Source organism: Pararhizobium sp. (genome assembly GCF_965279435.1).
GTDB lineage: Bacteria > Pseudomonadota > Alphaproteobacteria > Rhizobiales > Rhizobiaceae > Pararhizobium.
This window is the reverse complement of the sequence record NZ_CBDIHY010000003.1, coordinates 3447065-3502911: the sequence shown is the minus strand read 5'-3', so window position 1 is coordinate 3502911 and position 55847 is coordinate 3447065. Positions and strand designations below refer to the sequence as shown.

Annotated in this window: 57 protein-coding genes, 2 tRNA genes and 1 pseudogene (2 of these 60 running past the window's edge); 15 read left to right on the top strand and 45 right to left on the bottom strand. The window is 57.3% G+C overall.

Annotation, left to right across the window (positions count from 1 at the left end; all coding sequences use genetic code 11):
• Window positions 1–704 carry the 5' portion of a transcription-repair coupling factor gene (mfd, locus tag ACQY8Q_RS22795; RefSeq protein WP_428428696.1) on the bottom strand. 2803 nt of this gene lie to the left of the window's left edge, so 704 of the gene's 3507 nt are visible here — the first part of the coding sequence; its start codon is at window positions 702–704; its stop codon lies beyond the left edge, outside the window.
• On the bottom strand, window positions 704–1018 hold the full coding sequence (locus ACQY8Q_RS22790; RefSeq protein ID WP_113243663.1) for a succinate dehydrogenase assembly factor 2: 315 nt from the start codon (window positions 1016–1018) through the stop codon (window positions 704–706). Before ACQY8Q_RS22790 ends, mfd begins: the two co-directional genes overlap by 1 nt.
• A 118-nt stretch (window positions 1019–1136) precedes the next feature.
• Between ACQY8Q_RS22790 and recG the strand changes: the two genes are divergently transcribed.
• A complete protein-coding gene (recG, locus tag ACQY8Q_RS22785; protein WP_428428694.1) occupies window positions 1137–3239 on the top strand; it encodes an ATP-dependent DNA helicase RecG in 2103 nt (700 codons plus the stop codon).
• Here recG and ACQY8Q_RS22780 read toward each other — a convergent pair.
• The 7 genes from ACQY8Q_RS22780 to ACQY8Q_RS22750 form a co-directional block, all read right to left on the bottom strand.
• Window positions 3226–3936, bottom strand: coding sequence for a DUF502 domain-containing protein (locus ACQY8Q_RS22780; protein ID WP_428428693.1), 711 nt, complete (start codon window positions 3934–3936; stop codon window positions 3226–3228). The two genes, recG and ACQY8Q_RS22780, sit on opposite strands and share 14 nt — an antisense overlap.
• 10 nt (window positions 3937–3946) lie before the next feature.
• A complete protein-coding gene (locus ACQY8Q_RS22775; protein ID WP_428428692.1) occupies window positions 3947–4453 on the bottom strand; it encodes a GNAT family N-acetyltransferase in 507 nt (168 codons plus the stop codon).
• Entirely contained in the window at window positions 4450–6276 is a 1827-nt protein-coding gene (glmS, locus tag ACQY8Q_RS22770; protein ID WP_428428691.1) for a glutamine--fructose-6-phosphate transaminase (isomerizing), read from the bottom strand. Before glmS ends, ACQY8Q_RS22775 begins: the two co-directional genes overlap by 4 nt.
• 164 nt (window positions 6277–6440) lie before the next feature.
• A complete protein-coding gene (glmU, locus tag ACQY8Q_RS22765) occupies window positions 6441–7796 on the bottom strand; it encodes a bifunctional UDP-N-acetylglucosamine diphosphorylase/glucosamine-1-phosphate N-acetyltransferase GlmU (RefSeq protein WP_428428690.1) in 1356 nt (451 codons plus the stop codon).
• A gap of 245 nt (window positions 7797–8041) precedes the next feature.
• Complete coding sequence (locus tag ACQY8Q_RS22760) at window positions 8042–8488, bottom strand: hypothetical protein (protein WP_428428689.1); 447 nt, start codon at window positions 8486–8488, stop codon at window positions 8042–8044.
• Window positions 8489–9079: 591 nt separating this feature from the next.
• Entirely contained in the window at window positions 9080–9496 is a 417-nt protein-coding gene (locus ACQY8Q_RS22755) for a hypothetical protein (RefSeq protein ID WP_428428688.1), read from the bottom strand.
• 243 nt (window positions 9497–9739) lie between these two features.
• Window positions 9740–11386, bottom strand: coding sequence for a Na/Pi cotransporter family protein (locus tag ACQY8Q_RS22750; RefSeq protein ID WP_428428687.1), 1647 nt, complete (start codon window positions 11384–11386; stop codon window positions 9740–9742).
• A gap of 382 nt (window positions 11387–11768) precedes the next feature.
• Between ACQY8Q_RS22750 and ACQY8Q_RS22745 the strand changes: the two genes are divergently transcribed.
• The 6 genes from ACQY8Q_RS22745 to ACQY8Q_RS22720 all read left to right on the top strand — a co-directional run bounded on the left by ACQY8Q_RS22745 (window position 11769) and on the right by ACQY8Q_RS22720 (window position 17468).
• Window positions 11769–13664, top strand: a complete 1896-nt coding sequence (locus tag ACQY8Q_RS22745; protein WP_428428686.1) for a SurA N-terminal domain-containing protein — start codon at window positions 11769–11771, stop codon at window positions 13662–13664.
• A gap of 17 nt (window positions 13665–13681) precedes the next feature.
• On the top strand, window positions 13682–14695 hold the full coding sequence (trpD, locus tag ACQY8Q_RS22740) for an anthranilate phosphoribosyltransferase (RefSeq protein ID WP_428428685.1): 1014 nt from the start codon (window positions 13682–13684) through the stop codon (window positions 14693–14695).
• Window positions 14696–14706: 11 nt separating this feature from the next.
• Window positions 14707–15522, top strand: coding sequence for an indole-3-glycerol phosphate synthase TrpC (gene trpC / locus ACQY8Q_RS22735; RefSeq protein ID WP_428428683.1), 816 nt, complete (start codon window positions 14707–14709; stop codon window positions 15520–15522).
• Window positions 15522–16016, top strand: coding sequence for a cyclic pyranopterin monophosphate synthase MoaC (gene moaC, locus ACQY8Q_RS22730; protein ID WP_428428682.1), 495 nt, complete (start codon window positions 15522–15524; stop codon window positions 16014–16016). Before trpC ends, moaC begins: the two co-directional genes overlap by 1 nt.
• Window positions 16016–17227, top strand: a complete 1212-nt coding sequence (locus tag ACQY8Q_RS22725) for a molybdopterin molybdotransferase MoeA (RefSeq protein WP_428428681.1) — start codon at window positions 16016–16018, stop codon at window positions 17225–17227. The genes moaC and ACQY8Q_RS22725 overlap by 1 nt, the downstream gene beginning before the upstream one ends.
• An 88-nt stretch (window positions 17228–17315) precedes the next feature.
• Window positions 17316–17468, top strand: coding sequence for a hypothetical protein (locus tag ACQY8Q_RS22720; protein ID WP_156393874.1), 153 nt, complete (start codon window positions 17316–17318; stop codon window positions 17466–17468).
• A gap of 176 nt (window positions 17469–17644) precedes the next feature.
• On the opposite strand, the gene ACQY8Q_RS22715 is transcribed toward ACQY8Q_RS22720, so the two are convergent.
• From ACQY8Q_RS22715 to pcsA, 12 genes are all read right to left on the bottom strand, one after another.
• The gene (locus ACQY8Q_RS22715; protein ID WP_428428680.1) at window positions 17645–18922 is read right to left on the bottom strand and encodes a hemolysin family protein; all 1278 of its coding nucleotides are present in this window, start codon (window positions 18920–18922) and stop codon (window positions 17645–17647) included.
• 196 nt (window positions 18923–19118) lie between these two features.
• Window positions 19119–19883: a FadR/GntR family transcriptional regulator gene (locus ACQY8Q_RS22710; RefSeq protein ID WP_428428679.1), complete on the bottom strand. Its 765-nt coding sequence runs from the start codon at window positions 19881–19883 to the stop codon at window positions 19119–19121.
• A gap of 12 nt (window positions 19884–19895) precedes the next feature.
• Window positions 19896–20864, bottom strand: a complete 969-nt coding sequence (gene yjfF / locus ACQY8Q_RS22705; protein WP_428428677.1) for a galactofuranose ABC transporter, permease protein YjfF — start codon at window positions 20862–20864, stop codon at window positions 19896–19898.
• Window positions 20861–21886 carry an ABC transporter permease gene (locus tag ACQY8Q_RS22700; RefSeq protein ID WP_428428676.1) on the bottom strand — a complete coding sequence of 342 codons (1026 nt, stop codon included), beginning with the start codon at window positions 21884–21886 and terminating at the stop codon, window positions 20861–20863. The genes yjfF and ACQY8Q_RS22700 overlap by 4 nt, the downstream gene beginning before the upstream one ends.
• Entirely contained in the window at window positions 21883–23406 is a 1524-nt protein-coding gene (gene ytfR / locus ACQY8Q_RS22695; RefSeq protein ID WP_428428675.1) for a galactofuranose ABC transporter, ATP-binding protein YtfR, read from the bottom strand. Before ytfR ends, ACQY8Q_RS22700 begins: the two co-directional genes overlap by 4 nt.
• Window positions 23407–23613: 207 nt before the next feature.
• Window positions 23614–24576, bottom strand: a complete 963-nt coding sequence (ytfQ, locus tag ACQY8Q_RS22690) for a galactofuranose ABC transporter, galactofuranose-binding protein YtfQ (protein ID WP_428428674.1) — start codon at window positions 24574–24576, stop codon at window positions 23614–23616.
• Between the two features lie 164 nt (window positions 24577–24740).
• The gene (locus tag ACQY8Q_RS22685) at window positions 24741–25811 is read right to left on the bottom strand and encodes a BMP family ABC transporter substrate-binding protein (RefSeq protein ID WP_428428673.1); all 1071 of its coding nucleotides are present in this window, start codon (window positions 25809–25811) and stop codon (window positions 24741–24743) included.
• A gap of 39 nt (window positions 25812–25850) precedes the next feature.
• Window positions 25851–26771 carry an ABC transporter permease gene (locus tag ACQY8Q_RS22680; RefSeq protein ID WP_428428672.1) on the bottom strand — a complete coding sequence of 307 codons (921 nt, stop codon included), beginning with the start codon at window positions 26769–26771 and terminating at the stop codon, window positions 25851–25853.
• Window positions 26771–27865, bottom strand: a complete 1095-nt coding sequence (locus tag ACQY8Q_RS22675) for an ABC transporter permease (protein WP_428428670.1) — start codon at window positions 27863–27865, stop codon at window positions 26771–26773. Before ACQY8Q_RS22675 ends, ACQY8Q_RS22680 begins: the two co-directional genes overlap by 1 nt.
• Window positions 27855–29429 carry an ABC transporter ATP-binding protein gene (locus tag ACQY8Q_RS22670; protein ID WP_428428669.1) on the bottom strand — a complete coding sequence of 525 codons (1575 nt, stop codon included), beginning with the start codon at window positions 29427–29429 and terminating at the stop codon, window positions 27855–27857. The genes ACQY8Q_RS22675 and ACQY8Q_RS22670 overlap by 11 nt, the downstream gene beginning before the upstream one ends.
• A gap of 52 nt (window positions 29430–29481) precedes the next feature.
• Window positions 29482–30459: a quinone oxidoreductase family protein gene (locus tag ACQY8Q_RS22665; protein WP_428428668.1), complete on the bottom strand. Its 978-nt coding sequence runs from the start codon at window positions 30457–30459 to the stop codon at window positions 29482–29484.
• 9 nt (window positions 30460–30468) lie between these two features.
• A complete protein-coding gene (gene pcsA, locus ACQY8Q_RS22660; RefSeq protein WP_428428666.1) occupies window positions 30469–31194 on the bottom strand; it encodes a phosphatidylcholine synthase in 726 nt (241 codons plus the stop codon).
• Between the two features lie 278 nt (window positions 31195–31472).
• Between pcsA and ACQY8Q_RS22655 the strand changes: the two genes are divergently transcribed.
• On the top strand, window positions 31473–32678 hold the full coding sequence (locus tag ACQY8Q_RS22655) for a UbiH/UbiF family hydroxylase (RefSeq protein WP_428428664.1): 1206 nt from the start codon (window positions 31473–31475) through the stop codon (window positions 32676–32678).
• Here ACQY8Q_RS22655 and ACQY8Q_RS22650 read toward each other — a convergent pair.
• Together ACQY8Q_RS22650 and ACQY8Q_RS22645 are read right to left on the bottom strand one after the other, a co-directional pair.
• Window positions 32646–33623, bottom strand: a complete 978-nt coding sequence (locus tag ACQY8Q_RS22650; RefSeq protein ID WP_428428663.1) for an AEC family transporter — start codon at window positions 33621–33623, stop codon at window positions 32646–32648. The two genes, ACQY8Q_RS22655 and ACQY8Q_RS22650, sit on opposite strands and share 33 nt — an antisense overlap.
• Window positions 33624–33653: 30 nt before the next feature.
• Window positions 33654–34403, bottom strand: a complete 750-nt coding sequence (locus ACQY8Q_RS22645) for a cytochrome c biogenesis CcdA family protein (protein ID WP_428428661.1) — start codon at window positions 34401–34403, stop codon at window positions 33654–33656.
• A gap of 190 nt (window positions 34404–34593) precedes the next feature.
• Between ACQY8Q_RS22645 and ACQY8Q_RS22640 the strand changes: the two genes are divergently transcribed.
• Window positions 34594–34669 (top strand) — tRNA-Lys (locus ACQY8Q_RS22640).
• A gap of 375 nt (window positions 34670–35044) precedes the next feature.
• Here ACQY8Q_RS22640 and ACQY8Q_RS22635 read toward each other — a convergent pair.
• From ACQY8Q_RS22635 to ACQY8Q_RS22615, 5 genes and pseudogenes are all read right to left on the bottom strand, one after another.
• Window positions 35045–35659, bottom strand: coding sequence for a hypothetical protein (locus ACQY8Q_RS22635; RefSeq protein ID WP_428428659.1), 615 nt, complete (start codon window positions 35657–35659; stop codon window positions 35045–35047).
• A 91-nt stretch (window positions 35660–35750) separates the two neighbouring features.
• Window positions 35751–36275, bottom strand: coding sequence for a hypothetical protein (locus tag ACQY8Q_RS22630; RefSeq protein ID WP_428428657.1), 525 nt, complete (start codon window positions 36273–36275; stop codon window positions 35751–35753).
• A 61-nt stretch (window positions 36276–36336) separates the two neighbouring features.
• A pseudogene (locus ACQY8Q_RS22625) lies at window positions 36337–36681 on the bottom strand (integrase core domain-containing protein); the annotation flags it as partial.
• Between the two features lie 165 nt (window positions 36682–36846).
• Window positions 36847–37677, bottom strand: a complete 831-nt coding sequence (locus ACQY8Q_RS22620; RefSeq protein WP_428428656.1) for a hypothetical protein — start codon at window positions 37675–37677, stop codon at window positions 36847–36849.
• A 690-nt stretch (window positions 37678–38367) separates the two neighbouring features.
• Window positions 38368–38895, bottom strand: coding sequence for a response regulator (locus ACQY8Q_RS22615; RefSeq protein WP_428428655.1), 528 nt, complete (start codon window positions 38893–38895; stop codon window positions 38368–38370).
• A 148-nt stretch (window positions 38896–39043) separates the two neighbouring features.
• On the opposite strand from ACQY8Q_RS22615, the gene ACQY8Q_RS22610 reads away from it, so the two are divergent.
• Window positions 39044–39346 (top strand): hypothetical protein, encoded by a 303-nt coding sequence (locus ACQY8Q_RS22610; RefSeq protein WP_428428654.1) that lies wholly within the window; start codon window positions 39044–39046, stop codon window positions 39344–39346.
• 94 nt (window positions 39347–39440) lie between these two features.
• Here ACQY8Q_RS22610 and ACQY8Q_RS22605 read toward each other — a convergent pair whose 3' ends face one another.
• Window positions 39441–39659 (bottom strand): hypothetical protein, encoded by a 219-nt coding sequence (locus ACQY8Q_RS22605; RefSeq protein WP_428428653.1) that lies wholly within the window; start codon window positions 39657–39659, stop codon window positions 39441–39443.
• A 100-nt stretch (window positions 39660–39759) separates the two neighbouring features.
• Between ACQY8Q_RS22605 and ACQY8Q_RS22600 the strand changes: the two genes are divergently transcribed.
• The gene (locus ACQY8Q_RS22600) at window positions 39760–40074 is read left to right on the top strand and encodes a hypothetical protein (protein WP_428428652.1); all 315 of its coding nucleotides are present in this window, start codon (window positions 39760–39762) and stop codon (window positions 40072–40074) included.
• A gap of 403 nt (window positions 40075–40477) precedes the next feature.
• Here the strand turns inward: ACQY8Q_RS22600 and ACQY8Q_RS22595 are convergent, their stop codons facing one another.
• From ACQY8Q_RS22595 to ACQY8Q_RS22540, 12 genes are all read right to left on the bottom strand, one after another.
• Window positions 40478–41011 (bottom strand): hypothetical protein, encoded by a 534-nt coding sequence (locus tag ACQY8Q_RS22595; RefSeq protein ID WP_428428650.1) that lies wholly within the window; start codon window positions 41009–41011, stop codon window positions 40478–40480.
• A 360-nt stretch (window positions 41012–41371) separates the two neighbouring features.
• The gene (locus tag ACQY8Q_RS22590) at window positions 41372–41683 is read right to left on the bottom strand and encodes a hypothetical protein (RefSeq protein ID WP_428428648.1); all 312 of its coding nucleotides are present in this window, start codon (window positions 41681–41683) and stop codon (window positions 41372–41374) included.
• Between the two features lie 425 nt (window positions 41684–42108).
• Window positions 42109–42426, bottom strand: a complete 318-nt coding sequence (locus tag ACQY8Q_RS22585; protein ID WP_428428646.1) for a hypothetical protein — start codon at window positions 42424–42426, stop codon at window positions 42109–42111.
• Between the two features lie 64 nt (window positions 42427–42490).
• Window positions 42491–42667 (bottom strand): hypothetical protein, encoded by a 177-nt coding sequence (locus tag ACQY8Q_RS22580; RefSeq protein ID WP_428428644.1) that lies wholly within the window; start codon window positions 42665–42667, stop codon window positions 42491–42493.
• Between the two features lie 433 nt (window positions 42668–43100).
• The gene (locus tag ACQY8Q_RS22575) at window positions 43101–43430 is read right to left on the bottom strand and encodes a hypothetical protein (protein WP_428428642.1); all 330 of its coding nucleotides are present in this window, start codon (window positions 43428–43430) and stop codon (window positions 43101–43103) included.
• Window positions 43431–43562: 132 nt separating this feature from the next.
• Window positions 43563–43829 (bottom strand): hypothetical protein, encoded by a 267-nt coding sequence (locus ACQY8Q_RS22570; RefSeq protein WP_428428640.1) that lies wholly within the window; start codon window positions 43827–43829, stop codon window positions 43563–43565.
• On the bottom strand, window positions 43826–44071 hold the full coding sequence (locus ACQY8Q_RS22565; RefSeq protein WP_428428639.1) for a hypothetical protein: 246 nt from the start codon (window positions 44069–44071) through the stop codon (window positions 43826–43828). Before ACQY8Q_RS22565 ends, ACQY8Q_RS22570 begins: the two co-directional genes overlap by 4 nt.
• A 52-nt stretch (window positions 44072–44123) precedes the next feature.
• Window positions 44124–44408, bottom strand: coding sequence for a hypothetical protein (locus tag ACQY8Q_RS22560; RefSeq protein WP_428428637.1), 285 nt, complete (start codon window positions 44406–44408; stop codon window positions 44124–44126).
• A gap of 951 nt (window positions 44409–45359) precedes the next feature.
• Window positions 45360–46748, bottom strand: a complete 1389-nt coding sequence (locus ACQY8Q_RS22555; protein WP_428429851.1) for a DUF1254 domain-containing protein — start codon at window positions 46746–46748, stop codon at window positions 45360–45362.
• Between the two features lie 698 nt (window positions 46749–47446).
• The gene (locus tag ACQY8Q_RS22550) at window positions 47447–47788 is read right to left on the bottom strand and encodes a hypothetical protein (RefSeq protein ID WP_428428635.1); all 342 of its coding nucleotides are present in this window, start codon (window positions 47786–47788) and stop codon (window positions 47447–47449) included.
• Window positions 47789–47995: 207 nt separating this feature from the next.
• Complete coding sequence (locus tag ACQY8Q_RS22545; protein WP_428428633.1) at window positions 47996–49576, bottom strand: AAA family ATPase; 1581 nt, start codon at window positions 49574–49576, stop codon at window positions 47996–47998.
• A gap of 2 nt (window positions 49577–49578) precedes the next feature.
• Entirely contained in the window at window positions 49579–49767 is a 189-nt protein-coding gene (locus tag ACQY8Q_RS22540) for a helix-turn-helix transcriptional regulator (RefSeq protein ID WP_428428631.1), read from the bottom strand.
• 629 nt (window positions 49768–50396) lie between these two features.
• Here ACQY8Q_RS22540 and ACQY8Q_RS22535 point away from each other — a divergent pair.
• Window positions 50397–51527 (top strand): tyrosine-type recombinase/integrase, encoded by a 1131-nt coding sequence (locus tag ACQY8Q_RS22535; RefSeq protein WP_428428630.1) that lies wholly within the window; start codon window positions 50397–50399, stop codon window positions 51525–51527.
• A gap of 305 nt (window positions 51528–51832) precedes the next feature.
• The gene (locus tag ACQY8Q_RS22530) at window positions 51833–52636 is read left to right on the top strand and encodes a hypothetical protein (protein ID WP_428428629.1); all 804 of its coding nucleotides are present in this window, start codon (window positions 51833–51835) and stop codon (window positions 52634–52636) included.
• A gap of 179 nt (window positions 52637–52815) precedes the next feature.
• Here ACQY8Q_RS22530 and ACQY8Q_RS22525 read toward each other — a convergent pair whose 3' ends face one another.
• Both ACQY8Q_RS22525 and ACQY8Q_RS22520 read right to left on the bottom strand, forming a co-directional pair.
• On the bottom strand, window positions 52816–53148 hold the full coding sequence (locus tag ACQY8Q_RS22525; RefSeq protein WP_428428627.1) for a hypothetical protein: 333 nt from the start codon (window positions 53146–53148) through the stop codon (window positions 52816–52818).
• Between the two features lie 162 nt (window positions 53149–53310).
• Window positions 53311–54279: a GlxA family transcriptional regulator gene (locus ACQY8Q_RS22520; protein WP_428428626.1), complete on the bottom strand. Its 969-nt coding sequence runs from the start codon at window positions 54277–54279 to the stop codon at window positions 53311–53313.
• A 7-nt stretch (window positions 54280–54286) separates the two neighbouring features.
• On the opposite strand from ACQY8Q_RS22520, the gene ACQY8Q_RS22515 reads away from it, so the two are divergent.
• The gene (locus ACQY8Q_RS22515) at window positions 54287–55075 is read left to right on the top strand and encodes a hypothetical protein (RefSeq protein ID WP_428428624.1); all 789 of its coding nucleotides are present in this window, start codon (window positions 54287–54289) and stop codon (window positions 55073–55075) included.
• Window positions 55076–55170: 95 nt separating this feature from the next.
• Entirely contained in the window at window positions 55171–55476 is a 306-nt protein-coding gene (locus ACQY8Q_RS22510; RefSeq protein ID WP_428428623.1) for an XRE family transcriptional regulator, read from the top strand.
• Window positions 55477–55495: 19 nt separating this feature from the next.
• Here the strand turns inward: ACQY8Q_RS22510 and ACQY8Q_RS22505 are convergent.
• Window positions 55496–55572 (bottom strand) — tRNA-Arg (locus ACQY8Q_RS22505).
• A 44-nt stretch (window positions 55573–55616) separates the two neighbouring features.
• Window positions 55617–55847: the 3' portion of an ETC complex I subunit gene (locus tag ACQY8Q_RS22500; protein WP_428428622.1), read on the bottom strand. 75 nt of this gene lie beyond the right edge of the window; the window shows 231 of its 306 coding nt (coding positions 76–306); its start codon lies beyond the right edge, outside the window; the stop codon is at window positions 55617–55619.

The window sequence follows — 55847 nt, the reverse complement described above, 5'->3', positions numbered from 1 at the left end:
TATTGCGTGCGAAAATGGCTGATCGTTTCCGGTGTCAGCGACACTTCGCTCATCGGGTTGAGATCGAGCGAACGCGCCTGTCCGGTGGTACGCTGGCTAGCCGGATCGAATGAGCGGATGCTTTCGAGCGTATCGCCGAAGAAATCCAGGCGGACGGGTTCCTCGCTACCGGGAACGAAAACATCGAGAATGCCGCCGCGCACCGCATATTCGCCGACTTCACGCACGGTTGCGACGCGTTCGAAGCCGTTGCGACCGAGGCGGGCCGCGATATCGTCCATCCGGATACTGGCACCCGGGCGTGCCGAAAACGCCAGGTTCTCGATGATATCCTGCGGCGCCATCTTCTGCAGGGCGGCGTTGACAGTGACAAGCACGATGGCCGGATGCGGCTTTTTCGCATGCGCAATCAGGCCGCTCAGCGTTGCCAGGCGCCGTGCCGATGTATCGGCACTGGGTGAAACACGGTCATAGGGCAGGCAATCCCAACCCGGAAGGGTGAGCACGGGAATATCCGGTGCAGCAAAACCCAGCATCTGTTCGACATCGGCAATACGTTGGCCGTCGGAAAGAATATAGGCGACCGGGCCATTGGCGCGGGCAAGCTCGGCAAGAATAAGCGGCTCGACCCCGGCCGGAACCGGGCCGATGGTCAACTCGCGGGTGGCGCGCGCAACTTTCTTGGGATCAAAACCGGCAATCATCAGGCGTTTTTGTCCTTATGGTCAAACAGCACGTCGAAATCAGGCCGATAGGACACGATCCGATTGAACAAGGGCGTGTGATAGCGCTCCGGTACTGGCTGCGATCCGAGCACCCACTTGAGCAGATCGGTGTCTTCTTCACCCATGATGGTCTCGAGTTCGTCGAGATCGGTTTCCGCCAGATCAGCAAGTTCGTTATCGGCGAACTGCCCGAAAACCAGATCCATCTCGCGAACACCACGGTGCCAGGCACGGAAAAGAATCCGTTTTCGGCGCGGATCGAGATCGGCGCTTGTGCGGGTGATGCCGGTCATGAGAAGTCCTTCCTGCCGCCGCGTCGCTAAAGGCGGCGTTTCGCTATGGCTCTATAAACGCTGAAAAGAGTATTGTCAGCCTTGCCAAAGACCTAATCCTCGTTTCAGTCTGCCCCGCATGCGCCCTGCCCTTCTCGATCCTCTTTTTGCCCCCCTTAACTCGCTTCCCGGCATCGGCCCGAAAGCGGGCGAACTTTATGCGCGCCTGCTTGGCCGCGAGAGCATCGACGATTGCCGGGTGATCGACCTCGTCTTTCACGCGCCGCATTCGCTGATCGACCGGCGCCACCAGCCCGGTATTGCGCGCGCGCCACAGGGTGTCATCGTCACCATCACCGGCCGGGTCGACCGGCACCAGCCGCCACCGCCACGCACCAGCCAGCCCTACCGCGTCTTCCTGCATGATGATACCGGCGAACTGGCGCTGACCTTCTTCCGGGTCAAAGGAAACTGGCTGGAAAAGGCGCTGCCGGTGGACGAGACCGTAACGGTCAGCGGCAAGGTCGACTGGTTCAACGGCCGTCCATCGATGGTGCATCCCGATTATATGGTACGGGCGACGGAGGCTGAAAACCTGCCGCTGGTCGAGCCGATCTATCCGCTGACAGCCGGTCTTTCGGCGCGCATCCTGCGAAAGGCGGTCGAAGCAGCGCTGCCCCGCATTCCAGACTTTCCGGAATGGATCGAAGAAGCGCTGATGCAGAAGCAGGGCTTTCAGTCCGCCCGTGACTGTTTCCTGGCGCTGCACGACCCGCGCGACGAAACAGATCTCGATCCACAGGCGCCTGCCCGCCGACGGCTTGCCTATGACGAATTCCTTGCCGGGCAGCTCTCGCTGTCGCTGGTGCGTCAAAGGCTGCGCAAGGTGGCCGGGATACCGGTGCACGCGACGGGAAAGCTGAGCAAGCCGGTCCTTGCCGCCTTGCCGTTTTCACTGACCGGCAGCCAGACGGTCGCCATTGGCGAAGTGCTGAAGGATATGGCCGGTACCGAGCGCATGCTGCGGCTGCTACAGGGCGATGTCGGCTCAGGAAAGACAGCAGTGGCGCTGATGTCGATGCTGGCGGCCGTCGAGGCCGGCGGCCAGGCCGTGTTGATGGCGCCGACGGAAATTCTTGCCCGCCAGCACTTCGCAACCTTGTCGAAGATGGCAGCGCCGGCCGGCGTCACCATCGATGTGCTGACCGGCCGCACCAAGGGCCGCGAGCGTGACGCCGTTCTGGAACGCATCGCGTCCGGCGAAACACAGATCGTCATCGGAACACATGCGCTGTTCCAGGATACCGTTGTCTACAACAATCTCCTGCTGGCCGTCGTCGACGAGCAGCACCGGTTTGGTGTGCACCAGCGCCTGCGGCTGACGGCCAAGGGCATTTCCCCGCATATGCTGGTGATGACCGCGACCCCCATTCCGCGCACGCTGGTTCTGGCGGCATTTGGCGATATGGACGTTTCGAAACTCACCGAGAAACCGGCCGGGCGCAAACCGATCCAGACCGTCACGGTCTCGACCGAACGCACCAGCGAGATCGTCGCGCGGCTGCGCACAGCCCTTGGCGAGGGTAAGAAAGCCTACTGGATCTGCCCGTTGGTCGAGGAATCGGAAGCCTCCGACCTGATGTCTGCCGACGAGCGTTTCCAGAGCCTCGGCAAACAGTTCGGCCCGACTGTCGGCCTGGTGCATGGGCGCATGACCGGCGCGGAAAAGGACGCGGTGATGCTCGCATTCAAGAGCGGCGACATCCGTCTTCTGGTCGCAACCACCGTCGTCGAGGTCGGCGTCGATGTGCCGGACGCAACGATCATGGTGATCGAGCATGCGGAGCGGTTCGGGCTGGCGCAACTGCACCAGCTGCGCGGCCGCGTTGGCCGTGGAGATGAGGCCTCGACCTGCATTCTGCTCTACAAGGGGCCGCTCAGCGAAAACGGCCGGGCGCGGCTGTCGATCCTGCGAGACACGGAAGATGGATTTCTCATCGCCGAAGAGGATCTGAAGCTGCGCGGCGAAGGCGAATTGCTGGGCACGCGGCAGTCCGGTACACCCGGTTTTCGTATTGCCAGCCTCGAAGCGCATGGCGACCTGCTGGAGATCGCCCGCAAGGATGCGGCCTATGTGATCGAGCGTGATCCGGACCTGACGACGGAGCGAGGCGAAGCTCTGCGGACGCTGCTCTATCTGCATCGTCGGGATGAAGCGATCCGGTTTCTCAGGGCCGGCTAAGTGTCTTGCCGCGCTTGGCGGGCACTGTCTCCTGCGAGATCGCCAGCGCCTTCGGCAGATAATCGGGTGAAACCAGACCACCGGACAGAAGCAGCTTGGCGGCATCTTCCGGGCTCATGTCGAGCGGCACGATCTTTTCACGCGGCACGAAAATCAGAAAGCCTGCGGTTGGCACCGGCGTCGGCGGCAGGAAGACGGCGACCATATCCAGGCCACGCTCGCTAAATTTAACGGCGAGTTCGCCCTTGGCATCCGTGGCGATGAACACCAGCGCCCAGAGGCCGGGGCTCGGATACTCGATCAACCCTGCCTTCTTAAACGAATTCGACTGATCCTGAAGCACCGTCTGAAAAATCTGTTTCAGGCCCTTGTAGATCGGGCGCACCAGCGGCGTTCGGACAAGCAGCGACTCGCCAAAGCCGACAACACTGCGGCCGATCAGGTTCGCCGTGAAAAACCCGACCAGCGTGATCAGCATCAATGCTGTCAACAGGCCAAAACCGGGCACCGGATAGGGTAGGAAATTGTCGGGATTATAATCGAACGGCAGATAAGGTTTGACCCAGCTGTCGGCCCAGAGAATGAACGACCAGGTGATCCAGGCGGTGATCGCGAGCGGCGCACAGATGATCAGGCCGGTCAGGAAATAATTCCTCAACCGCGTGGCGAAAAACCCACGTGCCGGTTTGTCTGTCATGCCGCTCCGTCTATTCGTCGACGCCAGCGTAAAACGCCGCGTTATAGCTCACCATGCCGGACGCTCCCTGCGAGGACAAGGGCTGCACCAAAAAATATTGCGGCGCACAATCCTTGAGGGCAAGCTGAGGATCATTGCGGAATCCGAACTTCTGGTAAAAATCCGGCTCGCCCATGACGACGCATCCCGCTGCTCCCTGATCTCGCAGCATGCCCAGCCCTTGGCGGATCAATGCGCCACCGATGCCCTGCCCCTGACATTCAGGCAGGACTGATACCGGACCGAGCCCGAACCAGTTCTCCGAACCGTCGGACAGCGCGACAGGTGAAAAAGCGATGTAGCCCACGACGTCGCCGTCGACTTCAGCGACCAGCGAAATGCTCAGAGCACACGCCTGCCGCAAGCGGTCGAGTATCAGATGTTCAGTCTGATCGCTATGTGGATGATCCTTGAAGGCCGCTATCGTGACGTCACGGATCGCCGCGACATCAGCTGGACCTTCTGGACGTATGATCATTCCACGGTTACCGATTTTGCGAGATTGCGCGGTTGGTCTACGTCGGTGCCCATGATCACGGCCGTATGATAGGCGAGCAGCTGGATCGGCAGCGAGAAGATCATCGGGGCAATGATTTCATCGACATACGGCAGTACGATCGTGCTCATCGTCTCGAGCTTTGAGGCGGCTGCACCCTTCTCGTCGGTAATGAAGATGATGCGGCCGCCGCGGGCTGCGACCTCCTGCATGTTGGACACGGTCTTTTCAAAGAACCGGTCATGCGGGGCGATGACGATAACAGGCATGTTTTCGTCGATCAGGGCGATCGGACCATGCTTCAATTCACCGGCGGCATAGCCTTCGGCGTGGATATAAGAGATTTCCTTCAGCTTCAGCGCACCTTCCATGGCCAGCGGATAGCTGGTGCCACGGCCGAGATAGAGCACGTCCTTGCACTTCGACAATTCGCGCGCCAGGTTCTCGATCGCCGGCTGGATGCTGTTGAGCACCTTGCCCATGATCCGCGGCATTTCGGCGAGGTGACGGACCAGTACCTTTTCCTCTGCTTCCGACACAGTACCACGCGCACGGCCAGCGCCAATGGCAAGGGCTGCGAGCACGGACAGCTGGCAGGTGAACGCCTTGGTCGAGGCCACACCGATTTCAGGGCCAGCCATAATCGGGAAGATCGCGTCGGATTCGCGCGCGATGGTCGATTCCTTGACGTTGACGACGGCGCCAATCTTCAGCCCATTTTCCTTGCAGTAGCGCAGCGATGCCAGCGTGTCGGCGGTCTCGCCGGACTGCGAGATGAAGAGCGCTGCGGACTGCGGCGACAGCGGAATGTCGCGGTAGCGGAATTCAGACGCCACATCGATTTCGACCGGCAGGCGGGCATAGCGCTCAAACCAGTATTTTCCGACGAGGCCGGCGAGATAGGCGGTACCGCAAGCAGAAATCGCCAGGCTCGGAACCTTGGCAAAATCGATCTCCGCAGCGATCGGATTGACCCTGTTCTCGATGAAGTCGACGTAGTGACTGAGCGCATGCGAAATCACTTCCGGCTGTTCGTAGATTTCCTTTTCCATGAAATGGCGGTGGTTGCCCTTGTCGACCATGTAGGCGGCGGCAACCGACACCTGACGCGGACGGGAAACCGGCTTGCCGTCGTGATCGAGGATTTCGATGCTGTCGGCGGTCAGCACGGCCCAGTCGCCGTCGATAAGATAGGTGATTTCGTTGGTGAACGGCGACAAGGCGATTGCATCGGAACCCAGGAACATCTCACCCTTGCCGAAACCGACGGCAAGCGGCGGGCCGCTGCGGGCGGCCATGATCGTGCCCGGCGCATCCTGGAAGAGGACGGCCAGCGCATAGGCACCGGTGACACGGCGCAGCATCGCCTGCATGGCGTCCCTGTGGCTCAGGCCATCACGGATCAGCTTGGCCAGCAATTGCGCGACGACCTCGGTGTCGGTCTGCGTCTTGAAAGTTGCGCCGGCAGCGGCAAGCTCGTCCTTCAGCTCGGAAAAATTCTCGATGATGCCGTTGTGGACGACGGCCACACCGTCGGTGAAGTGCGGGTGGGCATTGTTTTCGGTGGGAGCGCCATGCGTCGCCCAGCGGGTGTGGGCAATGCCTGTCTGGCCAGCCAGCGGCTCACCGCGCAGCTTGGTTTCCAGATTGACCAGCTTGCCTTCGGCGCGGCGGCGCTCAAGGACGCCGTGATGGATCGTCGCCACCCCGGCAGAATCATAACCGCGATATTCAAGCCGTTTCAGCGCATCGACAAGACGCTCGGAGACAGGCTGGTTTCCAACAATACCGACGATGCCGCACATAAAACTCTTCTCCGCAATTTCTTCGCAAGACCGGCTCGCCAACGATGAGCTGCCCGCCAATATACATTTTTCAGGTGTCGCTTTGGTATCGGATTTCGCAAAATGCGCAATCAGCCCGAAACTCACTTTCGATTTCAGGCTTTAACCGTGGCGATCGCCGGATGCTATTTTTTTCTGGCAGCCTTTTCCGCCTGATAGCGTTCCCGCAGGATTTTCGCGCGGCCGAGCTTGACCTCCTGGCGCGCCCGACCGAAGGCGACCGCATCGGCTGGCACATCGTCCGTTACCACACTGCCGGACGCCACCAGCGCGCCGTCGCCAATCGAAACCGGCGCAACGAGCGACGCGTTGGAGCCGATGAAGGCATTGGCACCGATGCGGGTGATGTGCTTGTTGACGCCATCGTAGTTGCAGGTGATCGTGCCTGCGCCGATATTGGTTTTTTCTCCGACAAAGGCGTCGCCGATATAGGTCAGGTGATTGACCTTGGCACCGGCGCCGATCTCAGCTTTCTTCACTTCGCAGAAATTTCCGACCTTCGAGTCCGGCCCCAGATTGGCGCCTGGGCGCAGGCGCGCATAGGGGCCGACGGTCGCACCGGCGCTCACATGGGCTCCCTCAAGATGCGAGAAAGCATGGATGACTGCACCGCTTTCGATAGTGACACCGGGGCCGAAAACCACGTTCGGATCGATCAGAACGTCCTGGCCAATTTGCGTATCGAAGGCGAGGAAAACGGTTTCAGGCGCAATCATCGACACACCCGAGACCATCATCTCGTGACGACGGCGTTTTTGCCACATGGCCTCAATCATCGCCAGTTCGGCGCGGTTGTTGCAGCCGGTCAGTTCCGTTTCCGGCGCGTCGACAGCGATCGCCTTGCCACCCTCAGCGCGGACAATCTCGACAATATCGGTCAGGTAATATTCGCCCTTGGCATTGGAATTGCCGATCTTGCCAAGCAACGCCAATGCCTTGGCGCCGTTGATCGCCATCAGGCCGCCGTTGCAATAGGTAATCTTCTTTTCGTCTTCCGTCGCATCCCTCTGCTCGCGGATCGCGAGAAGCGCGCCGTCCTCGACAATCAGTCTGCCGTAGCCAGCGGGATCGGCGGTGTGAAAGCCGATGACGACGACGTCGTTGCCGGCGGCAAGCCCCTGCCGTGCGGCCAGAAGCGGCGCTGCAGTGATCAGCGGGGTATCGCCGAAAACCACGAGAATATCGTCATAGCCTTTGGCGATGGCGTCCTTTGCAGCAAGAACAGCATGACCTGTCCCTAGGCGTTCGGTTTGGAGAAACGCCGACATATTGATATCGGTATGGGCAGCGGCAGACTGAACCGCTTCGGCATCGCGGCCAAGAACAAGCGCCGCGGAGGAAATTGAAGCGTTGACCAGAGATTCCACCACATGCGCGATCATCGGCCGGCCAGCGACCGGGTGCAGCACCTTCGACATGGACGACTTCATCCGGGTGCTTTCCCCCGCCGCTAAAATAACAGCCAAGCATGTCCGCTTCATTCACCTTCTCCCGCTTTGGTGGCAGCCGGTCCTAAAGGCCAGCGCGATTCTGCCTGCTACATAACAGGAAGATATTGCACGGAACATAATCCAAGCGCGAGCCGCCATATTAACCCGGATAAAACCCGATCCTGTCATAAAAATGGAAGGGCCTTGTTGATGGCCGCGATGGCCGGGGAGTGGTATCGACGATGCATGGTTCGACCGAGACAGTGCTTTCCGGCGGGCGCGACGGCCTTATGGCATCACTTGCACGCCAGCCTCTGATCATCCTTGCGCTGGCTATCGCATGCCTGCCGCTGGCACTGTTTGCCACCGTAACCATGCCAATCGGTCCGATGTACTGGGATCACTACATCTATCTTGATGCAGCCAATCGTATTTTCGACGGCCAGATCCCCTCTGTCGACTTTTTCGCGCCGGTGGGGGGACTTGGGTACTACCTCTTTGCCGGATGGCTTTATCTTTTCCCCAATGGCCATCCTCTGCTTCTTTCCAGCTGGTCGCTGCTGACCGTGACAGCGCCCCTGATGGCGCTGGTCATTCTGGACGTGCAGAAACGCTCGACGGCCATCGCTTATGGTCTGCTGCTGCCCTTCCTGTTTTTTTCGCTGCTGCCGTTCAACACCGGCGACTTCTATCCCTATCCGGGCTCCGATGGTTTTGGCATCTACAATCGCCAGGTCTGCCAATTGCTGTATGTGCTGGCCGCCGGACTGATTTTCGTGCGCGGATGGAAAACGCTGGCGACAGTGACGGCACTCGCCATGTTCGCCCTGCTGTTCATCAAGGTCACTGGCGTTGTTGCGGGCCTCGTCGTATGCCTGATGGCATTTCTGGCTGGACGCCTGCCACTTCGTGCAGCTCTCGTGGGTGGAGGAGTCTTTTTTGCCGCGATCGGCCTTCTGGAAGTCACATCCGGCGCGGTTTCGGCTTATGCCACCGACATTCTGTCGCTGGTGGTGATCAACGACACCAGCCTGTTGCCGCGCTTGCTGCAGGCCGCCTCGATCAATTTCGGTATCGTTTTAGCCTGCACCCTGCTCGGCCTCGTCCTGCTCGTCACTGAGTTTCCCGCATTTTTAGTGGCACTCCGCGCCTTTATCGCCAAGCCGGGCTTTCCGGCTTTCGGCAAGATGGCGGATTGGTCCTTCCTCTGGTTGGCGAGTTTCATCGCGGCCGGTCTGCTGTTTGAAAGCCAGAATACCGGTAGTCAGGCGTTCATTTTTCTCTGGCCGCTGCTGCTTGCCACCCTCCTCGAAACCTATCGCCAGAAGGGACCGTCAGCGGGTTTTGCAGTCATTGCAATTCTTGCTTTTAGCGCGGCTATTCCTCCCGTAGCCACCCTCACGCAGAAAGCAGCGCGCGCCTGGATCGGCGCTGTCAACAATACGCCGCTTGCGCACAACAACCTGAAGAGCATGGGCGCTGTCGGTGTTCGCGACCTTGTGAGCCGGAGGGCGGAGCGTCTGCAAACCAGCTACGTGGCTTACCGGCCAGCCTATCAAGCGTTGGCCGAATCCGGCGAGCTGCCATCTTTCCTGCTTTATAGCGATTTCGAGTTTCAATCGCTGTGGCTGCACAATGCCGATGCGGTCATCTCTGCAATTCAGACGTTCGAAACCAACAACAAGGTGCGGTTCGAGACAGTCATGACCATCGATTTCACCAATCCCTTTCCCTGGTTGATGGATCGCCATGCGCCAAAACATATCGCCATTGGTGCCGACCCATATCGGGCTGTGCCGCAGCCGGATCAACGCGTCAACGAGGCGGTCGCTGCCGTCGATCTGGCGCTTTATCCGACCTGTCCGCCGACAACCGCACGGCTTAAGCTCTTGCAGCTATACCAGCCGGCGCTTACTTCAGGGCATCACCGCATCACGCTGACACCGTGTTACGATGCTTTCGTGCGCAACAGCATTGTCGCGGCTCCCTACACTTCAGTGCGGCATCCGCAGCCGGCTTTCCGTCAAAAGCCCGCTTTCATCGAGAATCGGATGTGCGACCGAAACGATATGGGCGTTGATCCGCTTCAGATCGCGCAGGATGTCGAGATGCAGCGAACTGGTCTGCAAGCTGTCGGTGCGGCCGTCGCGCAGGCGTTCCAGATGGCGCTCGGACGACCGTTTTTCCATGTGGCGGACATCCACTTTGACCTCCATCAGGTGGCGGGCGAGATCGGCATCTCTGGTGACGAAGATCGTCTGAGCAATGCGCAGATTGTCGATGGTCAGATTGAACAGCGTCGTCAGTTCCTGGTAGCCGTCCTCGGAGAATTTAAGGCCATTGTCGATCTTCTTCCTGACCTCTTCCGTCAGGCCCTTCTCGATGATGTCGCCGATATGTTCGAGGTTGATGGCATAGTCGATGATCACGATCGAGCGGCGGCCATTGTCGTCGCTCAGACCGCTGCGTCCAAGCCGGGACAGGTAAAGTTTGACTTCCTGCTGCAGCAGATCGACCTGCTTTTCCAGCTTTCCGATGTCCTGCAATTGAATACGATCGTTGCTGTTGAACGCAGTCATCGCCGCAATCAGCATTTTCTCGATGAGATCACCGACACGCAGGACTTCCCGGGTCGCACCGGAAAGAGCGATGACCGGCGTCGCCAGTGCGCGGTCATCAAGATAAAGCGGGCCAGTCTCTGTTTTTGGCTCATCCGGAATGAGCCGCAGCATGGCGGCCGACAGTAGTGACGAGAAGGGCCAGGCGACAATGGCGAGTGCGACGTTGAAGATCAGGTGGATATCGACCGGCAGTTTTGCCGGCGATAGCGGCAGCGTCTGAAGGAAAGCGGCGGCAGGCGCTGCCACAGACAGCGCAAGCAGACAGCCGATGGTGCGGACCACCAGATTGCCAGCTGTTACCCGCTTTGCCGAGGCGGAAGCCGACAGCGTCGCCATCACCGGCGGGATCGCCCCTCCCAGATTGGCGCCCAGCACGAGTGCGATGGTCAGGCCGGATGACAGGATGCCGGCCGCTGCGAGCGACAGGATCAGAACAACCACGGCAAGGCTGGAGGACGAAACGAAAGCGAGCACGGCGGCGAAGATCATCGCAACGGGCCAGGCGCTGTCAAGCATGGTGAGAAAGCTGCCGAGCGCTGGCGATTGGCGCATCGGCTCCGTCGCCAACCCGAGCAGGTGCAGCGACAGCAGCATCAAGCCGATCCCGACCAGGGCCGTGCCCGCACCCTGTTGCGCACTTGACCGCCCTGCCCTGTACAGCATCACGCCGGCCAGAATGAGCAACGGCGACAGCCAGTCTATGCCGGTGGCGACGATCCAGGCGGTAACGGCGGTTCCGACATTGGCCCCGAGCAATACGATCTGGGCCATGCGGGCCCGCACCAGTCCCTTTTCGACAAAGGACGCAATCATCAGCGCAGTGGCGGTCGAGCTTTGAAGGGCGACAGTTGCGACAAACCCGCTCACAAAGGAACGCACCGGACCGCTCGTGCCTTGCGCCAACCCGGTCCGCAGTTTGATGCCGAAAGCGCGCGTCGCACCATCTTTCACCTGTGACAGGCCGAAGAGCAGCAACGCGACTGCTCCGAACAGATTGACCATGACAATGATGGATTCCATGTCTGCACTCCAGCTTTCCCGCCAAGATTGCTGCGCATCAAGCGAGTCGGCATGTTCTGGCGGATCAATGCTAGCATTTTTGAGGGGCGATATGAGCCGCGCCGCCATCGATTGTGACAGATATTTTTAGATTGCCGGCTAACATTTCCGACATGTTTCGGTCTTCGAACGGCACGGCCGCAGACTGTATTCGCTCCGGTCTTGCCACAGCTGACGCAACATCACGAACAAATGTCCGCATGGCTGCCCCTTATGCCGGCGCCACACTGATTTCCTCGACTTATTGCGTGTTTCAACCCTTCAATTCCGCAGCGGATTGCTCTAAGGAACGACACCGGCTGCCATCCGGCGGCCCCGAAATTGCGACGAGGTATGCAGTCCCATGCTTGAATTCCTGAGAAGAGGCGCCCAGACTTGGGTCGTCAAAGGACTACTGGTCCTTCTTGTTCTTTCCTTCGGTGTCTGGGGTGTGTCCACGTCGCTTGTACCAGGTGCAGCCGACGCTGTTGTGACGGTCGGCGATGTAAAAGTTTCTCCGAGCGATTTCCGCCTTGCCTATGAACGCCAGCTCGCCCAGCTTTCCCGGCAGTTCGGTACGCGGCTGAGCCGCGAACAGGCCAAGGCCTTCGGTGTCGAAGCGCAGGTCTACTCGCAGCTCGTTGCCGGTGCGACGCTTGATCAGCTGTCGGAAAACATGAACCTCGGCCTGTCGCAGGACCGCCTCGCCTCGCTGATCAGCGAAGATCCGGCATTCAAGGGTGTCAACGGCCAGTTTGACCGGGGGACCTTCTCGAGCGTGCTTCGCAATGCGGGCTTGCGCGAACAGGATTACATTAACAACCGCAGCCAGGTTGCCGTGCGTTCGCAGATTGTCGAAGCGCTGTCGGACGGTTATACGCCGCCGAAGGTGCTGGGTGATGCTCTGCGCCTCTACCGCAATCAGACGCGTACGGTCGAATACCTGCTCCTGTCGAATGCCAATGTCGATCCGGTCAAAGCGCCGTCGGATGAGGTGCTGAAGCCTTGGTTTGAAACGAACAAGGCCGCCTATCGTGCGCCGGAATTCCGCAAGATCAGCTATGTGAAGCTGGAACCAACCGATATCGCCGACGCTGCTTCCGTGACGGAAGAGGAAGTGCGAGCCGACTACGAGAAGCGCAAGAACAGCTTCAGCACGCCGGCAACGCGCACCGTGGAACAGCTTTCCTTCCCTTCCCGTGCGGAAGCTGATGCCGCAGCAGTGAAACTGTCTACCGGCACGACCTTCGACGCTCTTGTCACCGAATCCGGCAAGACGGCAAGCGATGTGCTGCTCGGTGATTTCACCCGCGACAGCATGCCTGATGCCAAGTTGGGCGACGCCGCTTTTGCGCTTGTGGCCGATGGTCAGACGACGCCAGTCATCGACGGCGCCTTCGGCGCCGTTATCCTGCGTGTCAGCAATATCAAGCAGCAAACCATTCGCGCCTACGACGACGTCAAGGACGAACTGCGCAAGGAACTGGCCCTGAGCAATGCCTCCAGCGAAATCATGGGCATCCATGACAAATTCGAGGATGCCCGTATTTCCGGGGCGCCGATGAAGGAAGCCGCCGAACAGACCAACCTCAAAGTTGTTGTCCTGAATGCGGTCGATGCGCGTGGCAACGATGCGAATGGCGATGAAATTGCCGGTATCCCCGAGGCAAAGACCCTGCTTGAGGAAGCCTTCAAGGCGGAAGTTGGCGAAGAAACCCTGCCGGTCAACCTCGGCCGCGACGGTTACGTCTGGTTCGATGTCGATGAAGTAACGCCTGCGCGTGACCGCACGCTGGACGAGGCCCGCGAAAAGGTTGTGGCAGACTGGACAGCCGAACAGCAGCGCAAGGAACTGGCGGCAAAAGCCGTCGAGTTGAAGGGCCGTGTCGAAAAGGGCGAAACGCTTGCAGCCATTGCCACAGAACTCGGTATTGCTGTCGAAACCAAATCGGGACTGCGCCGGTCTGCGGAAGATGCAGCACTCAGCCCTGCGGCTGTGACCGCTGCCTTTGGCGGCGCCAATGGTCTGGTCGCCAATGCCAGCGGTATTGGTGGCGAAGGCCAGATCCTCCTGAAGGTCACCGAAGTCGATGACGACAATCCGGGTGATGCGCTCGATAATGACGACCGGCAGATCAATGCTATTGCCCAGGCCAGCGGCGATGACATTCTCGATCAGATGGTCAGCGAGTTGCAGAAGGGTTACGGTGTTTCCATCAACCAGCAGCTCGCCGAACTCGCTCTGTCGCAGCAGCGGTAACGCATAAAGGGATCAGCATGCCGGACTTGAAACCTTTCGTCGCCAAGGCCGCAGCGGGTGAAGCGCTTAATCGCGACGATGCCCGCGCCGCATTCGAAATCATCATGTCCGGCGAAGCGACCCCTTCGCAGATCGGCGGTTTCCTGATGGCGCTGCGCGTGCGCGGTGAGACTGTCGACGAAATTGTCGGTGCGGTCGGCGCCATGCGGGCACGAATGCTGACGGTCGAGGCCCCGGCCGACGCTATCGACATCGTCGGAACGGGCGGTGACGGTGCCGGAACCTACAATATCTCGACATTGGCAGCGCTGATTGTCGCCGGTGCCGGTGTCCCTGTCGCCAAGCATGGCAACCGGGCGCTCAGTTCCAAATCAGGAACAGCCGATGCGCTTTCCTGCCTCGGTGTCAAACTTGATATCGGGCCGGATACCATTGCGCGCTGCATTTCAGAAGCGGGTCTCGGCTTCATGTTCGCCCAGCAGCACCATTCGGCGATGCGCCATGTCGGCCCGACCCGCGTCGAGCTTGGCACACGGACGATCTTCAATCTGCTTGGGCCCCTGTCGAACCCTGCCGGTGTGACCCAACAGCTTGTTGGCGTCTATTCGCCACATTGGGTGGTGCCTGCCGCCGAAGTGTTGCGTGACCTCGGCTCGAAAAGCGTCTGGGTCGTGCATGGCGAGGGACTGGACGAGATCACCACGACCGGCGTCACCCAGGTGGCGGCGCTCGAAAACGGCGCTATCCGCACATTCGAACTGACGCCGTCCGATTTCGGCTTGGAAACCGTTCTGCTTGCCGACCTCAAGGGCGGCGACGGTGCGCACAATGCCGTGGCGCTCAAGGGCGTCCTTCAGGGCGACGCGACGCCCTATCGCGATATTTCGCTGGCCAATGCCGCCGCTTCGCTGGTGATCGCGGGACGCGCCGGTAATCTTCGCGAGGGCATGGAACTTGCCCGTCAGTCGCTGACAAGCGGCGCTGCCGATGCGACGCTTGAGCGGCTCATCCGCGTTTCGAACGCGGTTTAAGGAGACCACCGATGGCCGATATTCTGCAGAAGATCGAAATCTACAAGCGCGAGGAAATCGCCGCTGCAAAATCGCGCGTCAGCCTTGCGGACCTGAAGGCGATGGCCGCCGGGCAGGAAGCGCCGCGTGGGTTTCTGAACACCCTGAAGGCCAAGCAGGCGGAAGGCCGTTTCGGCCTGATTGCCGAAATCAAGAAGGCCAGCCCGTCAAAGGGATTGATCCGCCCGGATTTCAATCCACCACTTCTGGCAAAAGCTTATGAGACCGGCGGCGCGGCCTGTTTGTCCGTCCTGACCGACGGCCCGAGTTTCCAGGGCGCTCCGGAATTCCTGACGGCGGCACGCAATGCCTGTTCGCTCCCGGCCCTGCGCAAGGATTTCATGTTCGAAACCTATCAGGTCCATGAAGCCCGTGCCTGGGGTGCCGATTGCATCCTCCTGATCATGGCGTCGCTGAATGACGGCGATGCACAGAGGCTCGAGGATGAGGCGTTTTCGCTCGGCATGGATGTTCTGGTCGAAGTGCATGACGAGGAAGAGCTGGAACGAGCACTGAAACTGAGCTCGCCGCTGCTTGGTATCAACAATCGCAACCTGAAGACTTTTGAGGTCGATATCGCGCTTTCGGAAAAGTTGGCACCGCTGGTTCCGGCTGACCGGTTCCTCGTCGGCGAAAGCGGCATTTTCAGCCACGACGATTGCGTGCGGCTGGCCAAGAGCGGTATTTCGACGTTCCTCGTCGGCGAAAGCCTGATGCGCAAGGACGACGTGACGGCTGCGACCCGCGCCCTTTTGACCGGTTCCGCCACTACCCTGGCCGCAGAATAATGGCTGCACCGTCCCTCACCCACGTCGGCGCCGATGGCCAGGCCAACATGGTCGATGTCGGAGACAAGGCAGAGACCGTGCGTATTGCCGTTGCCGAAGGTTTTGTACGGATGCGGCCGGAGACGCTCGAACTTATCCTCAGCGGCAATGCCAAGAAGGGTGACGTGCTCGCCACGGCGCGCCTCGCCGGCATCATGGCAGCAAAGCAGACGGCCAATCTGATACCGCTCTGCCATCCGCTGATGCTGTCGAAGGTTTCTGTTGAGATTACCGCCGATGAGACATTGCCCGGCTTGAGGGTCGAGGCGATGGCAAAGCTCACCGGCCGCACAGGTGTCGAAATGGAAGCACTGACTGCTGCCAGCGTTGCCTGCCTGACGATCTACGACATGGCCAAGGCCGCCGACCGGGAGATGGAAATCGGTGGCATCCGGCTCGTCCAGAAATCGGGCGGACGCTCCGGCGACTATGCCCGCAAGGAAAGTCAGAGCTGATGGCATTGCTTCCGGTTTCAGACGCGCTCGACAGGCTGTTGAAAATCTCTGCACCGGTAACCCGCTCCGAAATGGTTGGCCTGCACAATGCGATGGGGCGTGTTCTAGCGAACGATGTCACCGCTCTTGTCACCCATCCCGCCTTCGACAATTCGGCGATGGACGGCTATGCCGGACGCCATGAGGATTTTGCCGACATTGGCACTGAACTTGTCGTCATCGGCGAATCGGCGGCTGGGCGTGGTTTTTCCGGCCATGTCGGCCCCGGCCAGGTGGTGCGCATCTTTACCGGTGCTCCGCTTCCAGCCGGCGCCGATACTGTTCTGATCCAGGAAGACGCCGACAAACTACCGGACGGCCGTATCCGCACCACCTTTGCCCCGGCACAAGGGCGCCATATCCGTCCAAAGGGGCAGGATTTTGCCGCGGGCGATGTGGTGTTGCAGGTTGGCGACACGCTTGATGCTGGCCGATTGACGGTCGCGGCGGCGATGAACCATCCACAATTGCCGGTTTTCATGCGCCCGAGAGTGGCCATCCTTGCCACCGGCGATGAATTGCTACCGCCCGGCAGTATGCCGGGTCCCGACCAGATCATTGCCTCGAACACCTATGGTGTTGCCGCGATCGCACGCGACAATGGGGCCGAAGTCATCGATCTCGGGATTGTGCGTGACAACAAGGCCGCCATTGCTGCGGCAGTCGACCAAGCGAAAGCAACTGGTGCGGATGTGCTGGTGACACTGGGCGGTGCCTCCGTCGGCGATCATGACCTTGTCCAGTCGACACTGGTCGAAAGCGGCATGGTGCTGGATTTCTGGCAGATTGCCATGCGCCCCGGAAAACCGCTGATGGTTGGCACCCTCGATGGCATGACCGTGATCGGCCTGCCCGGAAACCCGGTCTCCAGTCTCGTCTGCTCGCTGCTGTTTCTGGAACCGCTGCTGCGTCATCTTGGCTCCCTGCAACCGCGTGATCGCAGCGGTCGGGCAAAAACCGTGACCGCGCTTCCCGCCAACGACAAGCGTCAGGACTATGTTCGGGCACGGTTGACACGAGGCGCCGATGACGTTCTGCGGGCAGAAACATTCCCGCGTCAGGACTCCTCGATGATGCAGGTCTTTGCCCAGTCCGATTGCCTGATCGTCCGGTCGCCGCATGCGCCTGCGGTCGAAGCCGGTGCTGTCTGCGATGTGATGATTCTGCGCTAATCGGCCGTCCGATTGATCATTTTCCCCTTCCCAAAATCCGATGCAGTCCTATTTCACTGCGGGAAAAGACAGCCCTTAGTGGAAGGAAATGAAGTTGAATCGCAATGCGCTCTATATGCTTATCGGAGGTCTCGTCGTGCTGGTCGTGGGATTGGGCATCTATATCTACGACAAGGAATCCAAGCCTGACGGCGTGGAAGTCAAAATCGGCGAAGGCGGCATTTCGATTGAAGAAAATTGAGTTGAAGGCGGCCGCATTCACGCTGCGCCCACAACGTTAACCTTTTATTAACCGAAGCAGCTGAATAATACATGCAGTTGACCTGACTACGGATGTACTAGCAGGCCAAACACAAAACGAAGTGACAAAAGGTCGGGCATTCCCGGCCTTTTTGTTTTTCAAACTATCGGCAAGTTTTAGTGCGCGGCGCGTGAGACAAGGATCTTGTCGATACGGCGGCCATCCATATCGACGACTTCGAAACGATAGCCATAGGCTTCCGTTACGTCACCCTCCTCCGGGTTCTTGCGCAGTTGCTGCACCAGGAAGCCGGAGATGGTTTCGTAACTGCCATCGGAATCGATTTCATCGATACCGATCGTCAGATGGATTTCGTCGATCGGGGTACGGCCGTCGACCAGATAGGATCCGTCGTCACGCTGGCGAATCAAAGCATGTTCGATATCGTCATAATTCGACGGCAGCACACCGACGATCGCTTCCAGAATGTCAGCGACGGTGATGATGCCTTCGATGCTGCCGTACTCGTCGACAATCATTGCCATATTGATATGCGATGCCTTGAACGCCTCCAGCGCCTTCAGACAAGACGCCGTTTCCGGCAAGGTATGGATGTCCTTGACGAAGTTGCGGATCTGGAAGCCCGATTTGGCCGGCGCATTCAAGATTTCCTTGACCTGCACGGCGCCCAGCACCTCGCCCGTCGCATCCATGACCGGATAACGGGAGTGGGCGGACTGTTCGACCTTGGCGCGGATGGTTTCCAGCGTATCGTTGACGTCAATGAAGCTGACTTCGGTACGGTGCGTCATGATCGATTTGACGTTGCGGTCACCCAGCCGGATGATTCGGCGCAGCATCTCGTGCTCCGATTTTTCGATGGCCCCGCTTTCGACACCCTCGGCCATGATCGCCTGGACTTCTTCTTCCGTCACGTGGTCGCTATCGCTGGAGACGCCGAAAATCCGCATGAACAGCGATGCGGACATCTCGAACAAATAGACGACAGGAGCCGACAAGCGAGACAGAAACGACATCGGTCCGGCGACGAACATCGCCACGCCTTCGGAATTCTTCAGTGCTAGTTGCTTCGGAATAAGCTCGCCGATTACGACAGACAGATAGGTGATGAGCGTCACGACCAACGCAACGGCAACCGTGCTGCCATAGGGATTGATCCAGCTGATCTCATCAAGCGTCGGGGCCAGCTTGTCAGCGATGGTGGCGCCGCCATAGGCACCGGCAAGCGTTCCGACGAGGGTGATACCGACCTGAACGGTGGACAGGAACTTGCCGGGATCTTCGGCCAGCCGTAGCGCCATTTCGGCGCGGCTGTTGCCTTGTTTTGCCATCTGCCGCAGCAGTGGCCGGCTTGCCGACACAATTGCCATTTCCGAAAGTGCGAAAAACGCATTGATCAAAAGAAGAACGAAAATAACAATCAGTTCGGACATAACCCTCGGACACCGTTGATGGGAGATACGTGCATCGGAAGCGACACACGTCAGTTGCAGCCCTATCAAATAGGCGGAAGACGCAGTTGCAGCAAGGCGGCAACTGCAGAATTACGGTTCTTTTGGCTGTGGTCCCGCTTTATAGAAGACCAAATGCACCTGCAATTTCGGTCCGCTACCAAACATGCGGTGGAAATTAGCGGGTCGTGGCCTTCACGTCGTCGAGCTCCTTGAGCGCTGCCCGAACACGCTCGCGGCCGACGCGGATGACGTTTTCCATCGCTGCCCTTGCCCCCGCCTCGTCGCGCCGGCTGATCTGCTCGACGATCTTGATATGCGAACGCGACACCTCGTCAATACCTTCGCGGCCGGATGCGGGCGAGCTTAACTTGAAGATACCGACAAGGGCCGCCTCGATCAGGCTGCCGACGGTGCGCATGAACGGGTTTCCCGAGGCTTCAACGACGGCAAGATGAAACCGCAGATCGGCCATCGCCAGTGTTTCGGCAGTGTGTTCGGGATCACCCATCGCAACGGCAAGCCGCATCATCCCGCTGATCTCGGCCTCCGTCGCGTTGACGGCGGCAAGTGCTGCGGCATGGGGCTCGAAGGCCAAGCGTATCTCGCTGAGATGATAGAGGAACTCCTCATCGACACCGCGATGGAAATGCCAGGTCAGGACATCGCTATCGAACAGGTTCCATTGGTTTTTGGCCGTCACGCGGGTACCGATGCGGGCGCGTGGTACGATCAACCCCTTGGCTGCCAGCGTCTTCATTGCCTCGCGCAACACCGTGCGGGATACCTTGAAACGCATTGCCAGGTCCGGATCGCCGGGCAAAATCGAGCCAACGGGAAACTCGCCCGACACAATGGCCTTGCCCAGTTCATCGACAACCTGCGCGTGGCTTGTACGTGTTCGCGCACCGGTCAAGACGGTTTCGAGCAGACCTTTACGCAAGCAAATCCCCCCTCAGGAATATTTTTTATTTTGACGCGATAAAAACAGAATAGCCTTTTGCAGTAATATGAAGGCAAATAACAAAGCACCGATCAGAATTTTCGTCCACCAACTCGACAGTGAACCGTCGAAGGTTATGTAGGTCTGGATCAGTCCTTGAATCAAAACGCCGACGAGTGTTCCTCCAACAAACCCGGCGCCTCCAGTCAGAAGCGTTCCTCCGATCACCACTGCGGCAATCGCATCCAGCTCGACACCGACTGTTGCGAGCGAATAACCGGCTGATGTGTATAGGGAATAAACGATTCCGGAAAGCCCGGCGAGAAAGCCGGAAAGGCCGTAGATCATCATTGTTGTACGCCCGACGGGAACGCCCATCAGGGCGGCCGTTTGCCCACCACCGCCAAGCGCATAGACATTGGTGCCGAAGCGTGTACGCTGGGCAATGAGGATGCCGGCTGCAAAGACCAGAAGCATCAGTCCGCCGATCAGCGTGATGCGGCCACCGCCAGGCAACTTGTAGTAAAACGTCTTCATCGTCGCGTAGAACGGATGTTTGATCGGGATGGAATCGACCGACAGAACAAAGGCCATGCCGCGGGCGAGGAACATGCCGGCCAGCGTCACGATGAAGGCGGGCATTTCGAGATAGTGGATGATCGCCCCCATGATCGCGCCGAACAGCGTGGTGATCAGAAGGACAAGCGCGAAGGCTGCGAGCGGATGGATGCCGGTATTCTGCAGCAGAACAGCCAGAAAGATACCGGTGAAGGCGATGACCGAACCGATCGACAGGTCGATACCGCCCGACAGGATCACGAAGGTCATGCCGACTGCGGCGATGCCGAGAAAGGCGTTATCCGTCAACAGGTTGCCAATCACGAGGGTCGACAGGATGTTCGGATACTGCGCGGCACACGCCGCATAGGAAACCACGAAGATGACGATGGTGGCTATCAGCGGGAGATATTTCTGGTTCATTGGACGTACTGCTCTGCGGTCTCTCTGCGGACGGATTTCCGGCCAAGGAACGTTAACCCGGCCTGCACGCGCGGCGACTGGATGACGAGGATGATGACGATGATCGCCGCCTTGATGATCAGATTGAATTCCGGCGGAAAGCCCGACGACAGGATGCCAGTATTGACCGCCTGAATGATCATCGCGCCGATCAGCGAGGCGACGATGCTGAACCGTCCACCGAGCAACGACGTGCCACCGACGACAACGGCGAGAATAGCGTCGAGCTCGAGCCAGAGACCGGCATTGTTGGCATCGGCGCCCCTTATATCGGCCGTGACGATCAATCCGGCGACGGCAGCGCACAGCCCCGACAGCATGTAAGCCGCCATCAACAGCAACGGCGTCTGGATACCGGATAGCGTGCTGGCACGGCGATTGATCCCGACGGCTTCGATCAGCATGCCGAGCGCTGTGCGCCGCACGAGCAGTGCGACTGCGATGCCGAACAACAGCCAGATGATCACCGGCATCGGCAGGCCAAGAAAAGAACCGCTGCCGATGAAAATCAGCCCGGGATCATTGAAGGTCAGGATCGCACCTTCGGTCACCAGTTGCGCAATGCCGCGCCCCGCGACCATCAGTACAAGCGTGGCGATGATCGGCTGGATATTGAGGACGGACACGAGAAACCCGTTCCAGACGCCGCAGATCAGGCCGGTTCCGACCGCCAGCAGCAGGGTGACAAGCAGCGGATCGCCGCGTACGCTGGATGCGGCGGCAACGGCGCCGCAGATGGCCATGACCGCACCGACCGAGAGATCGATGCCCTTGGTGGCGATCACCACGGTCATACCGACAGCCAAAAGCGCGACCGGGGCACCGCGATTGAGGATGTCGATCAGGCTGCCATAAAGCCGCCCGTTCTGGATCTCTATCGAAAAAAAGTCCGGAAAAACCAGCCGGATCAGCACCAGAATCAGTGCCAGCGCCACAAATTGCGGCAGCAGGCGCCAGCCAAGGCGCTTTGCGTTATCGATCATTGGGCGCCTCCTACAACCGTTGCCGCAGCAATGGCGTTGACAATATGTTCAGTAGTAATCTCGCTGCCGGTCAGCTCCGCCACATGGGCGCGATCCCGCAGGACGATGATCCGCGAACTGTAAGCCACAAGTTCCTCAAGCTCGGACGAAATGACGATCAGCGACATGCCCTGCGCGCAGAGCTCACCGATCAGCCGGATGATTTCCGCGTGGGCGCCGACGTCAATGCCGCGTGTCGGTTCGTCGAGAATAAGAAATTGCGGATTGGTCGCCAGCCAGCGCGCCAGAATGGCTTTCTGCTGATTGCCACCGGAGAGCAGCCGGATCGGCTTTTCGCGGTCGCTGGTGCGGATGTCCAGTGCCTTGATGTAGCGGTCGGCGAGCGCGTTCTGTTCGGATGCCGACAGCGGCCTTGCCCAGCCACGCCGCGCCTGCAAGGCGAGAGCAATGTTTTCGCGCACAGACAATTCGCCGATGATGCCGTCCAGCTTGCGATCTTCGGGACAGAACCCGAACCCTTCGGCAATGGCGGCGCGCGGCGATGACAAGTTGGCGGCCTTGCCGCCGATATCAGCACTGCCGCTATCGGCCTTGTGCACGCCGAACATCAGCTCTGCAGTTTCGGTGCGGCCGGAGCCGAGAAGACCGGCAATGCCGACGACCTCGCCCTTACGGACATCCAAATCGAACGGTTTGATCGTTCCTGCCTTGCCATATTTGGAAAACCGGAAATGAACGGGGCCGCTCGCGGCTTCCGCCCCGCCTGCCGCTTTTTCGACGGACTGGAGTTCGTGGCCGAGCATCATCGTCACCAGTTCGCGGCGCGGCAGGGATGCTGTGTCGCGGGTGCCGACCAGCTGCCCGTTGCGCAGCACGGTGATGCGGTCGGAAAGATCATAAACCTGCTCCAGAAAATGGGTGATGAAGACGATACCCAATCCCCTCGCCTTCAGGTCGCGGACGATGCGAAACAGCATCTCCACCTCCTGCGCGTCGAGACTGGCGGTCGGTTCATCGAGGATCAGCACCTTGCCGGAAAGATCGACGGCCCGGGCAATCGCCACCACCTGCTGGATGGCGACGGAGTAGCTTTCGAGTGCTGCGGAAACGTTGATGTCGATGCCGTATTGCGCCAGCAGTGCGTTGGCCCGCCGTTTCATCTCCCTGTTCTGGATGAGACCGAAGCGACGAGGCTGGCGCCCGAGAAAGAGGTTTTCCGCAACGCTCAGATTTCCGAGTAGATTGACCTCCTGGTAAACGGTGCCGATCCCGAGTTTCTGCGCATCGAGCGTGTCGCGCGGATCGATCTCTGCGCCATCCAGCGTCAACGAACCGGCGTCGCGCCGATAGGCGCCCGTCATGCATTTGATCAGCGTCGATTTTCCGGCGCCGTTTTCACCCAAGAGCGCATGCACCTCGCCGCGCCGCAACGAGAAATTGACCTTGTTAAGGGCGATGGCGCCCGGAAAGATCTTCATGATCCCGGTAGCGACAAGAATATCGTTTGAACTGTTCTGCATGAAACCGGATTCTTCAATGAAACGAGGTCAGCCGTGGCTTACGGATTTGCCAGCCATACCTGCGCCCGCATCAAGACGCGATGGTCTCAGTAGGTATTGCTGCTGGAAGTTATCCGAATGAAAAGACGATGTGCCGGCATCGCCTTCCGGTCAACTCTTGCGGTCTAAAGACCACCGGTGCGACCTTCGTGCGATGCCGGCAATCGATCAGTAGCCGAGGCCCTTCTTTTCTTCGTAGACCTTCTGCGGATCGTCAGCCTGAGTATAAAGCTTCGATTCCGTCTGGATCCATTTGGCAGGCTTGGTGCCGTCCTTCAGGAACGCATCAAGTGCGTCCAATGCAGGACCCGCCATGTTCGGTGTCAGTTCGACAGTGGCGTTTGCTTCGCCAGCCGCCATTGCCTGGAAGATATCCGGAACGGCATCGATCGAGACAACGAGAATATCCGTGCCTGGCTTGAGGCCGGCTTCCTTGATCGCCTGGATGGCGCCGACAGCCATGTCGTCGTTGTGGGCGTAGAGCGCGCAGATATTCTTGCCGCCGTCTTCCGCCTTCAGGAAGCTTTCCATGACTTCCTTGCCCTTGGTGCGGGTAAAGTCGCCGGTCTGGCTGCGGATGATCTTCAGGTTGTCGTGGCCCTTCAATGCCTCCTCAAAACCCTTCTTGCGGTCGATAGCCGGCGAAGAGCCTGTGGTGCCCTGCAGCTCGACGACGTTGCAGGCCTTACCGCCGACCTTGTCGACCAGGAACTTGCCGGCGACATTGCCTTCGTGAACCAGGTCGGACGTGACAGCTGTCAGGTAGAGATCCTTGGACGAATCAACCGAGCGGTCGAGAAGAATGACCGGAATTTCGGCATCCTTGGCTTCCGTCAGAACCTCATCCCAGCCGGTTGCGACAACCGGTGCGATTAGAATCGCATCGACGCCCTGGGCGATGAACGACCGCAGCGCCTTGATCTGGTTTTCCTGTTTCTGCTGCGCATCGGCGAATTTCAGGTTGATGCCGCGCTTTTCCGCCTGTTGCTTGGTCAATGTGGTTTCAGCCGCGCGCCAGCCGGATTCAGAGCCGATCTGCGAAAAACCGATCGTCAGATCGGCAGCAGAGGCCGAGCCGAACATGCAGGCAGCCAGAACCGTGGCACAGCTAAGTGCAGTCTTGATTTTCATGATTTCCTCCCAAAAAGCTGCTCCTCAGCAGCCCGATCAAAAAATCATACTATATGATTTATGTAAACAGCTTTTGCGCGTCTTTCAATAAATTCACATAGCTCAGAATCGAAAAGGGCGGCCTTGCGGCCACCCTTCCTGATTGCAGCAATTAAATGCCGAACTTATTTTGGCAACTTGTCGTCAACGCCTTCGACGTAGAAGTTCATGCCGAGCAGCGTGCCGTCATCCGAGGATGCACCGGCAGCCAACCATTCGGAGCCGTCCTGCCTCTTCAGCGGGCCAGTGAAAGGCTTCAGCTCACCCGATTCGATCTTCTTCTGGGTCGCTTCCGCCAGAGCCTTCACGTCATCCGGCATGTTGGTGTAGGGCGCCATGGTCAGGATGCCGTCTTTCAGGCCGTCCCAGCTCGACGATGTCTCCCACTTGCCATCCAGGAACAGCTGGGTGCGCTTGATGTAATAGGCGCCCCAGGTATCGACGATCGCGGTCAGCTGCGTTTCCGGGCCGGCCTTGATCATGTCGGATGCCTGGCCAAAAGCCTTGATGCCGCGCTCTGCAGCAACCTGCATCGGTGCTGTCGTGTCGGTGTGCTGCGTCAATACATCAACGCCCTGGTCGATCAGCGCCTTGGCGGCATCGGCTTCCTTGCCTGGGTCGAACCAGGTGTTTGCCCATACAACCTTGATCTTGAAGTCAGGGTTGATCGAACGCGCGCCGGTGACGAAGGCGTTGATGCCCATCACCACTTCCGGGATCGGGAAGGATGCGATGTAACCGGCAACACCCTTCTGCGAAATTTTTGCGGCGATCTGCCCCTGGATATAGCGGCCTTCGTAGAAGCGGCTGTTATAGGTCGCCAAGTTCGGGGCCGTCTTGTAACCGGTCGCGTGCTCGAACTTCACGTCCGGGAACTTTGCGGCAACCTTGACGGTCGCGTCCATGAAGCCAAACGATGTTGTGTAGATCAGGCCGCAGCCTGAACGGGCCAGGCGCTCGATGGCGCGCTCGGCATCCGGACCTTCCGGAACGCTTTCGAGGAACTGGGTTTCGATCTTGTCGCCCAGTGCCTTTTCAAGCTCCAAACGGCCTATGTCGTGTGCCTGCGTCCAGCCACCGTCGGTCTTCGAGCCGACATAGACGAAGCAGACCTTTGCCTTATCGGCGGCGTAGGCGCCGGCGGAAAAGCCGATGACCGCTGCGGTCGTGGCAAGTGCGAAAAGTAATTTTTTCATTTTGACCCCTGTAGGTTTGGTTTGCGTTGTTGTTCTTGTTTACCGGTCCGGCACAAAGGACTTGCCCAGCGATGCCGGCGTATTGATCAACGTCGTGCGCCGATTGTGCGAGATGAGAATGAGTACGATAATTGTCGCCAGATAGGGAAGAGCAGACAGAAACTGCGAAGGAATGTCGATGCCGCGGGCCTGCACATAGAGCTGGCTGATCGAGACGGCGCCGAACAGATAACCGCCAGCAATGATCCGCCATGGACGCCAGGAGGCAAAGACCACCAGCGCCAGCGCAATCCAGCCACGCCCGGCTGACATGTTTTCCGCCCATTGCGGCGTGTAGACCAGAGACAGCTGCGCCCCGGCCAACCCGGCGCAGGCGCCACCGAACATCACGGCGAGGTAACGGGTGCGAATGACGTTGATGCCAAGTGCATGCGCCGAGGCATGGCTGTCGCCGACGGAGCGGAGCTTCAGGCCGGCGCGGCTCTTGAACAGGAACCAGTTCACACCGGCGACCAGCGCGATCGACAGATAGAAGATCAGATCCTGCTTGAACAGAACAGCGCCCAGGAACGGAATATCCGACAGGACCGGGAAGACGATCTGCGGCAGCTTGATGCCGGATTGTCCGAGATAGGGCTCGGCAATCATGCTGGAAACGCCCAACCCAAGAATGGTCAGGGCCAATCCCGTCGCCACCTGATTGGCGACAAGCGTCAAGGTGAGGAAGCCAAACAGCAGCGAAAACAGCGCCCCTGATGCGATACCGGCGAGAATGCCGACATAGGGAGATCCGGTTAATTGCGTCGCGATGAAGGCGCAGGCGGCCCCCATGATGATCATGCCCTCGACGCCGAGATTGAGAACGCCGGAACGCTCGCTGACGAGTTCGCCGATGGCCGCCAAGACAAGCGGTGTGGCCGCCGTAATGACCGTCAGAAGGATGGCTTCATAGATACCCATCAGCGCGCACCCTCGCCGGTCGTGTCGTTCAAGTCGTACCACATCATCCGGATCTTATAGTGGATGAGCGTGTCGCAGGAGAGCACGAAGAATAATAGAAGCCCCTGAAATACCCGGATCGGCTTGTCGGAAATCTGTAGCGATACCTGTACAGCCTCACCGCCGAGATAGGTCAGCGCCAGCACTAGCCCGGCAACGACGATCCCCAGCGGATTGAGCCGCCCGAGAAAGGCGACGATGATGGCAGTGAAACCATAACCGGGCGAAATGACCGGCCGCAGCTGCTGGATGGCGCCGCTGACTTCAGCGATACCGGCAAGACCGGCGAGAGCGCCGGAAAGCAGCATGGAAAACCAGATCATCTTGCGGGACGAAAAGCCGGCGAAACGCCCTGCCCGCTGGGACTGGCCAAGCACGGTGATTTCAAACCCCTTCAGGGTGTAACGCATCATGAACCAGATCAGGATCGCGGCGATGATCGCAAATCCGAATCCCCAGTGCGCCCGCCCCGACGCCAACATTTCCGGCAAGATGGCGGTTGCGTCGAAGGTCCGGGTTTCCGGGAAATTCATGCCGCCCGGATTGCGCCAGGGACCGCGCACCAGCCAGTCGAGAAACAGCTGCGCGACATAGACCAGCATCAAACTTGTCAGGATTTCGTTGGTGTTCATATGCGCTTTGAGGAAGGCCGGAATACCGGCAAACAGCGCACCGCCCAGCATGCCGAGCAGCATCATCAGCGGCAGAACCAGCGGCGATTGCCATTCATAGAACACGACGGGCAGGATTGACCCGGCGATCGCCCCCATGATGAACTGGCCTTCGGCGCCGATGTTCCAATTGTTCGAGCGATAGCAGACCGACAGGCCGACCGCGATGAGAATGAGCGGGGCTGCCTTGATCGCCAGTTCATGCAGCGACCAGATTTCGGTCAACGGCTCGATGAAGAAACTGTAGAGCGCTGCAAGCGGGTCCTTGCCAAGCATCATGAACATGATGCCGCCGAAGACCAGCGTCAGCCCGAGCGCGATGAACGGCGACAGGATGGAAAACAGTTTTGAGACGTCCGGGCGCCGTTCCAGTTCAATGCGCATGCGCCGTCTCCGCAGTCTCGGTCTTGCCATACATGCCGCCCATCAACAGTCCGATTTTCTCGCGCGAAAGGTCCGATGCCGGATAGATATCGGACAGCCTACCTTCGCTGATCACGGCGATTTCCGTCGCCACTTCGAAGATTTCATCGATGTCCTGGCTGATGACGAGGACAGCGGAGCCGGATTTGGCGAGATCGACAAGCGCCTGACGAATACGGCTGGCTGCACCGGCGTCCACCCCCCAGGTCGGCTGGTTGACGATCAGCACCGTCGGCTGGCGGTCGAGCTCGCGCCCGACAATGAATTTCTGCAGATTGCCGCCCGACAGCGACCCGGCTGACGGATTTTCGCCGCTCTTGCGCACATCCATTGCTGCGGAAATGCGTTTTGCCGCCATCTTGACGGCATCCTGACGGATCAGCCCGAGCGGACCGCCACCGAGAAAGGCGCGGCGGTCAGACTGGCTGCGGGCAAGGATGAGATTGTCAGAAAGCGACAGTGCCGAAACGGCGGCATGTCCATGGCGCTCCTCCGGCACGAAGCCGGCGCCCATCAGCCGGCGGGCATTGATGCCGCGCGTACCGACAGGCTTGTCGGAGATCAGAATGACATCGTCACTGGCGACCGGGTATTCACCGGACAAGGCATCGAACAGTTCGCCCTGCCCGTTACCCGCGACACCGGCGATTGCCAGCACTTCACCGGCATGCACCTTGAGACAGATATTCTTCAGGGAAACCGCAAAAGGGGTTCTTGCTGAAGCTGACAGATGCCGGGCCTCCAGCTTGACCGCGCCTTTGGCATTCGTGCCTTCGGCACTGACATGCGCGATGTCGCTGCCGACCATCATGCGGGCCAGCGACGACGGGGTTTCCTGGCGCGGATCGCAGGCGCCCGTCACCTTGCCGTGGCGCAGAACGGTGGCGCGGTCGCAGATGCGCTGCACCTCTTCCAGCCGGTGACTGATATAGAGAACCGAGCGCCCTTCGGCCTTCAGCTTGTTCAGCGTTTCAAACAGCCGATCAGCTTCCTGTGGTGTCAGCACCGAGGTCGGCTCGTCGAGAATGATCAGCTTCGGATTTTGCAGCAAAGCGCGGACGATTTCGATGCGCTGGCGCTCGCCGACGGAAAGATCGGCCACATGCGCATGCGGATCGAGCGGAAGGCCATAGGCGTGCGACAGATCGGACGCCTCCTTGGCGATCTTTGCCAACGACACGCCCGGATCCATCGACAGGGCGATATTTTCAGCGACGGTCAGAGCCTCGAACAGCGAAAAATGCTGGAATACCATGCCGATGCCGAGCTTGCGGGCGGCGCTGGGATTGGCGATGCGCACCGGCTGTCCCTGCCAGATGATCTGGCCGCTGGTGGGAGCAAGCACGCCGAACAGCATCTTGACCAGCGTCGATTTTCCCGCGCCGTTTTCGCCAAGAAGCGCGTGGATTTCGCCAGGCGTGATGTCCAGATTGATTCCGTTACAGGCCGCAAATGTGCCGAACAGTTTTGTCAGTTGGCCAACAGCCAGCAATAGACTGTTGGCGGGTTGTCCCTCAGCCGACACGCCGCCCCTCTTTTCTCATTCTCTGCTGCCCTGGCTGCCTCTCCGGCTTGTCTCAAGGAATCAGCAATGTTGTTCCGCTCGTTTTTCTTGCTTCCAGATCCGCATGCGCCTGGCTTGCGTCGGCAAGCGCATACGTCTGGTTGATATTGATACGCACTTTGTTGCTTTGCACAACATCAAACAGGGAGTTTGCACACGCCTCGAGTGCCGGCCGTGTCGAAACATGGCTGAATAGGGTCGGTCGGGTTGCAAATAGCGAGCCCTTTTGCGCCAGGATGCCGATATTGACGCCTTCGACAGGACCCGACGAGTTGCCAAAGCTGACCCAGAGGCCGCGCGGCTTGATGCAGTCGAGCGAAGCCGGATAGGTATCCTTGCCGACCGAATCATAGACCACATCGACGCCCTTGCCACCGGTGATCTCCTTGACCGCGCTGACAAAATTGTCGGCACGGTAATTGATCATGTGGTCGTAGCCATGGGTCAGCGCCAGATCGATCTTGTCCTGTGAACCGGCCGTGCCGATCACCGTCGCGCCGAGCGCCTTGGCCCATTGACCAGCAATCAGCCCGACGCCCCCGGCGGCGGCGTGAAACAAAAGTGTGGTTTCAGGGCCGACCTTGAAGGTCTGGTTGAGCAGATACTGCGCCGTCATGCCCTTCAGCATCATCGCTGCTGCGGTTTCAAGCGTAATATCGTCCGGCACCTTTACCAGCTGCGAAATCTCGATATTCCGTTCGCTGGCATAGGCACCATCGGAAGAGGCATAGGCTACGCGGTCACCGACTGCGAAGCTGCTGACGTTGTCGCCGACCGCCGTGACGATGCCAGCACCCTCTTTGCCCGGAATGAAAGGAAGCCCTTCAGCCGACTTATAGAGACCGGTGCGGAAATAGACGTCAATGAAATTCACGCCGACCGCGACCTGGCGGATCTGCACTTCGCCCGGTCCCGGCGCAGAAAGCGTCACACCTTCGATTTTGAGAACTTCCGGCCCGCCAAGCGTGCGCACCATGATGGCCTGTGCCATGAACCCTCCTCAACCCCGTCCAAGCCGGGGAAATATCTGCAAGACGAAACCGATGACATAGAGATAAATGCCGGTACCGACGACGCCGGCAACGACCCAGGCGGGTGTGTCGAAGTGCAACAGCAGCGCATAGCCGCTGAGCACCGACCAGACTGTAAAGACGGCCAGATTGAGCGGCCGCAGACGCTTGACGCGCACCGGATGCAGGAAACTGATCGGCATGAAGGTCAAAACGACCGAAACGGCCACGACGATCGAAGCCGCCAGTTCGCTGGCATCTATGACGAACAGCGTGAAAACCACCATGTTCCAGACAACCGGGAAACCGGAGAAGAAATATTCATCCGTCTTCATGCCCATGTCGGCATAGTAGATCGCGCTGGACATGACGATGGCACCGGCAGCAAAGAACGACCAGGGCTCGCCGATCATGCCGCTCTGATAGAGCGCAAAGGCCGGAAGCAGCACATAGGTGACGTAGTCGATGACATTATCGAGCGTATCGCCGGACCAATTGGGCAGGACTTCCTTTACGCGGACCTTGCGGGCAATCGGACCATCGATCCCGTCGACGGCAAGCGCCAGGCCGAGCCACCAGAACATATCGACGAATCGGTGTTCGGCTGCGGCAACCACACCCAGAAAGGCCAGAAACGAGCCGGATGCTGTAAGGATATGAACGGAAAATGCGCGAATTTCCGCGTAGGGCACGCGCTTGTAGTTAAAAAACTTCATTGGCAGACGCACCCTGTCCTTACTCTGCGCTTTCCTTGGAAGCATGCTGAACCGGCCGCTTCAATGGCCCACACTCCCGTCCCGCACAGCCGTGCGGGTGTTGGCGGTAATATGCACCGTTTGAGTTTGGCTGCCAGCAAAAATCACCGGACACCGCAAAAGCACAACAATCAGCTGTGGATGCGACGGGCATCTGCGCCATTTCACCCCATTTCATTCGCGCCCGCCGACGGTTAAGATCGAGACCTCAACAGATACATGTACGGGAAGCGCACGCCATGGAGCACTTTGAAATCGCAGTCGTCGGTGCAGGGCTGGCCGGATCTCTGGCTGCTTTGGCGTTTGCCGATACGGGGCGCAGCGTCGCGCTGATTGCGCCGGCGGCTGGCAAGGCCGATGGAAGAACCACGGCTCTGATGGATCAGTCGCTCGAACTTGTGCGAAAACTGGGTATCTGGCAGGCGATTGCCCCATTGGCAGCCCCTCTGTCCAGCATGCGAATCATCGACGGGACAAACCGGTTGCTGCGTGCGCCGACCGTGACCTTTCATGCGGCGGAAGTCGGGCTGGAGGCATTCGGATACAATATTCCCAACGCACCCTTTCTGGCCCTGCTGGAACAGGAAGCCGCCAAACGGCTGTCGCTTACGCGCATCGTCGCGAGCCTGACAGAGGTCGTATTCGAAACCGGGCGCACCATCCTGACGCTCGACGACGGCCGCACAATCAGCGCCAGCCTTGTCATCGGCGCCGATGGCAGAAAATCCGGTGTGCGCGAAGCGGCTGGGATCGAGGTGCGCAACTGGTCCTATCCGCAAAGCGCACTTGTTTTTAATTTCTCCCATCAGGTGGCCCACCAGAATATTTCGACGGAATTCCATACGCCGCACGGCCCTTTCACCCAGGTCCCCCTTCCGGGTGGCTTGCGATCGAGCCTTGTCTGGGTGCAAAAGCCCGGGGACACGGACGCAATGCGGTCGCTTTCGCTCGATCAGCTGGGCTTGGCAGTGGAGCAGCGCATGCAGTCGATGCTGGGGAAAGTCGCCATCGAAGGCGCACCCCAGTCGTTTCCTCTGTCCGGCATGGCCGCCAAATCCTTCGGCAAGGGCCGGACAATCCTGATCGGCGAAGCGGCACACGCCTTCCCGCCGATCGGCGCACAGGGCCTCAACCTCAGCCTGCGCGACATCATGGCCGCCGTATCCCTGTTTGGCTCCTTGCCAATTTCCGACGATTTTGGCGCGCGCTACGACCGTAAGCGGCGGACGGATATTCTCAGCCGCACCGTCAGCGTCGATCTGCTCAATCGGTCTCTGTTGTCAGATTTCCTGCCGGTGCAGATGCTGCGCGCCGCCGGCTTGCAGGCCTTGGCCAGTGTGGCGCCACTGCGCAATCTGATGATGCGCGAAGGGATCAATCCCGGCAGTGCCCTGCAATCTCTGCGCAGCACCTTAAGGGAAAAGATCGGCCGGAAGAGCGCCTGAGCTGATCAGATAAAGCAGCATCGTCACCGTTGCCACCGACAGAACGGTGGTGATCAGGATCGTTGCCGACGCCCGCTCCTGCCAGACGCCATATTGCTGGCCGATGACAAAGACATTGGTCGCCGTCGGTAATGCGGCCAGAAGGACGGCCGTCTGCACCCAGACCGGATTGAAATTGCCGGCGAGCCCCATCACCAGATACATCAGCACCGGGTGCAGAATCAGCTTTGCCGGAACGATATAACCGATCTCGGCAGGAATGCGCTTGAGCGGCCGCAGGGCCAGCGTCACGCCCATGGCAAACAGGGCACAGGGTGCTGCGGCCTGCGCCAGGTAATCGATCAACCGTTGAACCGGCACTGGCGGCTGGAAGGAGAGGTAGGCTGCGACCACACCGGCAATCGTCGACAGGATGAACGGGTGCAGCAGGATTTTCTTGGCAATCGCAGATACAAGGCGTCCGGGTGAGCTTTTTTCGTCACCGGCCAGCGCCATCATCGCTGGTGCGACCATGAAATGGAGCACGTTCTCGAAGCAGAAGATCAGTGCCACCGGCACGGCCGCAGGTTCGCCAAACGCCAGGAGTGCCAGACCCGGCCCCATATAGCCGATATTGCCATAGGCGCCGGCCAGCCCTTGAACCGTCGATTCGGCCAGAGAATTGCGGCGGATCCAGTAGCCAACGCCAAACACCAGGACGAAGACGGTATAAGTGGCGCCGATCGAGGCAAAGACGAAGTCAAAACGGGTGAGCTGTTCGATCGGCGTTTTCGAGACCAGCTTGAAGAACAAGGCCGGCAGCGCCAGATAGATGATGAAGATATTGAGCCAGCCCATGGCATCGCCAGCGCCCTCGCCTGCCGGATTGCGGGCCAACTTCGCCGTCAGATAGCCGACAAAGATCAGGCCGAAGAAAGGCAGTACCAAACCCGCTATTTCGGCCATTGCTCAAAAACCTCTGCGTGAGGTTTGTGCTTAGCCGATTTGCATCAGGACTGGAAAGGTTTCCTGGAACCAGATGGCCATGGAACTGATGAAGCCGAAGACGAAGGCGAGGCCGGCGAGAATGAGAAAAATGCCCATCAGCTTTTCCACCAGACCGAGATGGCGGCGGAAGCGTGACAGGAACCGCATGAACGCACCGGAGAAACCGGCAGCAATCCAGAACGGGATGGCCAGCCCTAGCGAATAAACCGCCAGAAGCAGCGCTCCATCGGTCACCGTGTCGCGGGCTGCGGCAACACCAAGGATGGTGCCGAGCACCGGGCCGATGCAGGGCGTCCAGCCAAATGCAAAGGCAAGCCCCATGATGTAGGCGCCCGACAGCGTCGCCGGCTTGCCATTCCCCTGGAAACGCGCTTCCCTGCCGAGAATGCCGATCCGGAACACACCGAGGAAATGCAGACCCATGATGATGATGACGATGCCGCTGATACGCGACAGAATGTCGATATGCTGGCGCAGCACAAGGCCGACGCTGGAAGCCCCTGCCCCGAGCGCCACGAAAACGGTGGCAAACCCGAGGGTAAACAGGAATGCGGCACCAAATACCGCGCGCCGGGTGCCCGTGGACGCGACCTGGGTTTCGCCGCCACGAAACTGATCGACCGAGATGCCCGCCATATAACAGAGATAGGGCGGCACCAGCGGCAGAACGCACGGCGACAGAAAGGATAACGCGCCCGCCAGAACGGCGGTCCAGATGGAAATATCAGCGATAGACACCAGTTAGAAACTCCAGCCTGCAACAAGCCCGGCCGTCTTAGCGCCGAAGACCGTGCCAAACCAATCACCTTTTGGCGATCTCCTTGTAAATCATCGTTTTTGCACTTTTGCGCTTTTTTTGGGTTGACCAAAACAAGCCCGCTGTGCATATGTCCGCCCACTTCCACCGGGCATAAAAGCTTGGTCCTGGGAGAGCGTAGCTCAGTCGGTAGAGCAACTGACTTTTAATCAGTAGGTCCAGGGTTCGAATCCCTGCGCTCTCACCACAAAATCAGACACTTAGCAGACATACCGACACAAAATATGCGCCATCGCCATTGCCCGAGATTCTCAGCGTTTCCGGGGTTTTCAGGGCGTTAGCGGCGGTTATGTGGCGCACAAACGGCGCATAAAAAAAGCCCGTCCCGGTTAAGGGACAGGCCGATTTGATCGCAGTTGCCAAGTTGTGGGGCTAACGCCCCTGCTTCCCGCCCTAACGGCGTAGGTTCTGGATTATCACCAACCGCCGAATGGATTGCCGTCTAAGTCGCATCCCTTAATGACGCCAGAGCGAGTAAATGCAGCTAGGGTGACTCCTCTGCACGATCTGTTGATAATTGATTGCAAGGCATCGCGATGAGGACGATATCGCCAGCGCAAGATCAGACGGCACCAGTTTTCAGTTTCGCAGCCGCCACGTGCTCAATGAACTCAAAAGTGCTGCTACCCTGAGTGAGCGTCTCATACACTTTGAGGTCTGACGCCCCCAGCAGATCATGCCAGATAGCGTTCACATCTTCGTATGCCTGATCGATGAATTCCGGAGTCAGAAACTTATCCCAGTCCGGAGTAAGAGGATCGTGACGGTCTAAATCTTCGCTTTCGATCACCTTCACATCGTCCGCGAACCTTTCTATCGGCTTACCATGGGCGATCTCATCTCGAAATGCCTTGAGGGAAGTTACCGTGGAATAGGGCCGCTTACCGAAGTCGATTGCGACCCCAAGCTGCTTCGCAACCGACTTAAGCTTTTCTTTCGTGGTTTTTCCCTCATTCCACTTTTTTGGGCTGAGTTTCCACCCTAGAAAGTTAGCCTTGGCCTCGATGGAAAATGCAAGCATGGTTAAACACGCCATCATTTCCAAGCCAACACCTTCTCGATCATCCATTTTAAGGCGCTCGCCTATACGTTTGTAAAAATAGTAACCTGCGTTGGAGAGATCGTTGTGAACGAGAATCTGCTTTTGCTGCTGCACGCGGACTTTCATTTTTGGCATACAGAGGTCCCTTGGCTGAGTACGAAGCGATTGCCGCAAAAGCTGATATTTTGACTTAGATTGGAAATGGTAGCCGACCGATATTGGCGCGCTAACCTTTGAAGCTGTATCCAGCAGGTGGCGGCCCGAAAATCCTTAGCATCTCGTTTTTGAACCACTCAGATGCGGGTCTATCGCCCGTGGCAAGTCCCAGTTTTACAAGGTAACGCCACCAGTCATCTTTCATTGCGTCGAACATCTCGATAGCCCTGATCCGAAAATCGGTTCCGTCAGGAGAGTGGTAGAGAATAAACGCTGGTGGGAGGTCTTCGTCGCCATTGATATATTCAATTACCGCGTGGCCGGTTCCGCCATACCTGCCGTGCTTAGCCTTGTTGGCAATGTCCTCGCACAGACGTTGGTGTGGCACCTCTTTGTGGGTCCACGCCTCGAATTCTTTTTCTGTGACGGTCTTTTTGTTGTGGCCGACGCGGTACGATTTCTTTGCCCAGTCGGCCAAGCTGGCAGCGGCGATACAGGCATTGAGTGCTGCGTAGGCAAGCGGCTGATTTTCGGTTGGATATCCTGCCTGTATTTTGCGGAATACATAAATGTCCCACGCAAGCTTCTCCCACATCGTTGCAGGATTTGAAATCAGGACAGTGTGAGTGGAGTTGCCCCATAAAACCCGGACAGGATCAGATTTCTGTTTGACGGTTTAAGAACTCACGCGGGGATCGATATCCCAAAGCCTTGTGCGGGTGAAGCGTGTTGTAGTGCTCGAACCACAATGGCAGTTGGGCGATGACGGTTTCGGCGTCTGGAACGGGATTGACCGAGACGTAGTCGCGCTTGAATGTTTTGACAAAGGCTTCGGCCATTCCGTTGGACTGAGGGCTGCGAACCTGCGTCGTGCAAGGCTCCATTCCGATGTCCATCAGCAGTGTTTTCGTGTCCTTCGCAATGAAGCACGAACCGTTGTCGGTCAGCCATTCAATGGGCTTTGGAAGGGTGTTGATGCGACCGAAGCGGTTCTCGACGGCGGCGCTCAGGCCCGGAAAGGACCTCTATCTTAGGATGGTGACTAGTCATAATGGGCACATTACCTCGCACACATATCAAGTGGGAGATCGTGTCCGGATATTTATGGGGCCATTACAGTGAGCCTCTGGCCCCCCATCTCCATTGCGTCTTCCTCGCCGCCCCATCTATTTTCCTCCGCCAGCGAGTTCACCTGCAACAGCCATGTCAGGAAGTTTTGATGCTAGATCGCTAGCAAACAACCAACTGCCCATTGCGATTTCATCGAACTCTTCCCCAGAGAAGGAGACGCGTGAGCCGAGCGAAAAGAAACGCTCTCTTGTATCGAGGCGAATGGAAATGGCTGTCTCCTTTTTGAAGTATTGCCCCACGGCAACCTCGATTTCTTGACCGTCCTTAACGAAGAAAATTTTGGTATGCGGCAACGCGAGCCGCATTCCATTGGGATGGTCCACGTCTATCTCGGCCACGATACCATGGCGATGCTCTAAGCAATTCCGCACCTTCTGCAGGGACAAAAACTCCTCCTCGAAGGCAAGTGGTTCCTTCAGCCCAGCATTGACTTCGCGCATAAGGTTCTTGAAATTCATTCGATTAGCCGCCTTTTTCATCAGATCGTGCAGCGCTTCAAATTCTCCCCAAATAGTGACCTTTCCCGCGTCACGAATTAGGTTGATATAAAGATAGGCCTCTTCCAACGAAGCCCTTACACCATGAGCCAGGTCGCGAAAGCCCCGCTCAAGTACCCAGTCGATAAAGTCGTTCTTGCGATCATAGCCCTCTGGCTCGTCGGCAAATTGCAGCCCGATGTTCGAACCACTTTTTGGGCGCGGCGACTCACTCAAATCAGCGTCCGTTAAACTGTTTAACGTGAATGCAACAATTTCGCTTGCCCTTCGCATGGTGCGCAAGGCTGGAGCCACTACCCCATCACGGCTTAGGGTGATTGTCACGGTCTGGGCAGTTGTATCCTGAGGGGACGGCGTGTCTTTGGGCACTTGTAGTTCCTCTCCCATTTCATGATACCTGTGCAGGTCAGTCCGTAAGCTTCAGCCCGTTGGGGGCCGTAAGCCGCTCATAATAGTCTTTCACCTTGGCCGAGGCATTCCGCGCGCTATCCTCGTAGATTTGCTGGGGTTTGAAGCGACCATTTGAGAACCTGCGCAAGCCCTTGGGCTTACTGCCCGCCACGCCTCAGCTTTCCGCCATCCTGCCGCTACCGCTCAGACCAAAAACCAACGCTCGCCGTATTCGAACCTGATACAGCCTCAAGCCAGAGCGCAAACAAATGCCCGGCCGGATCGGTCGCCCGGCTTATGCGGCTCTTGTTCTACGGCACTTTTGGGGATGCCTGCCGCGCTTCGCTTGCCCTGCCCGCACACCACACGGGAACGCCGCAAAAAAGCAAGCCGAACAGCAAAAAGAAATGGCAGACTGGTAATGGCAAGGCGACCAATCTGCCATGAAAAGGCTCAATCGGGCTGATTGGGAGACACCAATATAAGCCGCACGTAATATATTACACACTTGAACGGCTTGCAATTGTTGGTTTCATCTAAGGAGCAAGAAATACAGCAAAGGCTTATACTTCCGGAAACGATCAGCGAACCGTTCACGAACGATCGATGATTGTGTGTACAGCACGTACCACTTTTGGTGTAGTGGGGTAGGTCTACATTCAAGGACCGCTAGTCTGTAGTGCCGCCATCGCGGGTTAACCGAAGCGCTCTGAGCAATTCAGTTTTATGTTGTTCTGCCTCACGGCTGGAACCAATGATCAAATCCGCTTCGCGCTTTGACTGTTCGAACTCACCTCGCGCAGAACCACCTCTAGGGCGTCTTCCCTGCTTCAATGTCGGCTGTTCGAGCGCTTTTGCAACAGCAGCTATAAACTCAAAAGGGTTCCAAGGCTTGGCAATCCAAACCGATTGCGTGAAAATCTCGTCTGCATCGGTTTTATTAGTGCCGGAAGCGACGATTACTGGGACATTCCGAGACACCAGAACCCTTACAAGATCGGTGCAGTCGCCGTCCTTGAGACTGATATCAACGATTGCTACCGCAGGTGTGTGGTTGGCTAGGAATTCGTGACCAGCCGCACATGTGGTGAGCAAAGTCAGGTTCTCGTAACCGGCTTGATTGAGCATGTCCTCGATATCAAGCGCGATGAGGGGTTCGTCCTCGAAAACGAGGATCGGCGAAGCGAGTGCGGTCATAAGACAAAAGCCGATCTGGTCAGAGGCTCGCACGCTACGCGAAAAATCAGTGTTATAGACCAGCTAGACCAGAGTCGAGTAAAATAAGACATGTTTAGCTAGGTCTTTCTGATAAGCTACAATCTGAAGCGTCAGAAAAGGTCTAGAAATGATCACCATTTCATACGAATTGTTTTGGTTGATCGTTATTGCTGCATTTGTAGCGGGTGCAACTATTGTTTATCAAATTTGCCTACCGACGAAGATAAAACTGAAAAATACCAATTTTGAGTTAGAGAAACTGCGGACGGACTTAGGTTCAAGCAATATTCAGTCTGTCGAGCAAAGGCGGGTATATGAAAAACGTCTCTCATGCGCCCATACCGTGATTGAGAATTACGAAGCGGAATTCGACCAGATCGCGAAGGACGCACACACAGCCAAATCGGCGGTCATCGTGCCAATCAAATAAAGCTTATCGACACGGAACCGCTTTAACAGAATTCGGCCTAAGGCAATGGCTTCATCAGCCTCACCCGGTCGCCGTCCATAAGCTTACGGAGCCATCATAGCCTAGCGCTGGTCTCCATATCGCCCGCCGATGGGCGACGAACGCCAAACAGCGCCAGCACCTCGTCAAGTAGACCGTTCGCGCTGTCTTCATCAATCTCAACGCGCGTCTGCCCTTGATCAGTCTCCATGACCAATAGCCCGCGCAACGGAGCGCTAGAAACCAGCGTCAATTGCGACTTGATCAGCTTGGGATTGCTTATGTCGATTCTCATATGAGTTCCCTTTGAAATTGGATTTCGAAGAATAGCCGTGTATTTTAGTTTTCTCTGATCAACATGCTTATCGTTTGCGCGAAAATGGGAGAATTTGAAGATGTCATCACAAGATGCATTTATCACGCTAATAAACGCAAGCGCCGCTACCGCAATGAAACACAAGCAAGCAGCACTCTCACTCATTCAACGGACTGAGACGCCACGTACAAAATCAGCTCATATAGCCGCCCAAGCCGCCGCATACCGTGCAGAAAAGGCAATCGCCCTATTTGAGGAGGCACTAAACTTTCCGCAAGCAGCGAGAGCTGCCGACATGATGGAAGCGGGATTGGTACATCTCGATATGTGTGAAAAACACTTGGACCGGGTAAACGACTTACTATTCGGGATAGAAGGCATTAGTGTAGCCTAAAATGGACGGCTTGCGATGCTCACTTTCTCAATACTAATTATCGTGATGTTCGCTTTCGTCCTTGGCGTATCCCTTGGAATAGTCGCGTACGGCGACAACAAACAAAAGCTGTTGGATGCACACAAAACGATAGAAGAACTGCGCGGTGCATTGGTCGCAAGCCGGTTCGAGTGCGTTCAACAGCGGATTCAATTTGAGAAACGGGCTCGTCTGCTCACGAAACCATCAGTGAATACGAGGCGATTTTTGATGAGGAAGAGCAGCGGAAGCGGTCAGCCAGAACAGCTGTCATCTTGCCATTTAAATAGCACTTCCGTTTACGCTGGAATGCGGATGTCACTTGGCTTCCGCCAGCGCCTTCACAGATCCTAACCAGTTGCCTTCTAACAACTGAATTGCGACATCAGCCCCGCACAGAAGCCGCTTCTGCCTTAACCTTTTCGTAAAGTGCATTTGCCCGCCTAATAAGTCTGTCGACTCGAAGCGCTACCCCCGGAAACTCGCCGGGCAATCTGGCCTTTGGACCGCCTTCCAGCCGCCCACGATTGATGGCATTGTAATCCACCATAGCCCTAGCCAGTTTTTCACCAGCACCACACAGATTTGCTTCCAAGGGTGTTACGGTTCGCGGTCGCCTCGCATCCACGGCTTCGAAGTAGGCTTTATAGAAAAAATGAGAAATATGGCGCGCCACGGATTGTCTGGACAAAGCCGCATTCACCGCCTTGGTCAAACACATGACCGCCTCTGAAGCTGTTGGGCATTCATCAATCCTCGGACCGGCTTTATCCCAAAACCGAATGAGATAGCCGCCGTCTCTGGTAGGAGTGATCAACCCATCAGGTGGAAATTGGCCGATTGCAAGGTTCAGTCTTGCCTCTTCGATCTGGTCTAGAAAATGCGCGATTGGCGGGGTAATTTTGGTCTGCGAAGGCATGAGGCTCCCAAATGATCGGCTTACCGGCTCTGACGAACATTCCATAGAAATTGGTCAGGCGGAAGCGGCTTGTGGGTGTTGGCGGGCGCAACGGGATACTGACGATATGACAGACGACGAACTGTTGTCCGCCCTGCTCTAGCATCAAAGCCGTATAGATGATGCGGGAAGGGCAAGCCGGAAGGCGCGTCAGCCATCAAGACAACCGAGTGCGGCACCTCAATAAGCCAGATTTGCCCGCCTGTCCGATCGAATGCCGGTGAATATTTGGCTTTGTGGCCGTGCAGAATTCTAAAAGCCGTGTAATGGCCCCGGCTGCTCTACCGTACAGAGCATTCCCGGCCGATAACTGGCACCCGATTATGAGGCCGGTAGTGCTTTCAACAGCCGCAACCGGTTATCGCCAAGCAACTCAATCAAGCCTTTCGATTGCAGCGAGAATAGCTCATTCACCACCTCATCTTGCTCATAGCGCTGCTCAACCACCAAGGGGATGCCGATTTGGAACATGCCAAGCGGCTCACCGATGGGCGGATTGATTGCGCGAAGGAGATTGAGAAGGGCTTGGCCCGCGCTGATTTCGTTTGTCATGGCGATCACCTTACAGGCAATATAGACCGGATTGCGGCAATAATAACCGGGATGAAATGCCTGGACGATCTGCGCCAACATTGACAGAGAGAGTCATACAGCGAGATTGCCGCTTTCACGGCGCATTGCTCATCACACGCCCTTAAAGCTCGCTCTGAGTCGCCCTTGTCCGGCTCTGGATATGCCCGGCCATATCTCGACATAAAGAAAGGCCCGGTGACGTTTTGACTCCATGCTTGCGCGCAACTGTCTCTCGGCATGGCCCGCTATCGCGTGCAATCGGCTTACGCCTCTTGTGCTGCCCGCCATCCCTGATGATTATTTTGAGATTGCCCGGGCTGGATCAATCGCCATCCGCCAAGCCCGCCGCATCGATAACCCCTGACCTTGCCCGCTGGCTGCAGTTTCGGCCCGGTGATGATGAGACACCCACAAATGCGAAAGGCCGCTGACAGCCGGTTAAAGCTGTCTCGCGGGCTCTTGTCGTCATTCGTTCGGACGGCTGACTAGTAAGGCACTACCGGGAGCGGCTTGCCTGCCCGCCGAACCGCGCTCTCAGCCATCAACTCGTGCAAACGCTTGTCAAGGGCGGCTTTGGCCATATCAGCTTTTATATCAGCGATAATACGCGCGTTATTGCTGGCCTGCAGCTTCGCAGCCCTGATCTGGGCCTTTTTGAACGCCGCTTTGTTCTGCGCAACCTGCGATCCGCCGCCGCCTTCAAGTACCTCAATCCGTGCAATAAGGGCCGGGATCACCCTCTCCATGCAACCGTGAACAACGTCCACAAGTAGGTCCATGTCTTTTTGCGTTTTAATGATCATTGCTTTCTCCTTCATAATTTCGCGCCTTGGCAAGCCCTTTGGCCGCCTTCCTGCGCGTTTGTCGTTATTGGTATCGGCCGGAATTACTCACGGCCCGATTGATCTGATCTTTGAACGTCTTTCTCGTGCTGATCGCTTTGCCGCCGTCAATGGCCTCTAGCCTTGCCAAAATCGGCTCTAGCCGCTCATCAATCGCCCGCCCAATCTCTTCACCCAAAATTTCTAACTGCTCTGCTGTCATGCTAAAATCCTCTCCATTCCATTTGCTATTTCGCCCGGCTGGCTGTCGTCGCCAACTTCAATAGGCATGCTCTCTGCCACTGCTTTGGTCTTTGGCTTCTCTTCCAGTGCGCCCATTCTGAGCGCTTGACATGGGGATGCCGCAGGGCTGCACCATTTGCGTTGCCCGTGACTCATTCCCTGCGATGTCTTGATTAGATGCGCCTAGATGCGGTATCCGCTTCGGCGTTTCTCTTCCCGAATTACGCTCAAAACGGCACTGCTATGGCCTTCAAGCGCGCTAGGGATACGCAAAGATTGAAGGACGTTTCCGTCAGTTCGATACCGATGCCGATTGTCCTGAAGATATCGCCGCACGTCCGCCTTGTACTCTGCCATAGCGCGGCTTGTGCGGCTTTCACGGTTGCTTGTGGTTTCGCTGATTGCCTGCATGATCAAACCTTCCCGTCAATGAGACGCGCAAGGGCCTCCAGTTCGGTCTCTGCCCTTGCGGCCGGTTCGTCCGGCGTCTGGGCTTCCGGCTCTACACCATCATTCGACCGCCGCGCCTTGAGACTGGCCGCCAAGCCAGCAAGCAATTCTTCAGTCACCTTAACCTGCGCATCAGCCCGGCTTTGCGCTAAAGTGTCCTTCAGCTTGCTCATCGCCAAATGCAGCGCTTCAAATGCATGCCCGGCCGTCTTTTTCCCGTTCTCCATTTCAATATCCTTCCATATCTTCGGCCCCGCGCTGGCCTCCTTGCCTGCACCGTTCGGGCGTTTCATTACTGTTTTGATGATTGGCCGAAATCGACCTGTGGACCTCATAGGGCCCGCTTTGCTGTTTCCGGCGCTATGGCCCCGGCTTTACTCTTCATCGCAGCGCAGGGCCGCTTCTGGCCTGCTTGCACCGAGCCTTTAAGCTACCTTTGCAGACCAGAAGCCAGCGGCCCGAACATACACGGCGGCTAGTCCAAACTGGGCTACAAGCACCCGAGACACGGCCGGATTGACGCGAAGGGCTTGCCTTAGGATCAGGGCCATATCGAGCGGGCCTTTTTTCACAACTGCCACAATCTCGTCGGGCGTTGTCTTAATCGCGGTCACGCTGGCCGCTTTGCTGTCCTGCTTTGCGAATGTCGCCACGTCGAGCGCCGGGGAATGGGTGGCGATAACCGCGCTCATGCCGTCACCAGCCGAGCGATGCGAATATCCCAGGCACCATGAATCAAAGTGATCAAGGTATCGGGCTTGCCGTTCACTGCGACTTGGATTTGTTTTACTGCCGGGATGATTTTTTCAAAGAAATCAATGATTCCTGCCGCATGGCCGGGATTGGCTAGGTCGATAACGCCGATGTTCTGGGCCTCGCTTGCGCCAAAGCTGATTAATCCAGCCTGCATGCCGCTGTGATATTCTGATGTCATTCTAATGGTCTCCTTAAATTGTTCGTTGTGTCGTGCTGTCTTGGGCCTTTGTTTACGCCGCCGCTTTCGCTTCCGTCTCAAGATCGATAAGCCACTGCTCAAGTGAAGCCCGGCGTGCCGCGATTTTCCCCCCAAGCTTAAAAACACAAGGGATAGAATTGGTGCTCAGTAGCGTGTAGATCTTCTTGGCTGGGACATTCAAAGCCTCACCGATTTGCTTAGCGCCTACCAAAACTGCCGTTTCATTATTTTTCATATTCCAACTTACCTTTCCGTTTGTTTGTCTGTTTTTGCCCGGTCCTACTAATTGAATAACTTCGGCTGCTGCGGTGTTCAATTCGATTTTTCAATATTATTTCGATCGCCATTCCCGGCTCTTTTCGTGGCTCTCTCGGCATGGTCCGCTGCGCGAACTATCGGCTTCGCCTCAAGGCTTCCCGCCATCATGAAGGGAAATTGAGATGGATCGATACTCATGCCCGGCCTTGCCAGCGCTGACGCAAGGCCATGCTCATGGCCTGCGCCATTTCAATCCGGGGATGGGCGGGAAGCAACAAGGCCGATCAGGCCGCGTAGCATCCAAACCCATGCGACCGGCCCGACCTAATATTGATTGCGATCTGCAGAATGGGCTTTAAATTTTTCAAGCCGGACCTCAGCAATTCAATCCGAAAATCTGGCATGCGCTTGACCTACCCCTCATTGATTGAGAGGGCCATTTTCAAGCAAGCCTTAGAGACTCGTAGAGCGCCGTACAGGGCCGCCAGCACCGGCATGGGTCATTCTTCGTTTTTGCGCTGACATCGTGCTGTGGGCCAACCCTGACGGAAAAGAGCGACCAGCTGACACGAAAGAGCTTGACTTTTGGTATTTATTATGAGCGGAAATTTCTTATATGCTATTCCATTATAATGGCATAACTTCAAAAGTTAGAATTTTGGAGAAACACGCGCTATGGACCCCCGCCGGTCCCCGGCCAAGTAAGCAACGCGCAACATTATTGCTCCCCCCGGCATGGTTTTGTGGACTGCCTGCCAGAATAGAAACGACACCCGCCAACGGCTGCTTTGCGTTAAAATCGGACATCAACGCGCATCATGTTCGAAGCGCTCGCGCCTTGAATGAAATTGGATGGTCTAGCTCAAGATTGCCTTGATGCGCTGCGACGATGGAATAGGCGGTGGCACGGTGCAAATGAATGGTTGGCGAGTTTAACGGAGGAACATCCGTGATGCCGCATGGGGGAAGGCCACACCCCTGACTGTCGAACATGGCCTTCCGTTTCAGCCTACAAAGCTTTTACGACAGCAGGCGGCTCCCAGGTACCTGTTCCGGCTGGCAGGATGGAAGGTGACTTAGGATCAGGCCAATACAAGCGCATGACGAGATAGATCGTATCGTCCGGAGCTGGCAGCCAGTTGGCCTCCTTGTCAGCTCCTGGGTTGTCCTTCTGGACGTAGATGGTCAGTGAGCCATCTTCGTTCTTCTTCATGTCGGATAACATCGGCGAATTGATCAGGTATCTGTTGATCGGGTTCTTGATCAAAAGCTGGCTCTTGGCATCGTACATGGTCACCGACCAGAACGACTTCACCGGCGGCAACTTCCCGGCCGGAAAAGTGATGGTGTAAGTGTGCTTGTTGCCGTCCAGCGGTTTGCCAGTCGAATCTATCCTTGTGAACGGATACATCGCTTCGACCGCATCGTTGCCGTAGATGCCACCCTTTGCAGCACCCGCACGCATCAACCAATTGCCGTCGAAAAAAGCCTTGTCTCCGAAAAATGCACCGACGTTCCAGCCGTTGATTACCTTCATCCCCGAGGACAGGAACTTGTCGACCTGACCGTCGCCTTGCTTCATAGCGAGCAGAATGGCAGCCTTATGCTCAAGCGACAGGTCCTTGAACTCGAATGTCTTGCCGGGTCCGATACCGATGCTCGCAAGCTTGTCTCGGATCGCTTTGTCCTTCGGTGTCTCTGGAACGAACTGCAGTGCGGCGTCCAGGTATTGGAAGAAGTTATCTTTAATCCCGGCCGTGTCTGCGGGAAGAAAATCGATCTCAGCCGCTGGGGCCGGTGCTGGTGTTTTGAGGAAACTCGAAAGCGGCTGAACCTTGTAGCCTGCCTGCACCTTCTCGACGTTTGCCATATCGTCCGGGTGGAGGAGTTGGGTTCTGAAGAGTGTTAGACTGAAAGGCGTCGTCGATTTAAAAACCTGCTTGATCCCGGCGGGGATGGTCCCATTCCAGTCAGGGCCTACAACAAGATAGTCTCCCGCATCGTCTCCGGTGGCACGGCTTCCAATGTAACCGTAGTTGTTGGTGCTGCCGTCGATCAACTGAACGGAGTAGTAGCGATCCTTCTCGACCTCAGGAACGGATATGACCATTGGCTCCGCCCGTAGATCAAGCCATGCCGACGAATAGGGTGTGTCGCTGTTTGGAGTGATGACGGCGGTATCGTCCGGCGTGAAGGTTCGATGCTCGTTCAAAAGAACGTTGAATGGAGCCTTGTACTGCCCGGAGTTCTTATCGACCGCAAACTCCTGCATGACCGCGTAGTTCATGACAAGCGGCAGGCCGTAGATGAAGCCTTGCTCGGCGATATCCTTTATCTCAAGGATGCCGACGGTCTTTGCGTCGGCCTTCTCGGCAATAATGACGATATCGTCGGCCATTGCTGGAATGGCAATAGGGCCGATGCTCGAAGCCATCAAAATCGATAGTAACGCGCGACGGCATGACCTGCCGCTGAGGTTCAAAAATGCGTCTGCCGCCGTCATGCTGTTGTTCCTTATTTATTGGACTGCGCCAAAATGTTGCCTACAAGCGAGGTGCTGCAGACGAAGGTCAGAAAGCGCGGGTGCTAGTAAGTTCATCAGGGCATGCGTTCGCATCAAAATCCCAAATGGCGTCGCAATGACTTCGCCTTTGTATCGTAGAGGAAACGCCAAGCTCGGCAACGTATGTTACAGTAACATACGTCTTTTTGGGCATCATGGAGCCGCGTAATTACGGCCCTATCAAACGTTACGCGACTGGATAGTTCTAAGGTAAGACTTCCACAATTAGGCTTTGATTGTGGCCACTGACGATGGCGGCGAGCGAGTCGGATATCCATCGATTTTCCTTTCCCTTCTATTTGCCGAAGCACGGCATGTCAGTGCCGTGCCCATAGCTTTGCCGGTGCGCTGACTCCATCGCCAAGCGCCTGCCCGATCTCATCTGTTGTTGCAATTGTCTGCCGTCTGCCGCGCCTTGCGGCTTGCCTGCCTTCCGCCCATCCCATTAGGTGAGCAAGAATGCTGTCTCAGGGCTGGGTGATTGCTCAGGACATGCCCGCGCTTAGTCCAGTCCTGCTCATATCCCTGCCGGGTTATGCTGCCTTGCGAAATACCCGCTGATCGGGGCGCTGCATGCCCACAAACCGCGCGCCTCGATATAGGTGGCTACCACATTTCAGGGTCTTGCCCTCAAACAGCACAACCACATCCGAAGCCCGCTCAACGCCGCCTTCAGTGAACGCTTGTTTAAGCACGTCCAGATAAGCCGGAAAGTCCATTTCCGTCGCAGCCCGATCCGCCCACGCCTTTGCCGCCTGCCGTGCTTCATCCTTCGCACTCACCGCAGCCTCTTGCGCTCTCTCAGCACAATCCCGAATTGCAAGCCGCTCAAGCGTGACAGCCCCGTGATTTGTATTCTTGATCTCCTTAGCCATGTTTGCTCCTTCAATACTCTGCCCGGCACAATTCCAATGCGCATTTCAGGGCTGTTGATATTCTGATTTGGTATTTTGATCGTCGTTGAATTTCTCGGTACCAATCCCCTCGTCGTCGTCTGTCGTTAGCCTAATACAAATTAGGCAACGACGACGACGAGAATGGACTGGTTTTTGGCGGATTTCGTCGCCTCGTCGCGTCGTCGTTTATGCCGCTTTTAACGACGACGACGACGGGGCAAATGCAAAGGCACCTAATCGAACCGGCTCTTTAACCTTCAGCGAGTAGGTCACGGCTGTTTCATCATGTTCCAAGCCGTCATTCTTCATCAATGCAGACACAGCCGATTTGAAGCGCGCTTTCATGTTACTTGGATCACAGGTTGCAATCTCTCTGAATTTCGCCTCAACGTCATATGTATGCGCCTCGTAGTGCCACCCACCCGCCTTCAATTTAGTTTCCCGGCATTGCTCTTTCGCGACGATGCGTATTGCCTGCATAAGTGGCAATTCATATTCGCCGCGCTTCCGGTTCGCTGCCTTGGCCTCTGCCTTGGCCTTTGCATCCTGGGCCCGCTCTGACTTGATATCGTCCGCTGTCTTGCGGTTGAAATCGAGCGTCAATGTCGTAGCCGGTTTGCCGTTCCGCTTGCGTCCGATGACATGAACCTTCGTTTCAATATCTGCGATATACCCTGTTTCGCCGTCCTTTGACTTCTCTTGGAACATCCAGCGCCGGGACACCTTGCCCTCGCGCTTATCCATTTTCACAGCAAGAATGTTGTCGAGCGCAGCCGGTGCCGCACCCGATCCGCGCCACAAACTGCCTTCAGCCGTCTTGCCGTCTGGCGTGTCCTGAGACTTGCCGGAATGGTGACATACGAGGAAAGCTAGCTTGAAATGCTCACTGATACGTTTCATCCAATCTAGCGGCCCAGCCCATTCGCCAGCATCGTTTTCCTTCAGCACCATCTGAGACGCATGAACCGTATCGACCGCGATGGCCACAAGCGGCCTTTCAAACAATTCCCAGCAACGTTGATGCATGGCTTCAACAGTATCAAATAACGCTTCCCATCCGTCCTCATTGCTTAGGTTGATAGGCGTTGGGCAAGGGAACCACGGCACATCATGAAGGGCCTCGCCGTACTTGTTTAAAAGGCCGTGCATGCGAGCCTTAACCGTTCCCGGCGCTTCATACGAGAAGTACCCGAAACCGCCCCTACGAAGAACGTCATGACCTGCAAACGGCTTCCCTGTCATGACGCAAGCGGCCATTTCCATGATGCCGAAAGACTTGCCAGAACCGGACGAACCTACAATTCCATTGCGCGAAACCCGTGTGATAATTCCATCGATCAAATCATCAGGCGGAACGTATTCGTCCTGATGATTGAAGCCGATTTCGAAATGGTTCCGAGTTGTCGTGTCTACAACGCCCGGCTTGAACATTTCCGGCCCGCTACGTTCCTCCGTACCCGCAGAATATCCCCCATCGGAAGGCTCAAAATCATCACTATCGGGCGCAAAGTTGTTTTCATCGCCATCCGTATAGTTGAACCCGTTCACCGCCGCGTGTTCCGCCTCAATCGCATCATAGTCGATGACGATTTCATGATAGCCGGTCGCAAGGTTATGCTCACTGACCCGCCGGGCTTCATCGTTTGCCGCATCAATGTCCTGAGGCAGGCCGTCAGAAAGCTGGACCTCATTATTACACGCCAAGTCAAAAAGACGGTCCTGCTCTTGCTTCTCCTCAATCGAGAGTGTCGTTTCTTCAAGGGCCATGATCAGGCCGCCTGCGCTTCAAGCGATGCGACCCAGCTTTCAAGCGAGGACCGGCGAATTGCGACAATCGCGCCCAATTTCACGGCCGGTAGAATTTTCCGGTAGACAAGCCCGTACACCTGCTTGCGGGACATGCCCAATTCCTTGGCAATCGCGTCCGCGCCCATAATCATCTGTAAATCGTTCTTCATACTTGCTCTCCTTGTCGTCTGCTTCACCAGCCTTTCTCGCTGTTCCTGATGCTTATCTATCCATCCCTGACACCCTTAACAAGGCCTCAAGCTGTTGTTTATGCTCCGCTATTTCCAATCTCACGAAACCCAAACTTCTGGAGTCAGGCTATTGATTCCATAAGCGGATCTGGAATTATTTGGTTTGTGAATTAGAGAAAACTCACGTTGCCAAGCTACTGAAAACGTTGGTTGAAAAATTTTCGACTTTTTTGAACCCGTACCGAAGGGTGGCGGGAAGCGACCGCGCCAGCGGTGCCATCAAGACAACTGCGATTGACAGAAGGCGTGCGCCACGGTATTTCGTGATCCATACTATCAGTTAATCAAGGGGTGGATGAAATGACGGCAATAACAGGATTTAGATATTTGTTTGAGTGCGCGCATTGTGGGGCCGATTTCGGGGCGAACAGACATAACGCCATAACTTGTTCCACAAGTTGCAAGGGTGCCATCTACCGCGACAAAATAAGATTAGAGCGGGCAGAACTCGCAGCCTATAAATCTGCCCGCGTTGGCGAAGCTCTGGCATTGCTTCAGTTGGTGGAGTCCGGGACGTTCGTACTTCCGCCGTCAGATCAGGCCTGACAATGGCGACGATCACGAAACGGCATTGGAAAACCAGCAAGGGGGAAGATCGAGAGGCGTGGGTGTTGGCCTATACCGACCGCCAAGGAAAGCGCTACAAGGAGAACCACGCCCGCAAGAAAGAGGCCGAGGCTCGCCGCGTAGAAGTCGAGGGTCAGATCAGTACGGGCGCGTTCCGGGCCGATGCCGCGAAAAAGACGGTCGGGGACGCAATCGACGCCTACGGAAAAGAGCTCGACAAGCGCCTAAAGGAAGGCAGCGCCACTCGCATGTACGTGAACAACACCAAGGGACAGCTTGACGCGCACGTGCGACCGACAATGGGCCACCTGAAGCTTGCCGAAACCACAGCCCGCAATGTCAACGATTTGATTGACACCATGAAGGATAACAGCGTGGGCCTTCCGACCGTCCGGCGCGTTATCGGGGCGCTTTCCCGAACGTTGCAGTATGCCGTGGGACAGGACATGGCCGCCGGGAACGTTGCGAAGGGTGTTCGCGTGACTGCCCCGCGTGGAACTGGCAATGCCAAAATCGTGCCGCCGAGCAAGGAAGAGTTCGCCGCACTATTGAAAGCAGCCGATGAAATGCCAAAGCCCCGCAGCCTTCAGCCGGTCGCCCTCGCCTTGCGCATCCGTTTTGCTGCACGAACTGGCATGAGGGCGAGTGAGCAATGGGCCACGCGCTGGAATTGCCTTGACCTTGAAAAAGGCTCTGTGACCGTCACTGCTCGCGTGGATGCATTCGGACAAATCGACACTACAAAAACCGAAGCAGGGCAGCGGACGGTAAAACTCAGCAAGGCGCTTGTTGTTGACCTGAAGGAATGGCGCACGGTGACGCGATACAAGGGTGATGACGATTTCGTTTTTCCAGATGCGCAAGGCGGCTTCACCCGGCACACCAATTTCAGCAAAAGGTTTTGGAACCCGCTTGTTAAAAAGGCTGGCCTTGATCTAGGCTGGCATAGCCTGCGGCACTACGCGGTCAGCACGTGGATTGAAGCAAATGCGCAGCCGAAAGCCGTACAGACGCTTGCGGGCCATGCTACATTCCACATCACAATGAGCCGCTATGGGCATATGTTCCCGTCCGAAAACCATGCCGACATGATGGATGGAATTGACGTGTAGTGCCCGGCGTTATTCAGCGTTTCCGGGCGTTCCCCCGCGTTCCATGGCGCACAAATGGAGCACAACGCCCGCAAAGCCTTATTTTGCGGGATTTATCTAAAGCCTTTTAATCAGTAGGTCCAGGGTTCGAATCCCTGCGCTCTCACCAAACATCATAAAATCAATAGTTTAATGACTTGATAGATCGCGGTGACAGGCGACGCTGGGGCGCAGTCTGGACGTCCGTTGCACCAACGTTACTGTAACGTACTCCCGGCCGACTTAAAATTGTGGTTTCCTGCCTCAACGGACGCGGAGGTTCCCACATGCAGTTTTTCAATTCTCTCACAGCAGCATTTCTGGTCATCCTGTGCACGGGAACGACGGTGTCCGCTCAGGAGCACGAGGACATTAACGCGGCGAACAATCCGCTGACGCCGAAAATCACCATCAATTTTCACAACTACTTCATTCCGGATTTTATCGACGTTCCTAAAGACAAACATGCCAACCAGTTTCTTTTGCGCGGCCTCATTCCTTCGGATGCTTTTGGGCTGCCGCAGTTGATACGCTTCACGCTGCCTGTCGCCACTTCACCGGGCGTGCCGGACGGCTATGTCACGGGTATCGGCGATCTGACGCTGATCGACCTGTTCGTGCTGCCAAAGGCCGGCGATGTCACATTCGCGGCAGGGCCGGTTCTGGTAATCCCGACGGCGAGCGAAGACGAGCTTGGCAGCGGCAAGTGGCAGGCCGGTGCTGCGGGCGTCGTGGTCGCGCCGCAAAGCTGGGGTCTTCTCGGCGGCCTTGTTACCTATCAGGCGTCGTTTGCCGGAAGCGATCTGCGAGACGATGTCAATCTTCTGACAGTGCAGCCCATCGTCAACGTCAACCTGGACAAAGGCTTCTATCTCCGCTCTACGGCGACCTGGAACTTCAATATGGAAAATGGTGCGAGTTGTATTCCGGTCGGCCTGGGTATCGGCAAGGTGTTCCAGCTCGACAAGGGCATCACGATGAACGCCTTCGTCGAACCGCAATATACCGTCTGGCACGACGGCCCCGGCGCACCCCGGTGGCAGATTTTCGCCGGCCTGAATTTTCAGTTTCCCATCGGTAATCTGCGCTAGCTTATGTGTGCCGAGACGGCAGTAGCGATCAGATACCCTACCCCGTTTCCGGCGCACCTTCGTAACCGAAAGCCTTCAAACCAAAACAGCGTCACCCGTAAAGGCGACGCTGTTTTGGTTTCACCGTCTCGACCAGTAGCAGCCGGGACGGTTCTAATTTTTCAATCGACTTGGGCTGGTTAGCCGCGACGATAGTAGCCGGGCCGTTCCGGGTTGTATTCAGGAACTTCGCAGCGCGGGTCGTTGCTGCAGCGGCGATCGTCACCCCTGCGGCCATCCCGCTCGCGCCAATCCGCGCGGCCGCCATCATTGTTGCGATCGCGCCGGCCATTATCCCGGCCTTCCGAATCATCGCCCCGGTCACGCCAGCGCTCATTACGGTTGTAGCGCTCGGAATAATCGCGCGGCCGCGAATTGTAGCCGCCGTCTTCGTAGGAAACGCCTTCGCTGACGCAGCCAGCAAGCATCAAGGTCGAAAGGCCGATTGCGGCCGCCAGAATCATCGTTTTCATTGTCGTTGCGCTCTCCATTCAAACGAGAGATATGGCCGCTTCAGGGTTGCGGCAAGAGGGAATGATGATTGCCGCCTTGCTGTTGATGAAATCACCCAATTTTGGCGCCGTCTCTCAAGCCGATTGCGAAGGTGCTGACGGCAAATACCGGCCCGCAACCTCTCAGTGAAGGCCTTGGCGCAGTGTCATGGGGCTCGCGCCATATTGACGTTTAAAGGCGCGAGAGAACGACGACAGGCTATCGAAACCGCAGCGCAGAGCGACCTCGCGGATGCTCAGCTGCGTATCGCTAACCAGCCGCTGCGCTGCCTGCAGCCGCAGCCGTAGATAGTAGCTTCCGGGGCTGATACCCAGCGCCCTGGCAAACCGCATTTCCAGATGACGCTGCGATTGCCCGGCACGAAGCGCAAGCGCGGTTATGGACAATGGCCGGTCAAGCGTCCGTTCCATCAGCCGGATCGCTTTGGCGAGCTGCGGATCAAGCGCTTCCATGCGGCCGAGCGATACCAGCGGCTGGGCATCTGTTGCGGCATGTGTCTCGTCGTAGACAAAGATACTCGCCACATCGAGCGCCACGGATGAACCGAAACGCTGCCGGATCAGGTGCAACATCATGTCAAAGGTCGGCGATGCGCCGCCGGAGGTCCAGAATTTTCCATCGGTCACGAACCGGTCTGCCCTGACGCTCACGTCCGGAAAAGCCAGCGCGAAATCCTCCAGCTCCTCCCAATGAGCTGTTGCTGTTCGGCCGTTGACGAGCCCGCAGCGAGCCAGAAGCCAGCACCCGGATTCGATACCGGCGACAACGAAAAAATGCCGGGCCGCGGCCTGCAGGCCGGCAATGAAGGGTTTTTGCGCATAGCGGTCCAGATTGAAACCGCCGATGATCAGCAGGCAGTCACCCTGGTCCCGCGCCGAAAACACCCCATCGACCGCAATCGCGACGCCGCAGGTCAGAAGAACGGGTTCACCATCGGGAGACAGGATTGTCCAGTCGAACAGGATCTTGCCGGCCACCCGGTTTGCGGCGCGCATCGGATCCAGCACCGAGGCCAGCGACATGATGGATGATTCGGGCAGGACAACAATCACAACCTTGACATGATGATCGGGAGTTTTGGGTAACAACATCCGATAAATGTCAAATTTTCTGCGCTTTATGTCAAATGGATTGGCGTTGCTCAGGCATGATGCGCCGGTAAGACCTCCCGTCCGCAGCTGGGTTAGCCTGCAGATGTCTGGATATTCCCCAACCGATCTTTACCGGACGGGTCGAACGGCAGAGATGCCTTCGGCCCGTTTTTTTTCAAAACCATCGTTTCAGAATAATGTGCTTTGTTCTGCCACTATCGTCTCCGGTTCCGGGGCGATCGGCTTCGATTTCAATGCAGCCTGCAGCTTACTGACAGCAAAAAATACCGTCAGCCCGGCAGTCAGCGCAATGGCTGCGATCAACCAATGGCTGAAGCCGAGAGCCAGGTCATTCGCACAAGCAAGCCACCTACCGGCCCAGTCGTCAGACCACACCTCGCCGCGTGACAGAACGATTGTTCCGGCGGCTATCTGCGACGATGCGATAGCAGCGCAAGACTGGATCATTAGGTGCCTGGTGCAACACCGAAGGCTGCAAGGAACGAACCGGACAACCGTGCGTTCCTGCTGCGGCCCAACAAACAGGCTCAACGGAGGAAATTCACATGCTGCGTGCTGGTCTCTTATGGTTCCTGGGTGTTCCCCTTATCGCCGTTATCGTCATCTGGATGCTGTATTTCTAGCGCGGGAGGCCATGATGAAAAATCCACCCGTCCAAACGCCTCCCCACTGCGGCCCGGCCGACTACCGCAATTTCATGGTACGAGAATTACTAATTTGGCTCGTCGGCGTCCCAGTACCGATTGCCGCTGTTATCGGCTTCTTCGTGCTGTAATTCTGAAGCCCGCCCCGACGGCTCTGTGGTTATGATGATAGCGGGTTGACCGTTCAACAACCTTCGCTCATCCTTACAGCAACAGGAGGGCGACCATGATTACTGGCTCACAATGCCGCGCGGCACGCGCACTTGTCGAAATATCACGTCAGCTCCTGGCAACATTGTCCCGCATCGACGAGACCATAATCGCCCGCTTCGAACGGAAGCTTGAAAACCCTGCCGACGAGATCATTCTTGCCCTGCAAACTGCCTTGGAAGCAGCCGGAGCGTTGTTCATCGAGGAAGGTGAACACGGACTTGGCGTCCAGCTCAAATTTACCCGCTCGGAGGCACGCCGTCTTTCCGTTCTCGAAAGCGAAGGCGGCCTGGTCGCCAATGACGAGGTTCCGGGCGTTTAGGGATTTGGGTTTAGATAATTGGCGACCCCTGCAGGGCTCGAACCTGCGACAACCTGCTTAGAAGGCAGGTGCTCTATCCAGCTGAGCTAAGGGGCCGCTTGCAGGAGGTTTCCCTCCTTGAACCGGCAGTCCGTCCGGGATCAATGTGTCCAGGGCTGCGTGCGGCTAAAGCGGAAATTATCGCTATAGGACACGCTCTTGCGGGTTGGTTCCTTCGGCGCGATAACGCGGTATTCGATGCCATTGCGTTCGGCATAGGCAACGGCCTGTTCGGCGGTCTCGAATGTCAGCTTGACCTGCTGGCGCATGTCGGCCGAGCTTGTGTAGCCCATGATCGGGTCGATGGTGCGCGGCGTTTCCTGATCGAACTC

What these genes read in the sequence shown, in the direction of transcription:
- ACQY8Q_RS22790 (WP_113243663.1), bottom strand. Translation starts at nt 1,018, where the DNA reads ATGACCGGCATCACCCGCACAAGCGCCGATCTCGATCCGCGCCGAAAA.
- recG (WP_428428694.1), top strand. Translation starts at nt 1,137, where the DNA reads ATGCGCCCTGCCCTTCTCGATCCTCTTTTTGCCCCCCTTAACTCGCTT.
- ACQY8Q_RS22780 (WP_428428693.1), bottom strand. Translation starts at nt 3,936, where the DNA reads ATGACAGACAAACCGGCACGTGGGTTTTTCGCCACGCGGTTGAGGAAT.
- ACQY8Q_RS22775 (WP_428428692.1), bottom strand. Translation starts at nt 4,453, where the DNA reads ATGATCATACGTCCAGAAGGTCCAGCTGATGTCGCGGCGATCCGTGAC.
- glmS (WP_428428691.1), bottom strand. Translation starts at nt 6,276, where the DNA reads ATGTGCGGCATCGTCGGTATTGTTGGAAACCAGCCTGTCTCCGAGCGT.
- glmU (WP_428428690.1), bottom strand. Translation starts at nt 7,796, where the DNA reads ATGAAGCGGACATGCTTGGCTGTTATTTTAGCGGCGGGGGAAAGCACC.
- ACQY8Q_RS22755 (WP_428428688.1), bottom strand. Translation starts at nt 9,496, where the DNA reads ATGGCGATCCATCAACCAGGGAAAGGGATTGGTGAAATCGATGGTCAT.
- ACQY8Q_RS22750 (WP_428428687.1), bottom strand. Translation starts at nt 11,386, where the DNA reads ATGGAATCCATCATTGTCATGGTCAATCTGTTCGGAGCAGTCGCGTTG.
- ACQY8Q_RS22745 (WP_428428686.1), top strand. Translation starts at nt 11,769, where the DNA reads ATGCTTGAATTCCTGAGAAGAGGCGCCCAGACTTGGGTCGTCAAAGGA.
- trpD (WP_428428685.1), top strand. Translation starts at nt 13,682, where the DNA reads ATGCCGGACTTGAAACCTTTCGTCGCCAAGGCCGCAGCGGGTGAAGCG.
- trpC (WP_428428683.1), top strand. Translation starts at nt 14,707, where the DNA reads ATGGCCGATATTCTGCAGAAGATCGAAATCTACAAGCGCGAGGAAATC.
- moaC (WP_428428682.1), top strand. Translation starts at nt 15,522, where the DNA reads ATGGCTGCACCGTCCCTCACCCACGTCGGCGCCGATGGCCAGGCCAAC.
- ACQY8Q_RS22725 (WP_428428681.1), top strand. Translation starts at nt 16,016, where the DNA reads ATGGCATTGCTTCCGGTTTCAGACGCGCTCGACAGGCTGTTGAAAATC.
- ACQY8Q_RS22720 (WP_156393874.1), top strand. Translation starts at nt 17,316, where the DNA reads ATGAAGTTGAATCGCAATGCGCTCTATATGCTTATCGGAGGTCTCGTC.
- ACQY8Q_RS22715 (WP_428428680.1), bottom strand. Translation starts at nt 18,922, where the DNA reads ATGTCCGAACTGATTGTTATTTTCGTTCTTCTTTTGATCAATGCGTTT.
- yjfF (WP_428428677.1), bottom strand. Translation starts at nt 20,864, where the DNA reads ATGAACCAGAAATATCTCCCGCTGATAGCCACCATCGTCATCTTCGTG.
- ACQY8Q_RS22700 (WP_428428676.1), bottom strand. Translation starts at nt 21,886, where the DNA reads ATGATCGATAACGCAAAGCGCCTTGGCTGGCGCCTGCTGCCGCAATTT.
- ytfR (WP_428428675.1), bottom strand. Translation starts at nt 23,406, where the DNA reads ATGCAGAACAGTTCAAACGATATTCTTGTCGCTACCGGGATCATGAAG.
- ytfQ (WP_428428674.1), bottom strand. Translation starts at nt 24,576, where the DNA reads ATGAAAATCAAGACTGCACTTAGCTGTGCCACGGTTCTGGCTGCCTGC.
- ACQY8Q_RS22685 (WP_428428673.1), bottom strand. Translation starts at nt 25,811, where the DNA reads ATGAAAAAATTACTTTTCGCACTTGCCACGACCGCAGCGGTCATCGGC.
- ACQY8Q_RS22680 (WP_428428672.1), bottom strand. Translation starts at nt 26,771, where the DNA reads ATGGGTATCTATGAAGCCATCCTTCTGACGGTCATTACGGCGGCCACA.
- ACQY8Q_RS22675 (WP_428428670.1), bottom strand. Translation starts at nt 27,865, where the DNA reads ATGCGCATTGAACTGGAACGGCGCCCGGACGTCTCAAAACTGTTTTCC.
- ACQY8Q_RS22665 (WP_428428668.1), bottom strand. Translation starts at nt 30,459, where the DNA reads ATGGCACAGGCCATCATGGTGCGCACGCTTGGCGGGCCGGAAGTTCTC.
- pcsA (WP_428428666.1), bottom strand. Translation starts at nt 31,194, where the DNA reads ATGAAGTTTTTTAACTACAAGCGCGTGCCCTACGCGGAAATTCGCGCA.
- ACQY8Q_RS22655 (WP_428428664.1), top strand. Translation starts at nt 31,473, where the DNA reads ATGGAGCACTTTGAAATCGCAGTCGTCGGTGCAGGGCTGGCCGGATCT.
- ACQY8Q_RS22650 (WP_428428663.1), bottom strand. Translation starts at nt 33,623, where the DNA reads ATGGCCGAAATAGCGGGTTTGGTACTGCCTTTCTTCGGCCTGATCTTT.
- ACQY8Q_RS22635 (WP_428428659.1), bottom strand. Translation starts at nt 35,659, where the DNA reads ATGCCAAAAATGAAAGTCCGCGTGCAGCAGCAAAAGCAGATTCTCGTT.
- ACQY8Q_RS22630 (WP_428428657.1), bottom strand. Translation starts at nt 36,275, where the DNA reads ATGTGGGAGAAGCTTGCGTGGGACATTTATGTATTCCGCAAAATACAG.
- ACQY8Q_RS22615 (WP_428428655.1), bottom strand. Translation starts at nt 38,895, where the DNA reads ATGACCGCACTCGCTTCGCCGATCCTCGTTTTCGAGGACGAACCCCTC.
- ACQY8Q_RS22610 (WP_428428654.1), top strand. Translation starts at nt 39,044, where the DNA reads ATGATCACCATTTCATACGAATTGTTTTGGTTGATCGTTATTGCTGCA.
- ACQY8Q_RS22605 (WP_428428653.1), bottom strand. Translation starts at nt 39,659, where the DNA reads ATGAGAATCGACATAAGCAATCCCAAGCTGATCAAGTCGCAATTGACG.
- ACQY8Q_RS22600 (WP_428428652.1), top strand. Translation starts at nt 39,760, where the DNA reads ATGTCATCACAAGATGCATTTATCACGCTAATAAACGCAAGCGCCGCT.
- ACQY8Q_RS22595 (WP_428428650.1), bottom strand. Translation starts at nt 41,011, where the DNA reads ATGCCTTCGCAGACCAAAATTACCCCGCCAATCGCGCATTTTCTAGAC.
- ACQY8Q_RS22590 (WP_428428648.1), bottom strand. Translation starts at nt 41,683, where the DNA reads ATGTTGGCGCAGATCGTCCAGGCATTTCATCCCGGTTATTATTGCCGC.
- ACQY8Q_RS22585 (WP_428428646.1), bottom strand. Translation starts at nt 42,426, where the DNA reads ATGATCATTAAAACGCAAAAAGACATGGACCTACTTGTGGACGTTGTT.
- ACQY8Q_RS22580 (WP_428428644.1), bottom strand. Translation starts at nt 42,667, where the DNA reads ATGACAGCAGAGCAGTTAGAAATTTTGGGTGAAGAGATTGGGCGGGCG.
- ACQY8Q_RS22575 (WP_428428642.1), bottom strand. Translation starts at nt 43,430, where the DNA reads ATGAAACGCCCGAACGGTGCAGGCAAGGAGGCCAGCGCGGGGCCGAAG.
- ACQY8Q_RS22570 (WP_428428640.1), bottom strand. Translation starts at nt 43,829, where the DNA reads ATGAGCGCGGTTATCGCCACCCATTCCCCGGCGCTCGACGTGGCGACA.
- ACQY8Q_RS22565 (WP_428428639.1), bottom strand. Translation starts at nt 44,071, where the DNA reads ATGACATCAGAATATCACAGCGGCATGCAGGCTGGATTAATCAGCTTT.
- ACQY8Q_RS22555 (WP_428429851.1), bottom strand. Translation starts at nt 46,748, where the DNA reads ATGGCCGACGATATCGTCATTATTGCCGAGAAGGCCGACGCAAAGACC.
- ACQY8Q_RS22550 (WP_428428635.1), bottom strand. Translation starts at nt 47,788, where the DNA reads ATGGCTAAGGAGATCAAGAATACAAATCACGGGGCTGTCACGCTTGAG.
- ACQY8Q_RS22545 (WP_428428633.1), bottom strand. Translation starts at nt 49,576, where the DNA reads ATGGCCCTTGAAGAAACGACACTCTCGATTGAGGAGAAGCAAGAGCAG.
- ACQY8Q_RS22540 (WP_428428631.1), bottom strand. Translation starts at nt 49,767, where the DNA reads ATGAAGAACGATTTACAGATGATTATGGGCGCGGACGCGATTGCCAAG.
- ACQY8Q_RS22535 (WP_428428630.1), top strand. Translation starts at nt 50,397, where the DNA reads ATGGCGACGATCACGAAACGGCATTGGAAAACCAGCAAGGGGGAAGAT.
- ACQY8Q_RS22530 (WP_428428629.1), top strand. Translation starts at nt 51,833, where the DNA reads ATGCAGTTTTTCAATTCTCTCACAGCAGCATTTCTGGTCATCCTGTGC.
- ACQY8Q_RS22525 (WP_428428627.1), bottom strand. Translation starts at nt 53,148, where the DNA reads ATGAAAACGATGATTCTGGCGGCCGCAATCGGCCTTTCGACCTTGATG.
- ACQY8Q_RS22520 (WP_428428626.1), bottom strand. Translation starts at nt 54,279, where the DNA reads ATGTTGTTACCCAAAACTCCCGATCATCATGTCAAGGTTGTGATTGTT.
- ACQY8Q_RS22515 (WP_428428624.1), top strand. Translation starts at nt 54,287, where the DNA reads ATGTCAAATTTTCTGCGCTTTATGTCAAATGGATTGGCGTTGCTCAGG.
- ACQY8Q_RS22510 (WP_428428623.1), top strand. Translation starts at nt 55,171, where the DNA reads ATGATTACTGGCTCACAATGCCGCGCGGCACGCGCACTTGTCGAAATA.